This window comes from Nocardioides sp. Arc9.136, from assembly GCF_030506255.1.
Lineage (GTDB): Bacteria > Actinomycetota > Actinomycetes > Propionibacteriales > Nocardioidaceae > Nocardioides.
The window spans coordinates 1-56389 of the sequence record NZ_CP113431.1 but is presented as its reverse complement, the minus strand read 5'-3'; the positions used below and the strand labels follow the sequence as shown (position 1 = coordinate 56389).

Sequence of the window (56389 nt, the reverse complement as noted above, 5' to 3'; positions counted from 1 at the left end):
TCGACCTTGGAGAACAGCGGGAAGCTGACGCCGAAGCTGCGCTCGCAGAAGCCGGAGATCTCCTCGTCCGAGCCCGGCTCCTGGCCGCCGAACTGGTCGCACGGGAAGCCGAGGACCGCGAACCCGCGGTCGGCGAAGCGGTCGTGGAGCGCCTGCAGGCCCTGGTACTGCGGGGTGAACCCGCACTGCGAGGCGGTGTTGACCACCAGCACCACCCGGCCGGCGTACGCCGCGAGGTCGACGTTGCTGCCGTCGATGCCGCGGGCGCTGAAGTCGTGCAGCGTCGTCATGCCGGGAAGCATGGCAGGGCCGTGGTGGGTCCCCGGCGGTCGATCAGACCAGCCGCCCGGTGACCCGCGCCGGCTGCTGGTGCCCCACCTGGTTGACGTGCCCGTCGAGGAGCACCTGCACCCGCAGGTCGCCGAGGTCCAGCACGAGCTCGCCGTCACCGATCTCGAGGACGTCGCCGCACACGACGTGCTGGTCCCCGACCGGCTCGAGGCGTGCGCCCGGCGGGCAGCGCTCGACGTCGCCGGTCGCCACCAGCCGCAGCTGCGGGCGGTGCCGGCCGCGGAAGCGCCAGAGCAGGAGGAGCATCAGGGCCAGCGCCGCGTCGGCGACGAGCGCGAGGACCAGCCCGAGGCGCCCACGGACCTCGCCCTCGACGCGGCGGGCGGACGGGTCGTCGGGGAGCACCCGGACGGCGACCTGGCCGGTCCGGACGGCCTGCTCGTAGACGTCGGGATCGACGTCCGCGGTGCCCGGGAAGTCCTCCACGACGTACTGCAGGAGGTGCGCGTCGCCGCGTTCGCGGTGCGCCTCGACGGTGGCGACCCGGACGACGCCGTCGGCGGCGAGCCGCCGGTCGAGCCAGAGCCCGTGGACGACCGGGAGGTTGACCAGCGCCGCGACCAGCACCACCGCCAGGGTGGGGGTCCAGCGACGTCGGGGGGCGGCCACCGGGTCAGTATCCCGAGTGGACGCCCCCGCCCTCCCCCCACGGTCGAGCGGGGACGCCGCCCGGGGGCGGCGCTGGCCGCCCGCGGGCGACGGTCACAGTAGGGGTCCTCAGGCGCGGGGGTCCATCGTCCGTTCCGCTGGTCCTGACCGGCTGGACAGGGTGGCCCGGGCCAGGTCGGTGACCCGCTCCCAGTCACCGGCGGCGAGCGCGTCCTTGGGCGTGAGCCAGGAGCCGCCGACGCAGCCGACGTTCGGCAGGGCGAGGTACGACGCGGCGTTGGCCGGTGTGATCCCGCCGGTCGGGCAGAACCGGGCGGCCGGCACCGGCGAGGCGAGCGAGGAGAGGAAGGTCGTGCCCCCCGAGGCCTCGGCCGGGAACAGCTTCATCTCGGTGAGGCCGGCCTCGAGCACGGCCAGGACCTCCGAGACCGTCGCGGTGCCCGGCAGGAACGGCAGGCCGGTCCCGAGCATGGCGTCGAGCAGGCCGGGCGTCGTCCCGGGCGAGACGAGGAACCGGGCGCCGGCGTCGAGCGCCTGCTCGGCCTGGTCCGGCGCGACGATGGTCCCGGCCCCGACGAGGACCTCGGGGACCTCGGCGGCGATCGCGCGGATCGCGTCGAGCGCGACCGGCGTGCGCAGGGTGAGCTCGACGACGGGCACCCCGCCCGCGGCGAGCGCCCGTGCGACCGGCACCGCCTGGGCCAGGTCGTCGACGACCACGACGGGGATCACCGGGACCAGGTCGAGCAGGGAGCCGGCCAGGGCGTCGGGCAGGGCGTCGGGCGCGACCGGCGGGACGTCAGACGGGCTGGGCATCGGGGACCTCGCTGGTGAGGGGACGGGGCTCGGCCGGCGCGTCGTACGCCGGGAAGACGCTGGCGCCGGCGTCGGCCGGGCCGACCGTGGCGCGGAACGCCGCGAACAGCTCGCGGCCGGTGCCGGCCCACTCCTCGCCCTCGGGCGCACGGCCCGTGGGCTCGCGGGAGGCCAGGTCCGCGCCGTCGTGGGTGCGCACCGTCAGCACGCCGCGCTCGGCGTCGACGGTGACCAGGTCGCCGTCGCGCACCCGGCTCAGCGGTCCGCCGAGGGCGGCCTCGGGCGTGACGTGGATGGCGGCGGGGACCTTGCCCGAGGCACCCGACATCCGCCCGTCGGTGACCACGGCGACCCGCTGGCCGCGGTCCTGGAGGACGCCGAGCGCGGGGGTCAGCTTGTGCAGCTCGGGCATGCCGTTGGCGGCGGGGCCCTGGTAGCGGACCACCGCGACCAGGTCGCGACCGTCGAGGAGGCCGTCGTCGAAGGCCCGGAGCAGGTCGGACTGGTCGTCGAAGACCATGGCCGGCGCGGTCACGACGCGGTGCTCGGGCTTGACCGCGGAGGTCTTCACGACGGCGGTGCCCAGCGGGCCGTGCAGCACCTCGAGGCCGCCGGTGGCCTGGAACGGGTCGTCCGCGGGGCGCAGCACGTCGAGGTCCAGGCTGGCCTTGGGACCCTCCTCCCAGGTCAGGTCGCCGGTCTCGGCGGTCCCGCGCAGCACGGGCTCGGTCGTGTAGTGGCGCAGCCCGCGGCCGGCGATCGTCCACACGTCCTCGTGCAGCATCCCGGCGCGCAGCAGCGTGTGGACGAGGAACGCGATGCCGCCGGCGGCGTGGAAGTGGTTCACGTCCGCGGCACCGTTGGGGTAGACCCGGGCCAAGAGCGGCACCACGGCCGAGAGGTCGGCCAGGTCGTCCCAGGTCAGGGTGATGCCGGCAGCGCGGGCGATGGCGACCAGGTGGAGCGTGTGGTTGGTGGACCCGCCGCTGGCCAGCAGCGCGACGCACGCGTTGACGACCGCCTTCTCGTCGACGATCTTCGCGATCGGCGTGGGCTCGCCGCCCTGGCGGGTGATCTGCACCGAGCGCGCCGCGGCGGCGCGGGTGAGCGCCTCGCGCAGCGGGGTGCCGGGGTTGACGAAGGAGGAGCCCGGCAGGTGCAGCCCGAGCACCTCCATGATCAGCTGGTTGGAGTTGGCGGTGCCGTAGAACGTGCACGTCCCGGCCGAGTGGTACGACGCGGCCTCGGCCTCGAGCAGCTCCTCGCGGCCGACCTTGCCCTCGGCGTACAGCTGGCGCACGCGGGCCTTCTCGCCGTTGGGCAGGCCCGAGGCCATCGGGCCGGCGGGCACGAAGACGGTCGGCAGGTGGCCGAAGGAGAGCGCGCCGATCAGCAGCCCGGGCACGATCTTGTCGCAGACGCCGAGCATCAGCGCGCTGTCGAACATGTCGTGGGAGAGCGCGATCGCGGTCGACATCGCGATGACGTCGCGGCTGTAGAGGGAGAGCTGCATGCCGTCGCGGCCCTGGGTGATCCCGTCGCACATCGCCGGCACGCCACCGGCGACCTGGGCGACGCCACCGGCGCGGACCACGGCCTTCTTCAGCACCGGCGGGTAGGTGCCGAACGGCTGGTGGGCCGAGAGCATGTCGTTGTAGCTGGTCACGATCGCGACGTTCGGCTTGACCCGCCCGCGCAGCGCGGCCTTGCCGTCGGGCTCGGCCGCGGCGAAGCCGTGCGCGAGGTTGGCGCAGGCCAGGCGGTGCCGGGCGGGCGCCCGGTCGGTGGCCTGCTCGACCCGGCGCAGGTACGCCGCGCGGCCGGCGGCGCTGCGCTCGGTGACGCGCGCGGTCACCGCCGCGACGACGGGGTGGATCGGCTGCTGTGGGGAGGTGCTCACTGGTCGGTCTCCTGCCAGGTGCGGCCGTCACGCCCGATCAGGTCGGCGGCGGCGGTCGGTCCGGTCGAGCCGGCGGGGTAGGTCTCGGGGCGCTCGCCGGACTCGGCGGAGCGCTGCGCCCAACGGGCGAGGACGGGCTCGACCCACGACCAGGCCGCCTCCACCTCGTCGCGGCGCATGAACAGCGTGGGGTTGCCGCGGACGACGTCCATCAGCAGCCGCTCGTAGGCGTCGGGCGAGCGCTGGTCGAACGCGGTCGCGTAGGAGAGGTCCAGGGACACCGGGCGCAGCCGGATGCCGCCGGGGCCCGGCTCCTTCGCGGTCAGGTGCAGCTTCATGCCCTCGTCGGGCTGGACGAGGATGTGCAGCCGGTTCGGGGCCGTCGTGCCCTCGCTGTGCGGGAACATCGCGTGCGGCGGCTCCTTGAAGACCACGACGATCTCCGAGGCGCGCTGGTCCATCCGCTTGCCGGTGCGCAGGTAGAACGGCACGCCGGCCCAGCGCCAGTTCTGCACCTCGGCCTTGAGCGCCACGAAGGTCTCGGTCCGCGAGTCGGCGTGGCCGACCTCCTCGGCGTACCCCTCGTAGGCGCCGCGCACGGTGTCGCGGTCCACGTCGAGCGGGGTCAGCGGCTTGAGCGCCTGGAGGACCTTGAGCTTCTCGTCGCGGACGGTCTCGCGGCCGACGTACGTCGGGGGCTCCATGGCGACCAGGCACAGCAGCTGCAGGAGGTGGTTCTGCACCATGTCCCGCAGCGCGCCGGCGTTGTCGTAGTAGGGGCCGCGCTTGCCGACGCCGACGGTCTCGGCGACGGTGATCTGGACGTGGTCGACCCAGCGGCTGTTCCACAGCGGCTCGAGGAAGGCGTTGGCGAAGCGCGTGACCAGGAGGTTCTGGACGCTCTCCTTGCCCAGGTAGTGGTCGATGCGGAAGACCTGGTGCTCGGCGAAGACCCGGCCGACCGCGTCGTTGACCGCGCGGGCCGAGGCGAGGTCGTGGCCGATCGGCTTCTCCATGACCACGCGGGAGCGCTCGTCGACGAGGCCGAGCTCGTCGAGCCGCTCGCAGGTGGGCCCGAAGAGGCCCGGCGCGACGGCGAGGTAGTAGACGCGGACGGTCTCGTCGGCGCCCGGGCGGTCCTTGAGCAGGCCGTGCAGCTCGTGCCAGCCCTCGGGCGTGTGCGCGTCCAGGTCGAGGTGGTGCAGGCGGCCGAGCAGCCGGTCGACCGCGACCGGGTCGAGCTCGTCGGCCGGGACGTGGGTGGCCAGCGCCTCGCGGACCATCGTCCGGTAGCCCTCGGAGTCGATCGGGCTGCGGGAGACGCCGACGATGCGGTGACCGGGGAGCAACTGGCCCTCGCGGTCGCGGTGGTACAGCGCGGGGAGCAGCTTGCGGAGGGCCAGGTCGCCCGTGCCGCCGAAGACGGTGAAGTCGCAGTGCTCCGGGAGCGCCGCGAGGGAGGTCGGGCTGTCCGGGGTCGAGTGCATGACTCCACGGTCTCAGGACTTTTGGATCGATACAAGCGGACTTCCGACTTTTCACGGACAAAGTTGCCGTGCTTTGATCCGACAATGAGCACCACACCGGTCGAGACGACCGCCGGCGGTCTGCTGTCCCTCGTCCGGGCCGGCGAGGCGTCCACCCGGGCCGACCTCGGCCGCCTCACCGGCCTCTCCCGCACGGCCGTCTCCCAGCGCGTCACCGCGCTGGTCGCCGCCGGCCTCGTGACCGAGGGCACCGGGCTGGCCTCGACGGGCGGGCGACCCGCCGGCTCGCTGTCCTTCAACGTCGACGCGGCCGTGGTCGTGGGCGCCGCGGTCGGGCGGTCGCGGACCCAGGTCGGTGTGTTCGACCTCGACGGCCGCGAGATCGTCGGGGACACCCGCGACCACGAGGTCGGCAGCGGGCCCGACGAGGTGATGGTCGACGTCGCCGAGCGGCTGCGGACCCTGCTCGACGGGATCGAGCCGCCCGTGCTCGGGATCGGGCTGAGCCTGCCCGGCACGGTGGACCCCGAGCGACGGGTCAGCGTCGACGCCCCGGTCATGAAGGGCTGGGACGGCGTGCCGCTCGCGCCGTACCTCCACGACGCGTGCGCGGCGCCCCTCCACCTCACCAACGACACCTCGGCGCTCACCCGGTCCGAGCTGTTCGGGCCCGCGCCCCTGGGCAGCGACGTCCTGGTGGTCAAGGCCTCGACCGGCCTGGGCCTGGGCGTCATCGCCGACGGCCGGCTGGTCAACGGCTCGCGCGGGGTCACCGGCGAGCTCGGCCACACCCGGGTCGAGGGCGCCGACGAGCTGCTGTGCCGCTGCGGGGCGCACGGCTGCCTCGAGACCGTCGCTGCCGGCTGGGCCATGGTCAACCGGCTGGTCGAGGGCGGCACCGAGGCCCGCCACGTCCGGGACCTCGTCGCGCTGGCGCTCGACGGCGACCCCGTCGCCCGCAGCATGCTGCGCGAGAGCGGCCGCCGCGTCGGCGAGGTGCTCGCGGTGGCGGTCAACCTCCTGCACCCGCAGACCGTCGTGGTCGGCGGCGACATGGGCTCGGCCTTCGACCTCTACACCGCCGGCATGCGCGAGAGCGTCTACGCCCGCGCCGCCGGCTCGGTCACCCGCGACCTGCGCTTCGCGCCCGCCGCCCACGGCGACTCCGCCGGCCTGGTCGGCTGCGCCGCGCTGGTCATCGACCACGAGCTCTCCCCCGCCGCCGTCGACGCCCGGCTGCGGGCCTCGCGCACGGCTCAGCCCTGACCGCAGCCCTGACTGACCCAGCACCTGACCGCCTCGTGATGCCGAGCGCGCGCCGGAGCGCGCGCTGGGCATCACGAGGCCCCTCGGTCGGGGCGGGACCCGGGTCAGCGGCGGCTGCGCTTGGTCTCGCGGCGCACCCGGCGGCGCACCTGCCACAGGCGCAGCGTGCCGGCGAGGGCGGTGAGCAGCAGGCCGGCGGCCACGGCGATGAGCAGGGCCACCGCGAGCGGGGTCTCGCCCTCGAAGCCGAGGAAGCGGACCAGGACCCGCTCGGTGTTCTGGGCGATGAAGACGACGAGCAGCACCAGCACGACGCCGAACGCCACGAGCGCGGCCCAGATCCCGCTGGTCAGGGAGCCGCGCAGCGGGTCGCCGCCGCCCGACGCGGGGCGTGCGGGCTGGGCCGCGGGCGTGGTCGCGGCGTGCTCGTCGGATGCGGCCGGCGGCGTCGCGGGACTGGTCGCCGGGTCCTCGGGCGTGTGGGTCATGGGGGTCCGGTACCCACCCCGTCCGCGTGCCCCCCGAGCGGGCCGGGACCGCCTCGCGGAGGGATGGCGCGGCACGGGCGGGGCGCCCGGCACACTGGACCGGTGATCACCCGGCGGCGGCTGCGCACGCTCGCGGCGCTGGCCCTGCTGGTCGGCGCGCTGCTGGCCGTGCTGCCCGCCGTCGACGACGCCGCGGCCGGTCGCACCCACGGCGCACCGGTGCTGCTCGTCGGGCCGGAGGTGGTGGTGGGGCCGCTCGCGCGGGACGTGGACGCGCTGCCGGGGTCGCCCTTCGACGCCGAGCCCGAGGACGACCGGGCCACGGCCGAGGCGGCGCTGGCCGCCGGCGACGTGGTCGCCGTGCTGGTGCTCGACCTGCGCCGCACCGAGGACACCCTGCTGCTCCCCCGGTTGCGCACCGACGACCTCGACGCAGCGCTGGTCCGCGAGGCGCGGGCCGCCGAGGAGCGCCGGGGACGGACCCTCGCCGTCGAGCGCGTCGGGCCCGTCCGGAACGCGCCGGCGTACGACGCGCTCGGCCTGGCCGCCGTGGCGGCGGCGTTCGTGCTGGTGCTGGTCGTCTCGCTGGTGTGGGGACCGTTCGCCCGCACCCTGCCCCGCGGGCTCCTGCGCCTGGCCGCGCTGGGTGCGCTCGCCGCGGTCGTCCTCGGCACCGCGCCGCTGCTCCCCGGGGTGCCCGGCGCGGCGGCCCCGGAGGTCGGCGCCGCGCTCGCGCTCGGCGTCCTCGCCGCCGGCTGCCTCACCCTGGCGCTCGAGGCGCTGGCCGGCCTCGCCGGCCTGCTGCTGGCCGCGGCCCTGCTGCTGGTCGTGCCGCTCCCGCTGCTCGTCGCCGAGGACCCGCTCCTGCTGGCGGACCCCTGGCCCGGGGTCACCCGGTGGACCCCGGCCGGCGCGGTCGCCGAGGCCGTGCGGGACAGCGCGGCGGGCGGTGGTGCGCAGCGCGAGCTGCTGCTCCTCGCCGTCGTGGCGGCCGTCGGGCTGCTCGTGCTTGCCCTGACCCGGTTCGACGGGGTGCGCACCAGCCCCGCGGTCCCGGCACGCGCCGATCGACCGGCCGACGACGTGCCCACGACGGGGCGCTGGCGCCTACAGCTGCTCGCGGTGCTGGCCCTGCTCGCGGGCGGCGTCGTGCTGACGCTGGCCCTGCTGCCCGGGCCCGACGACGCCGAGGCCTACCCGAGCCTGGCCTCGGCCACCACGTGCGAGCCGACCGGGCCGGTGCGCACGGTGGCCGACCTCAACCGGGTCACCGAGCTGCGCGGGTCGCCGCAGTTCCAGGGCGGCGACGTCGGGGCCGAGGCGGCGCTGCAGGACGGCCGGCGGGTGTGGGTCTTCGGCGACACGCTGCGCGCCGGGGACGGGGGGCGGTCCTTCGTCCGCAACTCGATGCTGGTCGTCGAGCCGGGCTGCCTGCAGGTCGTGGTCCCGGCCGGAGGCGGCGCGGTGATCCCCGACCGCGACGGCCAGGTGGGCTACTGGCCGATGTCGGTCGTGGTCAGCGGGCGGCCGGGCTACGACCTGGTCACGGTCACCGCCCAGCGGGTGCGGTCCACCGACCGCACCGACGCGTTCGGGTTCGAGAACCTCGGCCCAGCCGTCGCGCTGTACGTCGTGCCGCGCGGCGAGACCCCGCAGCTGGTCTCCCGCGTCGACGTCGGCGAGGACTCCGCCGACCCGGCGCGGCCGATGTGGGGGGCGGCGACCGCGCTGGCCGACGGCTGGCTCCACCTCTACGGCACTGCCCGCCCCGAGGCCGATGCACCGACGGGGTTCTCGCTCCGCGTCGCGCGCGTCCGGCCCGACGACGTGCTGGAGACCGACCGGTGGCGCTACTGGGACGGCAGCGCCTGGGTGGCCGACCCCGGCGCGGCGGCCGAGCTGGTCCCGGCCGAGGGCGGCACGTCGCAGACGCTGAGCGTCTTCGAGCGCGGCGGCCGGTGGTACGCCTTCAGCAAGCGCGACGAGTTCCTCGGCTCCGACCTCGTCTTCTGGACCGCGCCGGCGCCGACCGGACCGTTCACCGCCCAGCCGCCGGTGGCCGACCTGCCCTCCGACAGCGCCGGCGGCGAGCTGCGGTACATGCCGCTGGCCCACCCCGACCTGCTGCCCGAGGCGGGGTCGGTGCTGGTGTCGTACAGCCGCAACAGCACCGACGTCGGGCGGGTGCTTGACGACCCGCTGCTCTACCGGCCGCGGTTCCTCCGGGTGCCCCTGCCGCGCGGCTGAGCGGTCATCGGGAGGCGGCTCGCGCCCACTGCCGCCGCCGGCCGTGTCCAGGCTCACCCCGGTGCATACCCCCCCGAAGGGATGGGATCGGCCGGACAAGGTATACAGTCGCGCGGTCGCTTCGTCATCCCCGATTTCGGTGAACTCGATGATGGTGCGCGGTAGTGCCCGGAACGGCCCGCTGGGGGGCGTCGCCGTCTGGCCGCCGCGCCTCGGGACCGCGGGGGTGCGGCGGCTGACCACCTGACCTGACCACGAGCCCCCGACCAGGAGGGCCGCCTCCCGCGGCCCGTGAAGCACCGGCCCACGTCCGGGCCACCGTGCACGTCCGTCGTCCGCCTGCTCCGCAGCCGGACGCTGGCTCCTGCCCTCGAGGGCCCTTGATCTTCGAGGAACCATGAACAAGAGACTCACCGCCGTCGCCGGCCTGCTCGCCCTCGGCCTGACCGGGCTGGCGCCCAGCACGGGCGCCCAGGCAGCCCCGACGACCGGCTCGGCCGCCACCTCCGACAGTGCGCGTCCGCTCACATCCGCCCCCGACTCCCGCACCGTCTCCCGCACCAAGTCCGGGAAGCCGTGGCTCTCCGGTGTCTTCGCCCACAGCACGGAGGAGGCGCGGGCCTTCGAGCGCATGCGCGGCGCCCGCCTCGACCTCGTCTCCGTCCACCCGGTGCGCGACTCGTTCGCCTCGATGATGGACACCTGGTGGCTCGACCAGACCGCGGGGATCCGCGCCGCAGGCGCCCGCCTCGAGGTGAGCGTGCCCACGTGGCCGCACGACTCGAGCGTCAACACCTCCTCCAAGCGCCAGTGGCGCGCCTTCGGGCGCCTGCTCGTCGACCGGGGCGAGCGCGACGCCATCATCGTCATCGGCAAGGAGTTCAACCTCGCCAACGGCTGGCACGTCACCCGGGCCAACCAGGCGGCGTGGCGCACGCGCTTCCGCGAGGCGGCCAGCGCCCTGCGCAGCGTCCCGGGCGAGCGCTTCCGCATCGCCTGGACGCCCAACGAGGGCGCGGGCCAGACCGGCGTGGCCCCGACCGCCGCGTGGCCGGGCAAGAAGTACGTCGACATCGTCGCGCCGGACTACTACGACCAGTGGGACGCGATCCGCAACGCCAAGCAGGCCACGTCCCGCTTCAACCGCCAGTACGGCATCGAGTGGTGGTTCAAGTGGGCCCGCAAGCGCGGCGTCGACGTCGGCGTGAGCGAGTGGGGCGTCTCGTCCGGCAGCCAGTGGGCCGGCCACACCGGCGGGGACAACCCGTTCTACATCCGTGCGATGCACTCCCTGTTCAAGCGCTACAGCAAGCACATGGCCTACGAGTCGTACTTCGAGGAGCCGGCGGGCTACGTCGCCTCCAGCCTCGTGCGCCAGAACCCGCGAGCCCGGTCGGCCTACCGCTCCCTGTGGTGATCGCACCCCGCACCGGTCAGGACGCGCGGCGGGACACCGAGACCGCCGTCGCCGACTGATCCGGCTCCGCACCGCCGCCGCCCTCCCGGTCCGCCGGGAGCGGCGGCGGCAGTGCTCCGGGGTCGTCCGGGCCGTCCGGAGGCGCCGGCGCGGCCGGCGCCTCCGCGGCGACCTGCCCGGCCGAGGCGACCCGCACCGCGCGCAGGATCGCCCACGTGCCCACGACGTGGGCGAGCACGAAACCGGCCGCGGCGCCGGGCGCCTGTGCCAGCTCCGCGCCCACGACCGAGGCGACGAGCAGCACCGGCGACTGCACCAGGCTGACCCGCAGCAGGGCCGACGCCCGGGCCAGCGCCTTGAGCGCCAGGCTCGGACCGGTCGCCACCGCGATCAGGAGCATCTGGGCCGCGAGCAGGGGCAGGACGGACTCCGCGCCGCCCCAGCTGGCCCCCAGCAGCCGGCCGCCGACGGAGTCCGGCACGAGCAGCAGCGGGACGCAGTAGAGCACGGTGCACCCGGCCCCGCCGGCCGTGACCGCGCGCAGCAGCCGCCGGAACCGCGGCGGGTCCACCCGGGCGGTGGCGAGCAGCGGGAGCACGAACGAGGACAGCGCGAGCAGCATCACCTGCACCGGGGCGAGCAGCACCTGACCGGCCCGGACGGCGCCCACCACCGTGAGCCCCGCCGTCGCCGAGATCACCGCCAGCGCGATCGTGAATGCGCCCTGGCTCACCAGGAAGTCCATGCCGAGCCGCCCCCCGAGCGCGCGCTGGTCCCACAGCCACCGCATGCCCTCGACCGGCCGCGGGACCCGCCCGACCTGGGCGCACCCCAAGGCGGCCGCCAGGGCGCCGCTGAGCCCCCAGGCGAGCAGGAGCAGCGGGACCCCCGGGTCCCCGGCGGCCATCAGCAGCAGCACGCACGACAGCTGCAGCACCGACCAGACGAGGTCGTTGCCGAAGGCGGCGTCGGGGCGGCCGAGCGCGAAGAACGAGCGGCGCCAGGCGTCCTGCAGGAGCAGGCCCGGCAGCACGACCGCCAGCACCACCAGCACCCGGCCGGGCGACCCGGGGGCCAGCATCCCGCCGACCAGGCAGACCGCACCGGCCAGCGCGCCCAGCACCACCGAGGCCCCGGCCGCCCGGGCGCACGCCAGCCGCTGCGCGGCCGGCTCGTCGCCCGAGTGCGAGATGAGCAGCGGGTCGGTCACCAGCGCCCGGACGATCCCCAGGACGAAGGCGAAGACCAGGAAGGCGAGCGCGAACGCACCGAACTGGAACGCGTCGACCGACCTGGCCACGACGATCGAGAGCAACGCGTTCGTCGAGCTGGCCACCAGCTGGTCGGCGAGGGTCCACCCGGCGCGCGACCGTGTCGAGCGGCTAGTCATCGGCGAACACGCACGACAGCAACCACGCGAGCACGATCGTGGACGGTTGCAGCAGGCTGCCGGAGAGCACCGCGAGCATGAAGACGAGCGCGCCCGGCAGCACGCGCAGCCAGGCCCCCCGCAGCAGCGCCACGAACCAGAAGGCCAGGAACAGCCCGCCCGCGGGCACGCCGTACTCGAAGACCACCTTGGGGACGACGGGGTAGACCACGGCCAGGCCGGCGCCCTGCTTGTCGTTCTCCAGCAGCCGCTCCGAGGCACCCGGTCCGGCGCCGGTGAGGTAGCGGACCGGCGCGTCCCGGAGCCCCTTGGCCACCTCCTCGTAGGGCAGGACGAACCGGAGCGACCAGCTCGACGTCGAGTCCCGCGTCTCCTCGGAGCGCTCGAGCAGCGGCGCTGCGAGCGGGGAGGAGAGGACCAGGACCACCACGGCGGCAGCGGCGGCGACCAGCCTGGGTCGCACGGACGAGGGGCTGCGCAGCAGCAGGATCACCCCGCCGACGGCCAGGAGGAAGATGCCGGTGCCGGAGTACGTCGCGAGCATCCCGAGGCACATCAGGAACGGCTGCCACAGCGGCGCACGCACGAGCAGCGCGGCGAGCACGCCGAGCGCCAGGAACTGGCAGAGGAACGACGGCTCGAGGAAGACGAAGGCCTGGGACTTCATGACCGGCGAGGCGTACTCGACCGGGATCACGGCGTTGTAGTCGCCCAGCACGAGCTCGGGGGGCAGGACCTCGGCGAGGTAGTCCTGGAACGTCCAGGCGCCGCTGAGCTGCGCGGCCTGCTGGCCGACCGACACCGCGCCGAAGAACACCATCATCCGGACGAAGAACCGCACGACCCGCCAGGTGGTCTCCGGGGTGCCGGCGCCCGGGCGGAGCCGGAAGACCCACGGCACGTAGACGACGACGAGCAGCAGGTAGGACATGGTCGCCAACGGGCGTGCCGTCCAGGTGGCGCTCCACGCGGCCACGCCGCAGGCCGCGCAGGCGAGCACGTAGAGCTGCGCACGTCGCCGGTCGGGCTCGACGAGCCCGAGCAGGAGCAGCACCCCGAGCACCGCGTAGCCGAGCACGAGGACGACCGAGATCCCGTCCTCGCCGACCGGCACCGCCACGCGCTGCAGGAGGACGGACAGGAGCAGACCGGTGCAGATGACCCGCACCGCGAGCGTGGGCGCCCCGGCCGGCGCCCCGTGCCCGACCGGTGCGGTCGACGGAGCGTGGAGGGTGCTCATCGCGTCCGGCGGAGCAGCCGCGCGGTGCCCTGCCAGAAGCCGACGCCCCACCCGACCTGCATCGCGACGAGGGCCGCCGGCACCGCCGGCCGAGAGGCCGCAGCCGGGAGGTCGCGGATGATCGCGGTGCTCGCGACGCCGACCGCGGCGGCGTACGGCGTGACCGCCACCAGGCCGAGGCGGGGGTGGCGCAGGGAGACGAGACCGAAGGTCGCCAGCCAGGCGACGAGGGCCGGTGGCGCGAGGTGTCGCGGCGACACGCTGCCCGGGTGCCGCAGGGCGACGGCCGGCTTGCCGGTGCCGTAGCGGCGGTACTGGGCGAAGAGGTCCGCGATCCGCTCCCGTCCGTTCCAGGCGATGCACAGCGACGGGTCGAAGTAGAGCTCGCCGTGGCGGCGCAGCCGCTGGTCGAGCTCGAAGTCCTCGTTGTTGGCGATCCCCTCGTCCCAGCCGCCGACGGCCCGCAGCCGCTCGGTCGGGTAGCACCCGAACGGGACGTGCTCGACCGTCTGCGGCGTCGTCCCGTGGTGGTACGTCGAGCCGCCCACAGCCAGCCTGGAGCCCAGGACCGCGGCGATCGCCTTCCCGGTGGGCGTGGCGGCGACCGCGTCCTTGCGCCCCCCGACGCCGACCCACCGGCCGGTGCGCAGGAGCCGCATCGCCACGCCGACGTACTCGGGCGGGACCGTGGAGTGGGCGTCGACGCGCACCAGCCACCGGCCGCGGACGGCGGCCAGGGCGGCGTTGAGGGCGGCCGGGATCGAGGGGCGGTCCAGGGTCAGCACCCGGACCCTCGGGTCGGCCTCGGTCCACGCGCGCAGCATCGCCGGCGTGGCGTCGGTCGAGCCGTTGTCGACGACGACGACCTCGAGGTCGCCGAAGTCCTGGGCCAGGACCGAGCGCAGGCACTCGTCGATCGTGCGCTCCTCGTTGCGGACCGGCACGACGACGCTCACCTCGGGCGCCGGGACGGGCGCCGCGGCGACCGCGGGCGCGGCGGTGGCGAGGTCACTCACGCCCGGTCACCTCCTCACCGGCCACCCAGGCACGGCCCGTGAAGGCCCCGCGGGCGTACATCAGGTGCTCGCGGGCGCGGCCGGGGTCGCCGCCGGCCCGCGAGCGGACGGCGCGCACGAGGTAGCCGGTCCCGACGACGCCGGCGACGGTCCGTGCGCGCAGCGGCCGGCGCGTGGTGGCGACGTACCGGGCGAACGACGCGCCACGCAGCCGCATCATCTCCAGGGACGGCGCTCCCGAGCCGCCGCTGGCGTGGGCCACCGGCAGGTCGGTCCGCAGCACCTGGTGCAGCCCGCGCTCGCGGGCCGTGCGGCCGTAGGCGACGTCCTCGCTGTAGACGAAGTAGCGCTCGTCGAGGCCCCCGAGCTCGAGGAACAGCTCGCGGCGCACGGCCATGACCGCGCCCGTCGTCCAGTCCAGATCGATCTCCTCGCCGACGGCCGGCCGGGCGAACAGCCCGCGACGGGGGAACAGCGCGTGCGCCCCCGTGGCGTGGACGAGTGACCGGGCGAAGGTGGGCTCCCACCCGCCGGTGCCGATCTCGCTGGTGCCGTCCGGACCCACGTTGAGCGCGGCGCTCGAGGCGCAGGTCGGGTCGCCCGCCACGTCGCGCACCAGCGCCTCGAGGACCGCGGTGGTCGGTCGGGTGTCGGGGTTGACCAGCACGACGTAGGGGTGGCGGGAGGTCCGGACGCCCAGGTTGGCCGCGCGGGCGTAGCCCGCGCCGCCTCCGGTGTCGACGTACCGGCCGGCGGTCCGGGTGCGCGTGAGCTCCTCGACCCCGTCCGCCCCGCGGGCGTTGTCGACCACGGCGACCGGCAGGTCGGCGGGCAGGCCGGCGAGGAGGCCGGCGACCTGCTCGCGGCTGCGGTAGCTGACCACCACGACCTCGAACGAGGTGTCCGGGGCCGCGGCGGTGGTCTCGGCGGTGGCCCGGGCGTCGGTGCTCATCGCAGGGACCCGACGGCCGACGGCTGGAGCAGGCGGGCCGCGCGGACCAGGTTCCACAGCCCGACCAGGACACCGTCCTTCGCGCAGTGCCGCGGGGACCCGCCGGCCACCAGGCCGAGGGCGGGGACACCCACGGAGGAGGCGAGCGACCAGAGCAGCAGGGCCTCGCCGCGTCCCGAGGCGGCCCGTGCGCCCGCCAGGGTCCCGAGCACCAACCACCCGGCCGTCGCGACGACGACCAGCCGGCTGCGCCCGGACATCCGTGGGAACCAGCCCGGCGCGGAGGTGTGCCAGACCTCGCGGCGCACGAAGCGGCGCAGGCTCGGCGGGAACCCATGGTGCACGGTCGTCATCTCCTCGACGAGCGCGACGCGGCCACCGAGGCGGCGGGTCCGCAGCGACAGGTCGGCGTCCTCACCGGTCACGAGCGTCTCGTCGAAGCCGCCGAGCCGCTCCCACAGGTCCGGGGTGGTGACCAGGTGCTGGCTCCACAGCAGCGCGTCCGCCCCGGCGGTACGTCGCTCGATCGCCGCCCAGCGGGAGGCGACCCAGCCGGCGCCGGCAGGGGCCAGGGTCCGCGACCCGACCAGGTCGGCGTCCCGGAGTGCGTCGAGCGCGGCGTCGGCCCACCCGGGGGCGACCTCGCAGTCGGCGTCGACGAAGGCCAGGTGCTCCAGGCCCGGGTCCTCGGCCAGCAGCAGCCGGGCTCCCTCGTTGCGCAGGGCGCTGATGCGCACGCCGGGCCGCTCCACGAGCCGGTCGGCCAGCTCTGCGGCGATCGTCGGGCTGGCGTCGACCGACCCGTTGTCGACGACGACGATGCGTCCGACGGCGGCCTCGGCACGAAGCGCCCGCAGGCACCTGCCGATGGTCGCCTCCTCGTCCCGGCACGGGACGACGACACCGATCCGACCCTTCATGGCTCCCCTTCCGGCGGACCTGCACGGGTCCGACGGACCCTCGGTCCAGGCACGGTATTTCGCGGCCGGGGGCCCAGGACCGGATGCGGCGGCGGTTACCCAATTGAGGTGAAGCCCCCAGGCGAGTGCCGTCGGCCCGGGCGAGCCGCTGGTTGGCTGTCGCTTGCCGAGGACCGGGAGGTCTGTCGAAGAGGTCGGGAGAATCCGCATGTACGAGTCGCGCATCATCTCGTCGACGCACGATCGTCGCGTCGGCACCGACCAGTCCCAGGTCCTGGCCAGCATGCAGCGGCACTGGGTCCTCGTGCTGGTCCTGACGCTGCTCGGAGCCGTGGCGGGCCTCCTGCTGACCAACGCCCAGCCGACCACCTACCAGGCGGAGTCGCGGGTGTTCCTGTCCTCGAACGCCGCCTTCGACCCGACCGGGATGCGCACCTACGTCAACGACCCGTCGCGCTTCGTGGAGGAGCAGGCCGAGGTCATGACCTCCACGCCCGTCCTGGAGGGTGCGATCGAGAGCGGCGCCCCCGCCGACTCCGTGCTGGAGCTGCGCAAGCAGCTCGAGGTGGTGCCGGCCGACGAGTCCGACATCGTCACCGTGCGCGCCTCGAGCGTCTCGGAGGCCGCGGCGATCGCGATGGTCGACGAGATCGTGCAGGCCTACCGCACCCACGTCAGCGCCGGCGTCGCCGCCACGATGGAGAAGATCGACGACGTGGTGCGGCCCGACCGGCTGCAGTTCGCCCGGCGCGAGGCGGCCCTGTTCGGTGACGGGGTCTCCCTCGCCGAGCCGGCCGCAGCCGAGCAGACCTCCTCGCTGCTGCGCAACGCGGCGCTGCTCGGCCTGGTCGGGCTGATGTGCTCGATCGGCCTCTCGCTGCTCCGCGACCGCGTCGCCGCCGGCACCCGCTCCGCGCCGGGGCCCGCAGTCGCCGAGCGCCCCCTCCCCGAGCGCCCCGACGCCGGGGCGCGCACCACCGCGCCCGGTCGGCGCCGCACGCTCCCGCCGCCTGCCGGAGCCGTCCGCCAGCGTGACGACGAGCTCTCCCCGGAGGCGTCGTGACCGCAGGCCGGCTGCGTCCGCGGCTGGTCGCGGCCGTGCTGGCCTCGGCGACGCTCGTGGCCTGCACGGAGGGGGCGCCCACCAAGCGCGTCGTCGAGGGCTGGGAGCGGGGCGCCGCGCGCACCGTGGCCGAGCCCGAGGGTTGCGACGCCGCCGGTACGGCGGACCTCGGGGTCTTCCGCGAGACGGCCCCGCAGGAGGTGCGTGCGTTCGAGCGCTGGCTGGGCTGCCCGGTCGACGTGGTCGTGGACTACTCCGCGCGCGACTCCTGGGAGGACATCGCGAACCCGGCGTACCTGCTGGAGAGCTGGCGCTCGTCGAAGCGCCGCCTGGTCCTCGGTGTCGCCATGCTCCCCCAGGCCGACAGCAGCGCCACGATCCAGCTGGGCGCCGAGGGGGCGTACGACGACTACTTCCGCGAGCTCGGCGAGACGCTCGTGGCCGCCGGCCGCGGCCGGTCGGTGCTGCGCATCGGCTGGGAGTTCAACCTCAACGGCTCGCGGTGGTTCACCGACGACGCCGAGTCCTTCAAGACCTACTGGCGGCGCATCGCCGAGGCGATCAGCGTGCCCGGCAGCGACTTCGTCCTGGACTGGAACCCCAACAAGGGCGTTGGCTCCATCGACGCGGTGGACTACTACCCGGGCGACGACGTCGTCGACGTGGTCGGCCTCGACGCCTACGACGTGGCCGCGCACGTCTACCCCTACCCCGAGGACTGCGACGCCGACTGCGTCGCGGAGGTGCAGGAGACCGCGTGGGACGACCACGTGTACGGCGGTGCGCGCGGCCTGGAGTTCTGGAGCGACTTCGCCCAGGAGCGCGACAAGCCGATGTCGCTGCCCGAGTGGGGACTCTGGGAGCGCCCGGACGGCACCGGCGGCGGGGAGAACCTGCACTACCTGCAGAAGATGCACGAGTTCATCACCGACCCGCACAACGCGGTGCTCTACCACGCCTACTTCGAGTTCGACGGCTACGACGGCCAGCACCGCATCATGACGACCTTCGACGAGGCCGGCAGCCTCTTCCGGGAGCTCTTCGCGGGCAGGTGAGTGCCGGGCACCGGGCGCGCGACGACGCCGACGAGCGAGGTCCGCCCCCAGGCGGCCTCGCTCGTCGGCGTGGACCAGCGGCTCAGTGGACCGCGGCGCGCCGCGGCTCGGACTGCTCGGACGGCTCGGAGGAGGAGAAGTCGTGCGCCGCCTGGCGCCGCCTCAGCTCGTCGACCAGGCGACCGTCGGGGACGACCACGTCGTCGTAGGTGAGCACCGCGTCGCGCGCCACGTCCCGGACCAGCCGGCAGCCCTCGGCCACGCCGATCGGCAGCAGCCGCTGGTCCGCGGTGACGCCGGCGCGCTCGGCGACCCCGTAGCTGTCGAAGCCGCCCAGGGCGTCGAGGACCGTCCCCGCCGCGAGGTCCCGCTTGGCGGTGGTGACGACCTCGACCCGGGGAGCGCCCAGCGGTGCGATCGCCGCGTCGCCGAACAGGGCGGCCCGCGCCACCGTGGTCGGCACCTCGAAGTGGCAGAGATGGTAGGGCGTGTAGAAGGAGTACAGCGGCCCGGGGCCGAGCTTGTAGAGCTCGAGGTAGTGCCGCTGCCGGGGGTCGTCGTGCGTGGCGAGCACGAACACACCGGGTCCCGGCTGGGCCCCGACCACGTAGTCGACGACCCCGCCCGCGCTCCGCAGCTGGTCGACGTCGTACTGCCCGACCAGCTCGTCGACGTGCCCGGGCCAGTCCATGCCCCCCATCCCCCGCCGCGCGACGGTCATCCCGGTGGCGTTGGCCACGGTCGCCTGCTCGATCGAGATCTTCGTCCCGTCGGCGAACGAGGTGACCATGTGGGGGTCCTGGCCCCACCGCGCGGCGAAGGCGGCCTGGGTCTCGGGGGTGCGGTACGGGTCCTGGAGACCCTTGACGTTGCCGCAGACCAGCGGCTCGAGGCCCAGCCCGCGGACGAAGCGCACGAGGTTCATCTCCACCCCCGGCTGGTCCCCGTCGCAGCCGGTGAGCACCACGCCGGCCTCGGCGGCCAGCACGGACAGGATCGGCCCGACGGTCGCGTCGACCTCGGCGTTCATCAGGACCACGTGCTTGCCGTGGGCGATCGCCGAGAGCACGACGTGGCAGCCGTGCTCCACCGCCCCGGTGGCCTCGACGACCACGTCGACGCTCTCGGCCTCGCAGACCGCTCGGTAGTCCTCGGTCACCACGGGCACGCCGCGACGGATCCAGGCGTCGGCGAGGTCCGACCGGTCCACGACCTCGAACCGGTCGACGCCGGCCTCGCGGTAGGCGCGGCGGGCCGACTCGCCGGTGCGGTTGGCGATGGCGACCAGCTCCATGCCGGGCACGCTGTTGACGACCTGGTTCACCAGGCCGCGACCCATGAAGCCCGCACCGACGAGGGCGACGCGCACCGGCCGCCCCTCCGCCGCGCGGCGGGCCAGGGCGGCGTCCACGAGGATCATGCCCGTGCCCCCTCGGCCAGCGCACCGGACCGCAGCGACGCCTCGGCGTCGGCCAGCAGCGGCCAGCTCGCGTCCTTGGCGCTGATGCAGCCGACCTCGACCGGCCACTCGATGCCGAGCGCCGGGTCGTCGTGGCGCAGCCCGCGCTCCGCCTCGGGCGTGTAGGTCCCGCTGACCTGGTAGACGACCTCGGTGTCGTCGACGAGGGTCTGGTAGCCGTGGGCGAAGTACGGCGGCACGTAGAACGCGTGCCGGTCCTCGGCGGTCAGGGTCACCTGGACGTGCTGCAGCCAGGTCGGCGACCCCTCGCGCAGGTCGACCACGGTGTCGACGATGGCACCCCGCGTGCAGCGGACCAGCTTGGCCTCGGGGTGCGGCGCCACCTGCAGGTGCATGCCGCGCAGGGTGCCCCGGCGGTGGTTGAACGACAGGTTGCACTGGTCGACGGCCGGCTCGAGCCCGGCCGCCTCGAACTCCTCCTTGCAGAACGTGCGCGCGAAGAAGCCGCGCTCGTCGGCCCGGGGCTCGATCTCGACGAGGACCGGTCCGGGAAGCCGGGTGGGGACGATCTTCATCGGGTCCTCCAGAAGAGCTGGTCGTCGAGCTGGCCGGTGTCGATGAGGTGCTTGAGCTGGAGCAGGCGGGTGTGCCCGCGGCCGGTGAAGGTCTGCTCGTCCAGGGCGATGGCGCTGAAGACGTCGTGCAGCTGGCGGGCGCCGCGCACGGCGTCCCAGTCGCAGCTGAAGCCGGGCAGCTTGTTCGCGATCTTCTCGAAGGAGACCCGGTAGCTGCGGTTGTCGCCGCCGCTGGCGCCGAGGGTGAGCTCGCACCCGGGGAAGGTCTCCGCCACGATCTCGGCGATGTCGCGCACCCGGTAGTTGTGGGCGCTGTCGCCCACGTTGAACGTCTCCGCGTGGACGATCTCGCGCGGCGCGACCAGCGCGAGCTGGATGGCCTGGGCGATGTCGAGGGCGTGGACGAGCGGACGCCACGGCGTGCCGTCGCTGTTCAGCGCGATCCGTCCCTGCGTCCAGGCGAGCCCGCACAGGTTGTTGAGCACGATGTCGAAGCGCATCCGGGGCGAGGCCCCGTAGGCGGTCGCGTTGCGCATGAACGTCGGGGAGAAGTCGTCGTCGGCCATCGCCGTGACGTCCCGCTCCACCAGCGCCTTGCACTCGGCGTACGCCGTCTGCGGGTCGATCGGCGACTCCTCGTCGACCTCGCCGTCGGCGACGCCGTACACGCTGCACGACGACATGTACACGAACCGGGAGACGCCGGCCTCCTTGGCCAGCTGGGCCAGGCGCACCGAACCGGCGTGGTTGACGTCGTAGGTGATCGTCGGCGACAGCTCGCCGAGCGGGTCGTTGGACAGCTCGGCCATGTGCACCACCGCGTCGACCCCCTCGAGGTGGGCGGGCGTGAGCCGGCGGATGTCGGTGGCGATCGTGTGCGCGACGGCGTCCACGCCGTGGTAGAGCCACCCGTGCTTGTAGAAGCCGGTGTCGACGCCGAGGACGTCGTGCCCGTCGCGGAGCAGCTCGGGGGCGAGCAGCGACCCGAGGTAGCCGTCGGTTCCGGTGACCAGGACGCGCATGTCAGTCCTCCCAGACCTTCCAGGGGGCCTCGCCGGAGTCCCACAGCTTGTTGAGCTCGGTCCAGTCCCGGAAGGTGTCCATCCCCATCCAGAACCCCTCGTGCGGGTTCATCGCGAGCTCGTCGTCGGCCGCCATGCGCTGCAGCGGCTTCTTCTCCAGGAACAGGTCCGGGTCGTCGTCGAGGTACTTGTCCAGCATCACGCGGTCGAACATGAAGAAGCCGCCGTTGACCCAGCCGGTCGCGAGCGTCGGCTTCTCGTTGAACTCGCTGACCCGGCCGTCCTCGACGTGCATCTCGCCGTACCTGCTCTGCGGGTGGACCGCGGTGACGGTCCCGACCCGGCCCTGCTGGACGTGGGTCCGGACCAGCGCGTCGAGGTCGACGGCCCCGATCCCGTCGCCGTAGGTGAGCATGAAGACGTCGCTGTCGATGTACGGCTCGACCCGGCGCACACGGGCGCCGGTGCCGGTGAGCAGCCCCGTGTCCGCGAACGTGATCTCCCAGTCCTCCTGGCGCTCCTGCCCGCACCAGCGGGGCGCGCCGTCCTCGCGCAGCGACAGGGTGAAGTCGTTGCGCAGCGCGCGGTAGTCGAGGAAGTACTGCCGGATCTCGTCGCCCTTGTAGCCCAGGCACAGCACGAAGCGCCGGAAGCCGTAGTGGGAGTAGGTCTTCATGATGTGCCAGAGGATGGGCCGGCCGCCGATGTCGACGAGAGGCTTGGGCAGCTTCTCGGTGGCCTCGCGCAACCGCGTGCCCATCCCTCCGCAGAGGATCACTACCGGCACGTCGGCCAGGTCGGGGTACGTCGGGTCCATGTGACGTGGTTCCTTTCAGGGGACGGACCCCGGTGCGGGGGCGCCGAGGTGGGAGGAGACGGCGAAGGGTTCAGGCACCCCGCGCCGTGAAGACCGAGACGGCGGTGCGCAGCAGGATCTTGATGTCGAGCCAGAGCGACCAGTTCTCGATGTAGAAGTTGTCGAAGCGGGCGCGGTCGTCGATGTCGGTGTCGCCGCGCAGGCCGTGGACCTGGGCGAGGCCGGTGAGACCGCTCGGCACCCGGTGGCGGGCGATGTAGCCGGGGTAGCGGAGCGCGAACTGGTCGACGAACTGCGGACGCTCGGGCCGCGGGCCGACCATGCTCATGTCGCCGCGCAGGATGTTCCACAGCTGGGGCAGCTCGTCGAGGGAGCTGACCCGCAGGAACCGGCCCACCGGTCCCAGCCGGTCGTCGTTCGCGATGTTCCAGCGGGTGCCGGACTCGTGCTCGTCGACGGGAGCGAGGGAGCGGAACTTCAGCAGCTCGAACGGGCGGCCGTCCATGCCCACGCGCGTCTGCCGGAAGATCACGCCCGGCCCGCCCTCCCAGCGCACGGCGAGGGCACAGGCCGCGAGCACCGGGGCGAGCAGCAGCGCGGCCGTCCCGGCGACCAGCACGTCGAGCAGGCGCTTGAACTGCCAGGAGACGCTGCGGCCGGCGGACCGCCGCAGGCGCACCAGAGGGACGCCCCAGATCATCTCCATGTCGTCGGAGACCTGGTGCAGCTCGTAGAGGCGGGGCACCAGGAACAGCTCGCAGGTCGACCGGTGGCAGGCGCGGATCAGGTTCACCAGCACCGGGTCCGGCACCTGGGCGTAGGCGAGCACCACGACCCTGGTCTCGGAGCGCTGCAGGATCTCCGAGAGGTGGCTCGGGTCCCCGACCACCGGCGCGCCGAGCTCGTCGGTCGCGACGCTGCGGGTGCTCAGGAAGCCACTGGGCCGCAGGCCGTACTCCGGGTGGTGGTGCAGGATCTCGGCGACCCGCCGGCCCGCGGCGCCGGTCCCCACGATCAGGGTCGAGTGGGTGACCAGGCCGATGCGGCGCATCCACCGCACCGCGGCGTAGCAGCCGGTGCGGGCGACCAGCATGCACCCCAGCGCGACCAGCGCGAACCCTGCGGTCCGCGCGCCGAGCTCCGTCGACGTCGCGACGACGGTCAGCAGCGCGGCGCTGGCGACCATCCAGCGGCCCAGCAGGGACGGGAGGTCGTCGAGCAGCGAGAGCTGGAGCCGGGACCGGTAGAGACCGCCGGTGGCGTGCAGCACGACGACCGCGACGGTCAGCACCAGCACCGCGGTCACCGGCGACGCCGTCAGCAGGCCGGCAGCCGCGCAGCCGGCCACGTCGGCCAGCAGCAGCGCCGGTCGCACGCCGTCCAGCAGCAGCGGCGACAACGCCGCGCGCAGCGCCGGCAGCGCGGTGCCGGGGAGCTCGCTCCCGGCGGAGCCCGTGCCGGTGAGCGGGGCGCTGGTGGGCCCCTTCCCGCCGCCGATCGCGGGCTCCTGCAGCTTGCTCTGCGTCATCACTCTCCCTGGCTGTCGTCCCGCTCCGCAGCCTGTCCAGTGCGAGCACGACCAGGGCGGGTTCGGGCAGGGGAATGACCAATATTGGTGAGTGGCCCCACGAGGCCCCCGGGGGGCGGCCGTCGACCCGCCGCAGGGGTCCCCGGGGCACGGCGACGCCGCCGGCCCTCGAGGAGGTCCGGCGGCGGTCGTGCAGGGGCCCGGGGAGGTCAGGCGGTCAGGCTGAACTCCTTCATCGCCTCGTCGGCGAGCCGGCCGGCGATGGCCAGTGACGCGGTCGCCGCGGGCGAGGGCGCGTTCAGGACGTGGAGCGAGGAGGGCTGCACCGAGAGCCGGAAGTCGTCGACCATGCTGCCGTCCGGGTCCACCGCCTGCGCCCGGACCCCGGAGGGGCCGAACGTCAGCTGGTCCGAGCGGACCTCGGGCACGTAGCGGCGCAGCTCGGCGAGGAAGGCCCGCTTCGACATGTCGCGCCAGACCTCGGCGGCTCCCGTGCGCCAGTACGTGCGCGCCAGCCGCCGGAAGCCGGGGTGGCGCAGGGTCTCGACCGCGTCGCGGGCGACGAAGTCGGTGCGGGAGTACCCCTCCCGGGCGGTGGCGAGGACGGCGTTGGGCCCGGCCCACACCGCGCCGTCGACGCGCTTGGTGAAGTGCACCCCCAGGAACGGCAGCGAGGGGTCGGGCACTGGGTAGATCAGGCCCCGGCACAGGTGCCGGGCGTCGGGCGACAGCGTGTAGTAGTCGCCTCGGAACGGCACGATCTGCAGGCCCGGGTCCGCGGCGGGCGCCGCTGCCGACAGGCGCGCGACCCGGTCGGCGTGCAGGCCGGCGCAGCTGACGACGTACCGCGTCTCCAGCACGCCGCGCGAGGTGGTGACCCGCTGCCCGCCGGCGTCGTCGTCGATCGCCCGGACCTCGTGGCCGAGCAGGACGTCGACACCGTCCGCGCGCAGCTGGTCGGCGAGCACCTCGACGACCCGGCCGAAGTCGATGATCCCCGTGCCCGGGACGTGGATCGCCCGGACCCCGGCCGCGTGGGGCTCGATCTCGCGGATGCCCTCGGGACCCACCATGCGCAGCCCGGGCACGCCGTTGGCGCGACCCCGCTCGAGCAGGTCGTCGAGCCGGCCGAGCTCGCTGTCGTCGAGGGCCACGATCAGCTTCCCGCAGGTCTCGAACGCGATGTCGTTCTCCTGGGCGAACCGCTCCATCCGGGCCTTGCCCTCGACGCACAGCCGCGCCTTGAGCGATCCGGGCCGGTAGTAGACGCCCGCGTGGAGCACCCCGCTGTTGTGGCCGCTCTGGTGGCGACCGGGGGCCTCCTCCTTGTCGAGCACGGCGATGCGCAGGCGGGGCGCCCGCTCGTGCAGCTCGCGGGCGGTGGCGAGGCCGACGATGCCGGCTCCCACCATGACGACGTCGTAGCGCTGGGTCACGGTCTGCCTCTTCGGTTCGACTCGGATGGGTGGTGCCGAGTCAAGCGGCGACGCGCGGCGAGTGGCGCGCCCGAACGGCGTTCCTCCCCCATTTCGGCTACGCCGGGCGCCCGGCCGGGCGCGCTGCCGGGCGCGCTGCCGGGCGCGCTGCCGGGCACGGCGGGGCCGCGGCGCCGGGGCGGCGGGCCCGGGAACGACTCGAGGCCGGGACCCCCGTCACTCGGGGGCCCCGGCCTCGACCGCCGGGCCTGGACCCGGATCACGTGCGCGAGGGGGGAGTTGAACCCCCACGCCCTTTCGGGCACACGGACCTGAACCGTGCGCGTCTGCCTATTCCGCCACTCGCGCGTGTTGAAGCGGCCCAAGGTTAGCCCAGCGCGTGAGCAGCGACCAAACCGGGAACGGAGGGTGCGGGCCGCCGGTCCCCGACATGGTTACGATCGGTCGCGACCCGGCGGCCGACAGGGCCTGTCGGCCCTGCCCCGGCAGAGCAAGGCAGAGCGACGTGGAAGGAGGCGGCGGGACGTGGGCGGACTCTCCAAGCTCGAGCAGCGGTTGGAGCAGATGATCTCAGGAGCCTTCGCGAAGGCGTTCCGCTCGGCCGTCCAGCCGGTCGAGATCTCGGCTGCGCTGCAGCGCGAGGTCGACAACAACGCGCAGATCCTGTCGCGCGACCGCCGGCTGGTGCCCAACGACTTCCACGTGGAGCTCTCCGCTCCCGACCTGGACCGGCTCGCGCCGTACGACACCGCGATGGCCGGCGAGCTCGCCGAGCAGCTGCAGGAGCACGCCGACAGCCAGGGCTACGTCTTCCCCGGGCCGATCGCGATCGAGTTCGTGCCCGCCGAGGACCTCACGACCGGCCGGTTCCGCATCCGCAGCCGCGCGCAGGCCCGGGTGACCGGCAGCGCCACGCACACGCAGGTGCGCCGCGCGCGGGCGCTGCTCGAGGTCAACGGCACCACCCAGCCGCTGCACCCGCCGGGCGTCGTCGTGGGCCGCGGCACCGAGGCGGACGTCCGGATCAACGACCCCGGCGTCAGCCGGCGGCACGTGGAGTTCGGCGTGACCACCGAGCGGCGCGCCGGCGACGAGACCGTCCGGGTCGAGGTCCGCGACCTCGGCTCCACCAACGGGATGCTCGTGGACGGGCAGAAGATGGCCCGCGCGGCGCTGCACGACGGCGCCGAGGTGCGCATCGGCAACACCACGATGACGGTCCGCATCGTCGAGGAGGACGGCTGGGATGTCTGAGCTGACGCTGTTCCTCATCCGGGTCGCCTACCTGGCGATCCTCTGGATCTTCGTGCTCTCCGCGATCTCGGTCATCCGCTCCGACATGTTCGGCGCGCGCGTGCCCGAGGCCGCCCGGGGTGCCGCCGAGCCGCGCGGGCGCCGCGGCGGCGGGCGCGCGCCGAAGGCCAAGCCGCCGAGCAAGCGGCGCGGCTCCCCCACCCACGTCATCGTCACCGAGGGCAGCAACGTCGGTGAGCGCGCCGAGCTCGACCAGGGCCCCGTGCTCATCGGCCGCGGCTCCGACGCCGCGATCCGCCTCGACGACGACTACGTCTCCACCCGGCACGCCCGGATCGCCGCGTCGGGCGACGAGTGGTTCGTCGAGGACCTCGGCTCCACCAACGGCACCTACATCGGCAGCGTCCGGATCACCCAGCCCACCACGGTCACGCTCGGCTCGCACGTGCGGATCGGCAAGACCATCCTGGAGCTCCGCAAGTGAGCCTGCTCCTGCACTGGTCGGCGATCTCCGACGTGGGTCGGGTGCGCAAGGACAACCAGGACTCGGGGTACGCCGGCCCCTGGCTGCTCACCGTGTGCGACGGCGTCGGCGGCGCGGCCCGCGGCGACATCGCCTCCAGCACGGCGGTCGCCCAGCTGCGACGGCTCGACGAGCAGCCCACCGGCGAGCCCGACGACCTCCTCGGGCTGGTCTCCGGCGCCCTGCACCGCGCGCACGACCGGATCAACGACCTGGTCGACGAGGACCCCTCGATCAACGGCACCAGCACCACCGCCACGGTCGCGCTCTTCGACGGGCGCCGCATCGCCATGGGCCACGTCGGCGACAGCCGTGCCTACCTCTGGCGCGCGGGGCGGCTCTCCCAGCTCACCAAGGACCACACCTTCGTCCAGACCCTCATCGACGAGGGCCGGATCAGCGAGGCCGAGTCGCGGGTGCACCCGCACCGCAACCTGATCCTCAAGGCCCTCGGCGGACCCGGCGACGTAGAGCCGGACCTGTTCCTCGTCGAGCTCGAGGCCGGCGACCGCCTGCTGCTGTGCAGCGACGGCGCGAGCGGCGTCCTCGACGACGCCCGCCTCGGCGACATCGTGGGGACCGGCTCGCCCGACTACGCCGCCGTCGAGCTGGTCCGGGCCAGCCTCGAGGCCGGCAGCTCCGACAACGTCACCTGCATCGTCGCCGACGTCCTCACCGAGGAGCAGGCGTCCGCCGACGCCTCCTGGGCCGAGCTGGAGCCGATGCTCGTCGGTGCCGCCAGCGAGCTGCGCCGCAAGCCGTCGCGGGGCACCAAGCCGGGCTCGGGCGGCCTCTTCCGCGGCCACCGCTCGGGCGACACCGGGGAGCTCGAGCCGGTGCAGGCCGACATCCCCGACGACGTGCCGTTCGCGATCTCCTCCGACCCCCTCGACCCCGAGACGGCCCGCTACGCCCCCCGGCCGCCGCGGCGGCTGGCCTGGCTCCGGCCGCTGTTCGGGATCCTCGTCCTCGGGGGGATCGTGTGGGTCGCGGCCGCCGTGGCGTGGTCGTGGAGCCAGGACCAGTACTTCGTCGGCGAGGAGGAGGGCGCGGTGGTCATCTACCGCGGCCTCAACACCGACCTGCCCGGCGTGCCGCTCAACGAGCCGTTCGAGACCACCGACGTCGAGCTGGACCGCCTCTCGGACTTCGACGCGGGCAAGGTCCGCGAGGGCATCGAGGTCGACGACCTCGACGACGCCCGCCGCGCCGTGGACAACCTGGCCGCCAAGCAGGCCCCGGTCGACGAGCCGGCCGACGACAGCACCGCGGCGAGCGGCGAGCCCACCGCCGGCGCCACGGACAGCCCCACCGGCGGTGCCACCGGCGGGACCACGCCCGCGCCGCCGGGCCCCGCGTCCGGGTCCGGCCCGGGCTCGGCGACGGAGGAGCCCTGATGGCGGGCGCGCAGCAGGGCGCGATCATGGGCTTCGTCCACCGGCGCCGCCGGGGCGCCGAGCTGTTCCTGCTCGTCCTGGCCCTCGCGGTCGGCATCGGGGCGTACGCCGCCGTCGGCATCGGCGTCGAGGGCGAGGTCCCCGTCGACCTCCTCGGGTACGGCGGCTGGCTGGCCGGCCTGGTGGTGGCCGCACACGTGGTGATCCGCTTCGTGGCGCCGTACGCCGACCCGGTGCTGCTGCCCGTGGTGGCCGCGCTCAACGGGCTCGGGCTCGCGGTGATCCACCGCCTGGACCTGGCCGCGGGCGACACGACGTTCGCCCGCCAGCAGCTGACCTGGATGACCCTCGGCGTCGTCCTCTTCATCGGCACACTGATCGTCATCCGCGACCACCGCGTGCTGACCCGCTTCACCTACACCAGCGGGCTCGGCGCGATCGTGCTGCTGCTGCTGCCGCTGGTCCCCGGGATCGGCAAGACCATCAACGGCGCGCGGATCTGGATCGGCGTCGGGCCGTTCAGCTTCCAGCCCGGCGAGGTCGCCAAGGTGCTCCTCGTGGTCGCCTTCGCCGGCTACCTGGTGCTCCACCGCGACGCGCTGGCGCTGGCCGGCCGGCGGCTGGTCTTCGTCGACCTCCCCCGCGGCCGCGACCTGGGTCCGATCCTCGCGATGTGGCTGATCAGCCTCGGCATCCTGGTCTTCCAGCGCGACCTCGGCTCCAGCCTGCTCTTCTTCGGCCTCTTCCTGGTCATGCTCTACGTCGCCACCGAGCGTCCCGGCTGGCTGGTCGTGGGCTCGGCGATGTTCCTGGCCGGCGCGGTCGTCGCGTGGCGCCTCTTCGGCCACGTGCAGGACCGGGTCGACCTCTGGCTCGACCCCTTCGCCTACTACGGCGAGGGCACCAGCGACAACGGCCGCCAGATCGTCGAGTCGATGTTCGGCATGTCCTGGGGCGGCCTGCTCGGCCGCGGCTTCGGCGAGGGCAGCCCGTGGCGGATCTCCTACGCGGAGTCCGACTTCATCGTCGCCTCGATCGGCGAGGAGCTCGGCCTGACCGGCGTCATGGCCGTCCTGCTGATGTACGGCCTGATCGTGGAGCGCTCGCTGCGGGCCGCGCTGATCTCGCGCGACGCGTTCGGCAAGCTGGTCGCCACGGGGCTCGCGAGCGTCTTCGCGCTCCAGGTGTTCGTGGTCGTCGGAGGTGTCACCCGGCTGATCCCGCTCACCGGCCTGACCACCCCGTTCCTCTCCTACGGCGGCTCCTCGCTGGTCGCGAACTGGGTGATCATCGCGCTCGTGATCCGCGTCTCCGACCTCGCCCGCCGGCCGGTCCCGACCGCGGACACCGACGACGACGACGCCGCCGCCGAGACCACCCAGGTGGTACGCCTGTCATGACGATGAACAAGCCGATCCGCACCATCTCGATCTTCTGCCTGCTGCTCTTCCTGGCGCTGATGGTCAACGCGACCTACCTGCAGTACCAAGCGGCCGGCGACCTCAACGACGACCCGCGCAACCGGCGGGTGATCGACGCGGCGTTCTCCCGCGAGCGGGGCGCGATCCTCGTCGGCCGAGACTCGGTGGCGGTCAGCGAGCGCTCGGGCGACCGGTTCGAGTTCCAGCGGACCTACCCCCAGCCGTTCAAGTACGCCCCGCTGACCGGCTACTTCTCCTACCAGTACGGCGCCAGCGGCATCGAGCGCTCGGAGAACGACGTGCTCTCCGGGGAGGACTCCCGGCTGTTCGTGACCAAGCTGGTCGACCTGGTCAGCAACGACAACAGCGAGGGCGGGAACGTCCAGCTGACGATCGACCCGGCCGCCCAGGACGCGGCGTACGAGGGCCTGACCAGGCTGGGGGCCGGCACCCGCGGCTCGGTCGTCGCCCTGCAGCCGAGCAGCGGCAAGGTGCTCGCGATGGTCTCGCTGCCGACCTACGACCCCAACAACCTCGCCTCCCACGACTTCAGCGAGGTCACCGACGCCTGGGACCGGCTCCAGGAGGACCCCGCCCAGCCGCTGCTGAACCGGGCGATCCAGACCACGCTGCCTCCCGGCTCGACGTTCAAGGTGGTCACCGCGGCCGCGGCGATCGACGCGGGGCTCTACACCGCCGACGACCTGGTGCCGGGCGGCGCGACGTACCAGCTGCCGCTGACGAGCGGCGAGACCGGCCTGATCGACAACGAGGGCCGCCCCTGCGGCACGAGCCGGATCCCGTTCACCCAGGCGATGGAGCAGTCCTGCAACACCAGCTTCGCCGCGATCGCCGGTGAGGTCGGTGCGGAGAAGATGCGGGAGACCGCCGAGGGCTTCGGCTTCAACAGCGACTACCTCCAGGACCTGCGCCCGCAGGCCGAGTCGGTCTACCCCGAGGACCCGAACGCCGCGGAGCTCGGCCAGACCGGCATCGGTCAGTTCGACGTCCGGGCGACCCCGCTGCAGATGGCGATGGTCGTCGCCGGCATCGCCAACGGCGGCGTCGTGATGCGGCCCTACGTCGTCGACGAGGTGCAGTCGGCCGACTACGAGGTCCTCGACAAGACCGAGCCCAGCGAGCTGTCCCGGGCCGTCAAGCCGCAGACCGCCGACGAGGTCACCGAGCTGATGGTGGCCACGGTCGAGCAGGGCACCGCCTCCCCGGCGCAGATCCAGGGCGTCGAGGTCGCCGGCAAGACCGGCACCGCGCAGAGCGGCGACCCCGACCGGCCGCCGTACGCCTGGTTCGTGTCCTTCGCCCCCGACGAGGACGTCGCGGTCGCGGTGGTCATCGAGAACGCCGACATCTCCCGCTCCGAGATCGCCGGCGGCGCGCTCGGCGGCCCGATCGCCAAGGCCGTCATGGAGGCGGTGATCCGCCAGTGAGCGACCCGACCGTGACCTTCGGGGCCCCGGGCGCCCCCGGCGACCGCTACGCCGACGACGCCCACCGCTACCGCCTCGACGGCCGGATCGCCACCGGCGGCATGGGCGAGGTGTGGCGGGCCACCGACACCACCCTGGGTCGCGAGGTCGCGGTCAAGCTGCTCAAGAGCGAGTACGCCGACGACGCGACGTTCCGCTCCCGCTTCGAGACCGAGGCGCGCCACGCCGCCTCGCTGCACCACCCGGGCGTCGCGGCCGTCTACGACTTCGGGGAGGCCGCGGCCACCGACGGGTCCGGCGTCCCCCGTCCGTACCTCGTCATGGAGCTGGTCGACGGGCAGCCGCTGTCGGCCCTCCTCCGCGAGGGCGAGCCGCTCGACCCGGACGCCGTGCGCCAGCTGCTCGGGCAGGTCGCCGACGCCGTCGCGGCCGCCCACGCCGCCGGCATCGTGCACCGCGACATCAAGCCGGCCAACCTGCTGGTCACCCCGGACCGCACGGTCAAGATCACCGACTTCGGCATCGCGCGCGCCGCCGACGGGATCGGGATGACCCAGACCGGCCAGGTGATGGGCACCCCGCAGTACCTCTCGCCGGAGCAGGCCCGCGGCAACCCCGCGACACCGGCCTCCGACGTGTACGCGCTCGGCGTCGTCGCCTTCGAGATGCTCGCCGGCCGGCGTCCCTTCCAGGCCGACTCCCCGGTCGCCACCGCGCTGGCCCACCTCAACGACCCGGTCCCGGACCTGCCCGACTCGGTGCCGGCCGACCTGGCCGCGGTGGTGCGCCGCGCGCTCGCCAAGGACCCCGCCGAGCGGTACGCCGACGCCTCGGCGCTCGCGGCCGCGCTGCGCGACCCCTCCACCGAGCTCCTGGCCCCGCCGCCGGCCTCGGCCGCGGAGCAGACCCAGCTCCTCGCGCCGACCGTCGTCGCGACGCCCCCGTCCGAGGCGACCGCCGTCGTGCCCCCGCTGCCGGCCGCTGCCGCCACGGGCACGACCGGCGCCGTCGCCGCCGACGAGACGGCCGAGGACGCCGACCGCCGCCGGACCGGCCTGGTGATCGGCCTGCTCGTCGCGGTCCTCGTGATCGCCGGCGTCGTCGCCGCCATCGCGCTGGCCGGGCAGGACGGCGACGAGGACCCGACCGACCGGCCGACCGCGTCCGCCGGCACCATCACCATCGACGAGGACAACTACCTCGGGCGCCCGGTCGGTGACGTGCGCCGCGAGCTGACGCGCGCCGGCCTGCGGGTGACCACCGAGGAGGTCGCCAACCCCGGGGGCGAGACGCCGGGCACGGTGACGACCGTCGACCCCTCGGGCCGGCTCGACGAGGGCGAGCGCGTCGTCGTCCAGTTCTGGGGCGAGGAGCCGGTCGTCGAGCCGACCCCGGAGCCCACCACGGAGGCGCCGACCCCGGAGCCCACGCCGGAGGAGCCGTCGGCCGAGCCGACCACCCAGGCCCCGACGCCCACCCCGACCCCGACCCCGACGCAGGAACCCACCCAGGAGCCGACCACGTCCACCCCGCCGTCCCCCACGGCCCCGGCGCCCACCGCCCAGGCGTCGCCGGCGCAGGCGTCCCCCGCGCAGGCGACCGGCATGTCCACCCCGACGGCCGGGAGCACGCCGTGACCGGCCCCGTCGTCGGCGGGCGCTACGAGCTCGGCGAGCTGCTCGGCCGGGGCGGCATGGCCGAGGTGCGCAAGGGCACCGACACGCGGCTGGGCCGGGTGGTCGCGGTCAAGCGGCTGCGCACCGACCTCGCCAGCGACGCGACGTTCCAGGCCCGGTTCCGCCGCGAGGCGCAGTCCTCGGCCTCGCTGAACCACCCCGCGATCGTCGCGGTCTACGACACCGGCGAGGAGCTGGCCACCGACGGCAGCGGTGTCGCCCAGCCCTACATCGTCATGGAGTACGTCGCCGGGCGGACGCTGCGCGACATCCTCCGCGAGGGCCGCAAGATCCTCCCCGAGCGCGCGCTGGAGATCACCAGCGGCGTGCTGTCGGCGCTCGACTACAGCCACCGTGCCGGGATCATCCACCGCGACATCAAGCCCGGCAACGTCATGCTCACACCGTCGGGCGACGTCAAGGTGATGGACTTCGGCATCGCCCGGGCGATCAGCGACGCGTCCTCGACGATGACCCAGACCGCCGCCGTGGTCGGCACCGCGCAGTACCTCTCCCCCGAGCAGGCGCGCGGAGAGACCGTCGACTCACGCTCCGACGTCTACTCCGCCGGCTGCCTGCTCTACGAGCTGCTGACCGGCCGTCCGCCGTTCGTGGGCGACAGCCCGGTCGCGGTGGCCTACCAGCACGTCCGCGAGCCCGCCCGGCCGCCGTCGGACCACGACCAGGACCTCCCGCCCGAGGTCGACGCGATCGTGATGAAGGCGCTCGCGAAGCGCGTCGAGGACCGCTACCAGTCCGCCGCCGCGATGCGCAGCGACATCGAGCGCTACCTCGCCGGCCGCCCCGTCCAGGCGACGGTCCCGCCGCCGACCGCGGCGGTGCCGGTCACCCACGTCGCGCCGGCGCCGATGCCCACCTCGGCCACGACCAGCACGGCCGCCCGCCCGCCGCTGCCACCGGCGGGCGACGACCGGCCGGGACGGCGTACCGGCCTGATCGCGTTCCTCGTCGTGCTCGCCCTCGTGCTCGTGGCCGCCGGCGTCTTCGCGGCCGGCCGGCTCTTCGAGTCGCCTCCCGAGCAGGTCCAGGTGCCGAACCTGATCCGCCTCACCGACGACCAGGCCCGCGCGGAGATCCGCGAGGCCGGGCTCAGCGTCGGGAACGTGTCCTTCGCCGAGGACGAGGCGGTGCCCGCCGGCAAGGTCTCCGAGCAGGAGCCGAACCGCGACCAGTACGTCGACCCCGGCACCGCCGTCGACCTCGTCGTCTCCCTCGGGGAGCCGAAGGTGACCGTGCCGTCCGTCGTCGGTCTCAGCCGGGCCGACGCCGCGGCCCAGCTGCGCTCGGCCGGGCTGCGCACCGCCCAGGAGGAGACCTCCTCCGACGAGCCGGCCGGCCAGGTCATCGCCCAGGCCCCGGCCGCCGGGCAGGAGGTCGCCGACGGGGCGACGGTCACCATCTCCTACTCCGACGGTCCCGAGGAGGTGCCCGACGTCGTCGGTCGCCGCCAGCGGGAGGCCGAGCGGCTGATCGGCGAGGCTGGGTTCCGCACCTCGGTCGTCCGCAGCTCCGACACCACCGAGCCGGCGGGCACCGTGATCCAGCAGAGCCCGCAGGCCGGCGAGACGCTGCCGGAGGGCTCGACGATCACCATCGTCGTCTCCACGTTCGAGCCGGAGGAGGAGCCCAGCGACACCCCGTCGCCCAGCGAGACGCCGGACCCCAGCGGCCTCCCGACCGACCTGCCGCCCGCGGTGCCCTCCCGCGACGGCCGCGGCTGAGCCCAGTCGACCGGGCTCAGTCGATCGGCTCGGCGTAGGACATGGCCAGCACGCCCTCGTACGCCGGCGCCTCGACGTCGTCCTCGACCTCGAGGTCCCAGCCGACGGTGTCGCGGGCGACCGCGTCGAGGTAGGCCGCGACGTAGGAGTCGGCCCCGACCGAGGACTGCAGGCTGGTCGGGTCGCCGACCGCCTCGATGACGTAGGGCTGGGGGTAGGGCACGCCGTGCAGGGTGACGGCGTTGCCCTCGCACTTGATGCCGGTGGTGGTGATGATCCGCTGGCCCGCGATCGTCACGGCCGTCGCGCCGCCGCGCCACAGCGCGTTGACGACCGCCTGGATGTCCTGCTGGTGGACGACGTACTCGTTGACGTCCGCGGCCTCCGGCTGGGCCTCGACCACCTCGCGAGGAGCGTCCGAGAGCGTGATCCGCACCCCGCTCCCCCGCTGCGGCTCCAGCCCGGCCGGGTCGCGCAGCTGGTCGGCCCGCTGGCGCAGCTTCGTGACGCCCGCGTCGGAGACCGACCCGGCGAGCCGGTCGACCTCGTCGTCGAGCTCGGTGGCGCGCTCGCGGAGCGCGTCGTACTGGTCGGCCTCGGCCTCCACCAGCGACGCGAGGTCGGTGTAGCGCCCCGGCCGCAGGTCGGTGCCCTCGCTGTTCTCGGCGCTCGCCACGAACAGCACGCCGCTCAGGACGACCATCACGGGCGTGCCGATCCGCCAGCCGAGGGCGGCGCGACCGCGCGGGCGCCGCAGCAGGCCGCTCCAGCGGCGCGGCGGGCGGTCTTCAGGCCGCGCGTGGGATCCGGACGTCACGCCGACTAAGGTATCCCGCGTCCCGCGGCGCCCGGTCGCGGACGGACCGGCGAGACCACCAGGAGAGACCGTGGCCAAGCAGAAGACCGAGCGCGACCCCCTCGCCCCCGTGCGGGGACCGATCGCATCGGTGCGGTTCGTCCTGGCCCTGGTGCTCATGGTGGTGGGCATCGCCTGGACGGCGTACTACTACGCCGCTGTCCGCCCCGACGGCTCCGGCGAGGCCGGCAGCCCGGCGTTCATGGCCGACCTCGGCGACTGGAACTACCTGGTCGGCTTCGGCCTGCTCTTCCTCGGGCTGATCGTCGCCGCCCACCCCTCCACGCCGCTCGGCCGCGGTCGCGGCGTCGTGGTCGGCATGCTCGGGTGCTTCCTCGTCGGCCTGCTGTGGATCTGCACCTTCTACGTCTTCAGCGACGACCTCAGCAGTCTCTGGGTCTTCAACGACCTCGGCCAGCTGAACCTGGTCGTCGGCATCGGGTTCATGGCGGTGGGGTTCACCTACGCCACGCGCTGGGAGTGACCTCCCCTCGGCGCCGCCGAGCACGCACCACCCCGACCGCCGGTCGGCCTCCGGGCCGGCCGGCGGTCGGCATTTCCGGCGCGACTTCTCCACAGCGGTGGACAAGCCTGTGCAGAACTACACGCATGTAGTTCTGCACAGGCTCCTCCACACCTGTGGACGGAAACGGCCCGGACGGGCCCGGTCCGCGGGCGGGTCACCACCACCCGCGGTGAACACGTCAAGACGCTCCGGGTCGACCTGGAGGGCGTCGATCCCGACATCGGCCAGCAGCGCCCGCAGCACGGGCTCGGCGAGCGTGACCGGCTGCTGCCCGGGCGTCATGGCCCGGTCCCGGGCCTCCACGGAGGTGAACGCCACCGCGGTCCGCGTGCCGTCGGGCCGTCGGGCCGTCGGTAGGTCCGCACGCAGGCTGCGCCCGATGTCGTCGACGCGCACCGGGACCCGGAGGACACCTCGCCCTGTCGTTCGTTCCACGCACCGAGCGTGCCGACCCGTCCTCCGGCGCGGGAGGGGGTGGGGCAACAAGAAGTGGTCGGAACCGCCAGGTCGGCGTCAAGGCGGCCCGCCGACGACCGGCAGCGCTCAGGACAGGACGAGCACGCGGGCGAGGATCGCGCCGAGGACGAGCAGCGCGACCAGCACCAGCCCGGCGAGCTGGACCGGCGTGCGTCGCGGTCCCCGCGGGGCGTAGACCAGCAGCGCGGTCACCGCGGCACCGCCGAGGAACCCGCCGAGGTGGCCCTGCCAGGAGATGCCCGGGACCGCGAAGGTGATCACGACGTTGACCACGATCAGCGCGACCAGCTGGCGCACGTCGCCACCGACCCGCCGCGCCATGATCAACAGCGCCGCGAAGAGGCCGTAGATCGCGCCGGAGGCACCGAGGGTGGCCTGGAACTCCGGTGCCGCCCACATCACCACCGCGGACCCGGCGAGCAGGGAGAGGAAGTACAGCGCCAGGAAGCGGGCACGGCCCAGCGCGAGCTCGAGCTGGGGCCCGAGGACGTACAGCGCGAACATGTTGAAGGCGATGTGGAGCACCGTGACGTGGGTGAACCCCGAGGTGAGCACCTGCCACACCGCACCGTCGGCCACACCGGGCAGCCAGGTGCCGCCGCCCGTGCAGGCCGCCTCCGGCACGTTGAAGCCGCCGTCGCCGAGCAGGCACAGCCCGCTGGGCCGCATGGCCAGCAGGTCGACCAGCCGGCTGGCCGCACCCCCGGTGACGAGGATCGCGATCCACACCGCCACGTTGACGGCGATGAGGACGCCGGAGGTGATCGCGGCGTTGGTGGGCCGCAGCCCGCCGTACGCCGTGCGGCCGCTGCGCGTCGTGCGCGCGCCCTCGGCGACGCAGTCGGGGCACTGGAAGCCGACGGCGGCGTCGCGCATGCAGTCCGGACAGATCGGACGGCCGCAGCGCTGGCAGCGGATGTGCGACTCCCGGTCGGGGTGCCGGTAGCAGACGGGCACCCCGGCCGGGGGGATCGGCTGGGTGGGCTGGCTCAACGAGGTCTCAGCGAGGGCTCAGCACGCGTTCCGGGAGGACCGCGTCAGCGCAGCTCGACGGTCTCGATGACCACCGGCTCGACCGGACGGTCGCCCGGGCCGGTCTTGGTCGTCGCGATCGCGTCGACCACGTCGCGCGAGGCCTGGTCGGCGACCTCGCCGAAGATGGTGTGCTTGAAGTTCAGCCACGGCGTCGCGCCGACGGTGATGAAGAACTGCGAGCCGTTGGTGCCCGGGCCGGCGTTCGCCATCGCGAGCAGGTAGGGCTTGTCGAAAGTGAGCTCCGGGTGCGGCTCGTCCTTGAAGGTGAAGCCCGGGCCGCCGGTGCCGGTGCCGAGCGGGTCGCCGCCCTGGATCATGAAGCCGTCGATCACGCGGTGGAAGATCAGGCCGTCGTAGAACGGTCCGCTCCTGCCGTTCCCGGAGTCGTAGGACTTCTCACCCGAGGCGAGCCCGGTGAAGTTCGCGACGGTCTCGGGGGCGTGGTTCGGGAAGAGGTTCAGGACGATGTCGCCCCGGTTCGTCTTCAGTACGGCCTGCTGGTCAGCCATGGGTGTCCTTCGCGTGTGAACGGGCTGGTTCGACGCGCCGCGCGTTCCGATCGCGACGCGAGTGGGTACTGCACGACGTACGGCGGCGATGCGCCGCACCCGTCGATCCTCGCACGTGGCGCCAACCGGTCTCCCGGGTGGCCCGGCCGCGCGGTGCGTGATCGAATGGCAGTGACCGAACGAGAGGAAGTGACGCGATGCGTCTGCGCAAGAAGAAGTCCCTCCTCGATCAGGCCTCGGACTACGTCGACACCGTGCGCCCCCAGGTGGAGGCCGCCGTCGCCCAGGCCCGGGAGGCGGTCGAGGAGTTCGTCGAGACCACCGCACGACCCGCTCTCGCCGACGCGAAGGTGAAGGCCGGCCCCGCGCTGGCCGATGCCAAGGTGAAGGCGGCCAGCAGCCTGGCCGACGCACGCGAGAAGGCCGCTCCGGTCATCGCCGACGCGCGCGAGAAGGCCGGCCCCGCGCTGGCCGACGCCAAGGCCAAGGCCGCCCCGCTGGTCGCCGCGGGTGCCGCGGCAGCCGGTGAGAAGGCCGCTGCGGCCAGGACGGCCGCGGAGGCCCGGATCGCGACGATCAAGGGCGAGCCGCCGAAGAAGAAGGGCGGTGCGCTCAAGAAGCTGCTCCTCCTCGGAGGCCTCGCCGGCGTCGTCGCGGTCGTGGCCAAGCGCCTGCAGGGCGGGGGCACCAGCGACAACTGGCAGTCCTCCTACGTCCCGAGCCCGCCGCCCAGCGCCGGCACGACGACGCCGAGCACCACGACGACCCCGGCCGCGCCCGTCGGTGACGCCACCGCGGCGACGCCGCTGGCCGACGAGGTCGCCCAGGACATCGGCGGTGCCTCGCCCGACGAGGCCATCGCCGACGCCGCCGAGGCGCCGCACGCGGTGACCACGCCGGACGACCCGGCCGAGGTCACCGACGTGGACGGCGACCGGAAGTGACCGCCTCCGTCGCCGGCTGACCGCCGGCGGCGGTCAGCAGGAGCGGCAGCTCAACGGGACCGGCCGGGGGGAAGATCCTCCGGCCGGTTCTCTGCCACCCAGGCGTCGATGGTCTCCCACCAGCCGTAGAGCCAGTCGATCCGCGCGTCCCGGTCGGTCGGGATCTCCGCCCGCGGGACCTGCCACCACCGCATGGTGAGCCGCTTGTCCATCGGCAGCGCGCGCCAGATGTCGGCGACCCCGGTGAGGTGGTCGAGCCCGGTGTGGGCCACCAGCACGACGTCGGCCTCGGGAGCGGCGTCCAGCGCCGCGAGCAGCCCGCCGGGCTTGGGCGCCAGCACGTGCGTCATCCGCTCGGCGCGGTCGGCCATCGCCTGCAGCCCCAGCCGGCGCAGCCGCTCGATCGCCCGGGTCCGGCGCTGCGGGGTGAAGTTGCCCCCCTCGGGGAAGATCACGAACGCGTCGTTCTCGTCCAGGCCGGTCGCGAGCGCGGCGATCTGCTCGTCGACGTCCTCCCCCGGACGCCCGGGGGTGATGAACCGCGCCGGGATGCGGTTCAGGAGCACGTCGATCGCGGGGTCCCAGGCCAGGGTGTCCTTGAGGACGACGCGCGGCTCCCGGCCGTACCAGTGCATCAGCGCGTGGACGAGGGTGAAGGAGTCCCCCGGGCCGGCGTGGCGGCAGCACACGACGATCGGCACGCCGGGGTGCGCGTCGGGCGCGGGGCCGTCGGTGGTGATCGTCAGCCGGAGCACCCGCCGCGCCTCGCGGAAGAAGATCCACATGACCCCCTGGACGAGGTCGTAGTGGATGCCCTCCCAGTACGGCGTGCGGATCCGCCGCCCGAAGCCGCTGGCGAGCCACATGCCGAGCAGCACCACGAGCAGGAGCGCCTCGATCGTGAGGTAGAGGACCGCGACCCAGGCCAGGCGGACCACCCGCAGCCGGCCCGGCACCACCGGCGAGACCAGCGCCGCACCCAGGAGCCACAGCGGCAGGGTGAACCACAGCAGCACGGCCGACGCCACGACCGCCGGCGCGAGCACCAGGCGGCGGAGGGCCCAGGTCACCGGCCCAGCTCGCGGTCGAGGTAGTCCACGCACGCGTCGTACGTGCGGTCGATCCGCTCCTGGACGCTGCGGAAGTCGGTCGCCGCGCGCCAGGTGTCGTCCCGCGCCGAGGTGCCGCGGGCGGGGAGGACGTACGCCCGCACGCCGTCGGGGAGCTCCTCGAGCTCCCGGTGGAACCGGTGCCGCCGGGCGATCTCGAACGACACGCGGGCGACCTCCCACGGCCGACGCGGCACCTGCAGCGGCCGGTCGACCCGGCCGACCTGCAGCACGAAGACCCGGTCGGCCCCGAGCCGCACCGCGCGCGCCAGCGGGATCGAGTTGACGATGCCCCCGTCGAGGTAGTGCTCGTCACCGACCTTGGCGGGCGGCAGGAGGCCGGGCACCGCCGCGCTGGCCATCACCGCGTCGACGACCCGGCCCGAGTCGAACCAGTGCTCGGCCGCCCGCTCGATGCTCGCCGCGCACACCTGGAAGCGCACCGGCAGCTCCTCGAAGGTGAGGTCGCCGAGCTCGTCGAGCAGGCGCTGCTTCAACGGGCGGGAGGACCACAGGTGGGTTCCGGTGGAGACCGCACGGCGGACCGTGCGCAGCGGCCGGTCGCCGTACACCTCGCGCGGGGCCTGGCTCGCGTCGTCCCACAGCCGCGTCATCCGGTCGATGACGGCGAGGGTGGGCTCGCGGGCGACCAGCGCGCCGTTGAGCGCGCCGATGCTCGTGCCCAGGACCAGGTCGGGCGTGATGTCCCGCTCGAGCAGCGCCCGGAGCATGCCGACCTCGACGGCGCCGAGGACCCCACCGCCGCCGAGGACGAACGCCGTGGTGGTCATCGGTTACCGGGCGCGCCGCTCAGCCGTGGACCGGCTCGCCGAGCTGGGCGCGGACCCGCTCGGTGGCGCGGTGCTCGGCCCAGAAGCTGAGCACCGGGATCGTCCCGCACACCAGCGTGACGAGGGTGAACCGGAGGTCCCAGCCGGCCCGGCGGGCGAGCAGGAAGGCCATCACCAGGAAGATCATGTAGAGCCAGCCGTGGGCGACCCCGAGGTAGCCGGTGATCGCCTCGCCGAGCTCCTGGGCGCCGGACCCGGTGGCGAACAGGTCCGGGGTGCTGCCGAAGACCCCCCACATGCCCGTGCCGTCGAAGTTGGCCAGCGGCACGCCGACCAGGCACAGCACGATGAGCAGCACGCCGACGACGGTGGCCATGAAGCGGTAGCGGGTCAGGGCGCTGTTCAGGCCGGGGTCGGTGCGCTCGTCGTCGTCGATCACGGCCTCGACGGTACCGCCTCGTCGGCGGTCTCCTCGGTCCGCTCGACGGCCGTGGCCAGGTCCCGTGACCAGCGCCACCAGATGAAGGCGGCGAAGGCACCGAAGACGAACCACTGGATCCCGTAGAGGAAGTTCTTCAGCCCGGTGAACGCCGAGGCGCCGGGCAGCTGCTCGAGCTCGGCCGGCGCGAGGCCGTCGAGCGGCTCGGTGGCGATCCCGAACGCGCCGTACAGGTCCTGGTCGACGTACTGCACCAGGTCGGCGACCCGGATCTGCGGGAGCACGTCGTCGCTGCGGTCGGGGTCGACGGCGGTGGTGCCCTCGGTGGGCTGGAGCCACGCGGTGAGCGTGACCGGTCCGGGCGCCGGGGCCGGGGCCTGCGCCTCTGCGCTCCAGCCGCGGACGACGTACATCGCGGCGCCGCCGCCCCCGTCGACCTCGACCGGCGTGACGACCCAGTAGCCGTCGCGGCCCTCGTGCTGGCGACCCTCGATGAACACGGTGCTCTCCGGCACCCAGGTGCCGGTGAGCTCGACGGGGTGGCCGACCTCCTCGCCCGGGAAGGGGTCGTCCGGGCCGATCAGGTCCTCCAGCGGCTCGGGCGCCACGCCGGTGAGGTCGCGCGCCTCGAGGTCCCGCTGCGCCTGCCACGCCTCGAGCTGCCAGACGCCCAGCCAGCAGGCCAGGAGGACCAGCACGACCGCGAGGAGGTGACCGCCCCAGTAGCGGGGGGCGAGGGCGACGGGCACCCCTCCAGGGTACGGCGTGACCGGGGTCGCCCGGCGGGTGCAAGCGGTGCGACGGTCCGCGCGGCCGGGCCCTCAGCCCGCGCAGGCGGCGACCGGCACCGTGCGCCGGCGGACCAGGTCGGCGGCGACGACGGGGTCGGTCAGCTGGTACCCGATCCGGCCGGTCGAGGGGTCGGCCACGCCGTCCCGGAAGCCGTCGGTGAACGAGGCGCCCCGGGCCGGCCAGGTCTCCCCCAGCCGCAGGCGGTCGAAGGCGTCCGACCGGAGCTCGCCCAGCCGCGCGGTGGCCAGCCCGCCCTGCAGCGCGACCGACCACGCCGCCAGCTCGTCCAGCCCGCCGGTGTCGACGCCCGCCGGCGGCTCGACGCAGCCGCGCTCGACGTACGTCGCCTCCGCGGGGAACCCCACCACCGAGGCGACCTCCGGGTCCGCGGCCCACGAGTCCGACCCGTCGGCGCTCGCGCCCCGCACGACGAGGCTGTCCTGGGCCCGGACCTCCGCGCCGGCCAGCGGGCCGACCCCGTCGGCGACCGCCCGCTGGACGGCGGCCATGTCGAGGCCGAGCCGGAAGGACAGCACCCAGCCGGGTCCGTCCGGTCCGTCGAACCGCGCCTCCCAGAGCACGTCGTCCTGGGTGAAGCCGTAGTCGCGCGAGAGCCGGGCGTCGACCGGGCGCAGGAGGCCGGGGGTCAGCAGCGGCGCCTGCCGCTCCGCCCGGGACCAGAACGCGGCCCGCTGGGCCGGCGAGGACTGCCCGCTGAGGTCGGGGAGGCCGAGCTGGAGCCGGACCCGGTCGAGGTCGGTCACCGACAGCGAGGTCGCGCTCGCGGGCACGAGCGGCAGCACGGCGGCGGAGGCCTCCTCGCGCACGTCGTACTCCGGCGCGGGGGTCCGGCTCGTCGGCGCCGGTGCGGGGGCCGGGTCGGAGGAGTCCCCCGAGCACGCGCCCAGCGAGGAGGCGAGCAGCACGGCGGCCATGCCGAGGCCGAGCCTGCTGATCATGTGGAGCCTAGGGGACTCGAACCGCTGACCCCCTGCTTGCCACGTCTGTCGAGGGGAGCCGCTGCCAATTGCGCCCACCCCTCCCTCCGTGACGTCGACTTCGGTGTGGAGCCTAGGGGACTCGAACCCCTAACCCCCTGCTTGCCACGTCTGTCGAGGGGAGCCGCTACCAATTGCGCCCACCCCTCCCTCCGTGACGTCGACTTCGGTGTGGAGCCTAGGGGACTCGAACCCCTAACCCCCTGCTTGCAAAGCAGGTGCGCTACCAATTGCGCCAAGGCCCCGTGCCCGCGGTGTGGCCGCGGTGGTCGGGTCGTGCCGGGTCAGGACGAGGAGCGGACGCTGTCGGTCGCCTCGGCCCAGAGGGCCTGCTCGTGCTGGCCCTCGTCGTACTTCTTCTTGGCGAGGGCGGCGCCGACGGCGGCCAGGGCCACGAGGACGATCTTCTTCATCGGGTGACCTCCGGTCGCGCGGTGCGGTTGCGGGTGGTGGTGGGCCTAACAGGACTTGAACCTGTGACCTCTTCCTTATCAGGGAAGCGCTCTAACCGTCTGAGCTATAGGCCCGCTCCGGCACGGGGCCGGCGCGGTCGCTGACGCGACCGAGGGTGGACACTACCCGACCTCCGACCCGCTCCCCAAAACGGGGGCGGGCCCGGAGGTGCGGCTCAGTGCTGGTCCTCCGCGAGGGTGACCTCGATGCCCCCGAGGAGCGCCGCAGCCATGTTGTAGAGGAACGCGCCGAGGGTCGCGACCGCGGTCAGCAGGACCACGTCGATCGCGGCCACGAGCATCGTGAAGCCGAGGACGCGGGAGGTGCCGAGGTAGTCCTTGACGTCGAAGTCTGAGGCGTCCTGGCCGCCGACGATGTCCTGGACCGTGCGGTTGATCGAGTCCCAGACGTCGGCCGCGCCGAGCACCGACCACACCATCAGCACCGAGACGACGGTGACCACGGCGAACGCCACGGAGAGCAGGAACGCGGTCTTCATTACCGACCACGGGTCGACCCGGGTGAGCCGCAACCGGGCCCGTCGGGGCGCCCGCGAGCCCGTGGGGGCAGCCCCCGTCGCCGTCCCGGGCCGGGCTCCGCCGTTCGCGCGGTGCTCGTCCGCGGCGTTGGCGAGCCGGGCCTGGATCCGCTCGCCCAGGCCGGGGCGGACGGCGGTCTCCTCGGTGCGGGTGGCGCCGCGGCCGGCGGTCCCGTCGGTGGAGTGGTCGGACATCAGTCCTCACCCTCCCCTTCGTCGGTGGCGTCGGAGTCGTCGGACGCATCGATTGTTGCACCCGGGCCAGAATCCGCCGTCTCGGCGGACTCCACGTCCTGCTCGAGGTCGGCCGTCTCGGCGGCGGCCGCCTCGACCGCCGGGTCGTGGGCAACGGCCTCCGCCGCCTCCTGGGCCGCGGCGTCGGCGGCCTCGGCCACCTCCTCCTCGACCTTGGCCTCGACCGAGCGGGCGACCACGGCGACGGCGTCGCCGGACTTCGTGGTCAGGAACTTCACGCCCATGGTGGAGCGTCCGGTCGGGCGGAACTGGTCGTTGATCGGGCTGCGCACGACCTGGCCCTTCTCGGTGATCGAGAGGACCTCGTCGCCGTCCTCGACGATGAACGCGCCGACCAGGCCGCCGCGCTCCTCGTTGGCCAGCGACATCGCCTTGATGCCGAGCCCGCCGCGGGACTGCAGGCGGTACTCGTGGATGCGCGTGCGCTTGGCGAAGCCGCCGTCGGTGATGGTGAAGACGTACTGCGGCTTGACCTCCTCCACCTGCTCGGCGGTGGCCTCGACGGCCGCGGAGTCCTCGGCCTGCTCGCTGAGGCCCGCGGCCTCCTCGGCCGCGACCTGCGCCGCGCGGATGACCGACATCGACAGCAGCGAGTCGCCGTCCCGGAACTTCATGCCCGAGACGCCGGAGGTCGCCCGGCCCATGGGCCGCAGCTGGGAGTCGTCGGCACGGAACCGGATCGCCTGGCCCTTGCGGGAGACGAGCAGGATGTCGTCCTCGGAGTTCACCAGCTCCGCGCCGATCAGCTCGTCGTCGTCCTCGCGGAAGTTGATCGCGATGACGCCGGCCTGGCGCGGGCTGTTGTAGTCCCCGAGGCGGGTCTTCTTCACCAGGCCGTTGCGCGTGGCCAGCACGAGGTACGGCGCCTGCTCGTAGTCGCGGATCGCCAGCACCTGCGCGATCGACTCGTCGGGCTGGAAGCTCAGCAGCCCGGCCACGTGGCCGCCCTTGGCGTCGCGGGACGCCTCGGGGAGGTTGTAGGCCTTGGTGCGGTAGACCCGGCCGGCCGTGGTGAAGAACAGCAGCCAGTGGTGGTTGGTCGTGGCGATGAAGTGCTCGACGACGTCGTCGCCGCGCAGCGTCGCGCCCCGCACGCCCTTGCCGCCGCGCTTCTGGGTGCGGTACTGGTCGGCGCGGGTGCGCTTGGCGTACCCGCCACGGGTGATCGAGACGACGAGGTCCTCGTCGGGGATGAGGTCCTCCATCGAGAGGTCCCCGTCGGCGGCGATGATCTGGGTACGGCGGTCGTCGCCGTACTTGTCCACGATCTCGCCGAGCTCGTCGCTGACGATCTGCCGCTGGCGCGCGACGTTGGCCAGGATGTCCTGGAGGTCGGCGATGCGGGCCTCGAGCTCGGCCAGGTCGTCGATGATCTTCTGGCGCTGCAGCGCGGCGAGCTGGCGCAGCTGCATGTCGAGGATGGCGGTGGCCTGAAGCTCGTCGATCTCGAGCAGCTCGATCAGGCCCTGGCGGGCCTCGGCCACGTCGGGCGAGCGGCGGATCAGCGCGATGACCTCGTCGAGCATGTCGAGGGCCTTGACCAGGCCGCGCAGGATGTGGGCGCGCTCCTCGGCCTTGCGCAGGCGGTACTCCGTGCGCCGGCGGATGACCTCGACCTGGTGCTCGACCCAGTTGCTGATGAACTGGTCGATGGTCAGCGTGCGCGGCACCCCGTCGACCAGCGCGAGCATGTTGGCGCTGAAGTTGGTCTGCAGCTCGGTGTGCTTGAGCAGGTTGTTCAGCACGACGCGGGCGACGGCGTCGCGCTTGAGCACGACGACCAGGCGCTGGCCGGTGCGGTCGGAGGTGTCGTCGCGCACGTCGGAGATGCCCTGGACGCGACCGGAGTCGGCCAGCTCGGCGATCTTCAGCGCGAGGTTGTCGGGGTTCACCATGTACGGCAGCTCGGTGACGACTAGGCAGGTGCGCCCGCGGGAGTCCTCGTCGACCTCGATGACCGCGCGCTGGGTGACCGAGCCGCGGCCGGTGCGGTAGGCCTGCTCGATGCCCTGGTGACCGACGATGAGCGCGCCGTTGGGGAAGTCGGGGCCCTTGATCCGCTCGATGAGCGCGTCCTGCAGCTCCTCGCGGGTGGCGTCCGGGTGCTCCAGCGCCCAGCGCGCCCCGGACGCGACCTCGCGCAGGTTGTGCGGCGGGATGTTGGTGGCCATGCCGACCGCGATGCCGGCCGAGCCGTTGACCAGGAGGTTCGGGATCCGCGAGGGCAGGACGACCGGCTCCTGCGAGCGGCCGTCGTAGTTGGGCTGGAAGTCGACGGTCTCCTCGTCGATGTCGCGGACCATCTCCATGGCCAGCGGGGCCATCCGGCACTCGGTGTACCGCATGGCCGCGGCCGCGTCGTTGCCCGGCGAGCCGAAGTTGCCCTGGCCCTGGATCATCGGCGCGCGCATCACCCAGGGCTGCGCGAGCCGGACCAGGGTGTCGTAGATCGCGGTGTCGCCGTGCGGGTGGTACTGACCCATGACGTCACCGACCACGCGCGAGCACTTGGAGAAGCCGCGGTCGGGCCGGTAGCCGCCGTCGAACATGGCGTACAGCACCCGGCGGTGCACCGGCTTGAGCCCGTCGCGCACGTCGGGCAGCGCGCGGCCGACGATGACCGCCATCGCGTAGTCGATGTACGCGCGCTGCATCGAGGTCTGCAGCTCGACCGGCTCGATGCGGCCGCCGGGCCCAGGGGTGGTCGGTCCGCCGCCGTCGGTGGGCGTCTCGGTCACGATTGCTCTCTCTCGCTGGTTCTACCGGATGTCTAGGGTTCGCTCTAGAGGGGCCCAGAGAGGGCCAGAGCGCCTAGATGTCCAGGAATCGGACGTCCTTGGCGTTGCGCTGGATGAAGGAGCGGCGCTGCTCGACGTCCTCGCCCATGAGGATCGAGAAGATCTCGTCGGCCTGCGCGGCGTCGTCCAGGGTGACCTGCAGCATCAGCCGCTGGTCGGGGTCCATCGTGGTCTCCCACAGCTCCTTGGCGTTCATCTCGCCCAGGCCCTTGTACCGCTGCACCGGGTTCTCCTTGGGCAGCTTCTTGCCCGCCTCGAGGCCGGCCGCCATCAGCGCGTCGCGCTCGGCGTCGGAGTAGACGAACTCGTGCTCGTGCGGCTTGTTCCAGCGCAGCCGGTAGAGCGGGGGCTGGGCCATGTAGACGTGGCCGTGGTCGATCAGCGGCTTCATGAACCGGAAGAGCAGCGTCAGCAGCAGGGTGTTGATGTGGTGGCCGTCGACGTCGGCGTCGGCCATCAGCACGACCTTGTGGTAGCGCAGCTTCTCCAGGTCGAAGTCCTCCTGGATGCCCGTGCCGAGCGCGGAGATGATCGACTGCACCTCCTGGTTGCCCAGGATCCGGTCGATGCGCGCCTTCTCGACGTTGAGGATCTTGCCGCGGATCGGGAGGATCGCCTGGATCCGCGGGTCGCGGCCCTGGCGGGCCGAGCCGCCCGCGGAGTCGCCCTCGACGATGAAGACCTCGCACTCGGCGGGGTTGGTCGACTGGCAGTCCGAGAGCTTGCCGGGGAGACCGCCGCCGCCCAGGATGCCCTTGCGGCTGCGGGCCAGCTCGCGGGCCTTGCGGGCCGCGATCCGGGCCGAAGCCGCCGCCTGGGCCTTGCGCACGATGTCGCGGCCCTCGGCGGGGTTCTGCTCGAGCCAGGCGCCGAACTGGTCGTTCATCAGGCGCTGGACGAAGCCCTTGGCCTCGGTGTTGCCGAGCTTGGTCTTGGTCTGGCCCTCGAACTGCGGCTCGCCCAGCTTGACCGAGATGATCGCGGTGAGGCCCTCGCGGATGTCGTCGCCGGAGACGCGGTCCTCGCGCTTCTTGATCAGCCCCCACTCCTCGCCCCAGTGGTTGACCAGGGAGGTCAGCGCCGCGCGGAAGCCCTCCTCGTGGGTGCCGCCCTCGTGGGTGTTGATCGTGTTCGCGAAGGTGTGGACCGACTCGGTGTAGCTGGTGTTCCACTGCATCGCGACCTCGAGGCTCATGTGGTTCTCGACGCTGGGCGGCGTCTCGGCCTCGAAGGAGATGACGGTCGGGTTGGCCTTGTCCTTGCGGCGGTTGAGGTGCTCGACGTAGTCGACCAGGCCGCGGTCGTACTTGAAGACCTGCTCGATGCCGCCCTCGCCACCGCGGCGCATAGCGTCGGCCGACCCCTGGTCGACGTCGTCGGCGACGGTGTCGTCCTCGACCGCGTCCATGACCTCGGTCGCCGCGGGCCGCTCGTCGCGCACGACGATCTCCAGGCCCTTGTTGAGGAAGGCCATCTCGCGGATGCGGGTGGTGATGGTCTCCAGGGAGTACGTCGTGGTCTCGAAGATCTCCGGGCTGGCCCAGTACTTCACCGTGGTGCCGGTGCTCTCCCCCGGCTCCAGCGCGCGCACCTGCTCCAGCTCGCCGTCGGGGACGCCGATGGTGAACGACTGGCGCCAGAGGTGGCCGCGGTTCTTGACGTCGACGACCAGGTGGGTCGACAGCGCGTTGACGACCGAGACCCCGACGCCGTGCAGGCCGCCGGACACCTTGTAGCCGCCGCCGCCGAACTTGCCGCCGGCGTGCAGCATCGTCAGCGCCATCGTCACCGCGGGCATCTCCTGCCCGGGCGCGGTGTCGGTGGGGATGCCGCGGCCGTTGTCCTCGACCTGGATCGCGCCGTCCGCGCACAGGGTGACGACGATCCGGTCGCAGTGGCCGGCCAGGGCCTCGTCGACCGCGTTGTCCACGATCTCCCAGATCAGGTGGTGCAGGCCGCGCTCACCGGTGGAGCCGATGTACATGCCCGGCCGCTTGCGCACCGCCTCCAGGCCCTCGAGCACCTGGATCGCGGAGGCGTCGTAGTCGTTGTCGACCCGCGAGGAGGTCAGTGCCGCGGCCGCCTGCTCGGGCAGCCCGGGCAGCGCTCCGGCCTGCTGGACCGACGCATCGCCACCGGGCTGACCGTCGGGCTGACCGTCGGGCTGGGCCGCGGACTGGCCCTCGGACTGGGGAGTGGGGGAGAAGCTCTCCTCGGACACGTCCACCTTCTTCTCGACAGGTCGGGGCGGGTCACCGACAGGGACCCGGCACGGAACGGGTCGCGCACGCGCGACCCGGCGCCCATGGTACCGCGTGGAAGGCCCAGAACCACGCAACGTCCCCAGCCGGACGGGGCCGGGGGGACCGGAGAGGGCCACAGGCGGCTCGTCAGGGCCGGTGAGAGGCGCGACCAGGGGGGCGGACGAGCCCCGGTACGGCGGCGAGGCTCGCAGATCGGCAGATCGCGCGGCTCGCAGCCCGCCCTCAGCCGTAGGTGTCGCGCGGCCCGCGGCCGTCCCGGGCCGAGCGCGGACCCTTCTTCCAGGTCGGCAGGTGCGGTCCAAGCACCTCGATGACCGTGACCGTCCCGTGGCCCAGGTCCTCGTTGAGCCGGCGCACGACGGTCGGTGCGAGCAGCCGCAGCTGGGTGGCCCAGGCGGTGGAGTCGGTGCGCACCACCAGGCGGCCGTCCTCGAACCTCTCGGGGGTGCAGTGCGCGGCGACCTCGGCGCCGACGAGCTCGCCCCACCGGCCGAAGACACCGTGCACCCGCAGGTCGAGCTCCCAGCCGCGCTCGGCGACCAGCCGCCCGAGGGTGTTGTCGAGGAGCTGCGGGTCGCGGTCGTCGGGGTGGGACCCCGAGACCCGGGTGCCGCGCGGCCGGTCGGTCCACGGCTTGCGCCGGCGGGCGCGCGGGGTCGAGCCGGCCGTCGCCCGGGTCAGCGCGCGGGCCAGGTCCAGGCCGTCGTCGCGGTGCTCGGGCTCGGGCCGCTCGGGTCCGGGCCGGTCAGCCGCGGGCTGGTCCTCAGGAGTCACGGCGTACCTCCCCTCCCGCGACGGTGAAGCGCGCCCCCGTCAGGGCCTCCGGGACGTCCGCCCCGACCGCGGCGGTGACCAGGACCTGCTCGGCCCCGGCCACCAGCTCGGCCAGCTGGGCCCGGCGGTCGGTGTCGAGCTCGGCGAAGACGTCGTCGAGCACCAGGATCGGGTCGTCGCCGTCGGCGCGCAACAGGTCGTAGGACGCCAGCTTGAGCGCCAGCGCGACCGACCAGGACTCCCCGTGCGAGGCGTACCCCTTGACCGGCAGCTTCTGCTCGCCCCCGCCGTGGGCCAGGGTGAGCAGGAGGTCGTCGCGGTGCGGCCCCACCAGCGAGATGCCGCGGTCCAGCTCGTCGGAGCGGCGCCGCTCCACCTCGGCGAGGATCCGCTCGCCCAGCCCGGCGGGGTCCGTGGCGCCCTCGAGGTCGAAGGAGGGGCGGTACTCGATGTCGGCGTCGTCGCGGCCGGCGCCGCGGGCCACCGTCTCGTAGGCCTTCCCGACGTACGGCGCGAGCCGCTCGACCAGGTCGAGCCGCCCGGCCAGGAGCTCGGCGCCCGTGCGGGCGAGGTGCTCGTCCCACACCGCGAGCGTCGAGAGCGCCGCCTCCTGAGAGGAGCTGCCGCGGCGGGCCGCGCCCGCGGTCTTGAGCAGCGAGTTGCGCTGCTTGAGCACCCGGTCGTAGTCCGACCGCACCCCCGCCAGGCGGGGGGCGCGCAGCACCAGCAGGTCGTCGAGGAACCGGCGGCGGTCCGAGGGGTCGCCCTTGACCAGGGTGAGGTCCTCGGGGGAGAAGACGACCGTGCGCACCAGCCCGACCAGCTCGCGGGCCCGGGGGAGCGGCGAGCGGTTGATCCGGGCCCGGTTGGAGCGGCCGGGGTTGATCTCCACCTCCAGGACCGCGGTCCGACCGTCCCGCACCACCGCCGCCCGCACCACCGCGTGGTCGGCGCCCGCCCGCACCAGCGGGGCGTCGCTGGACACGCGGTGGGAGCTGAGCCGGGAGAGGTAGTCGACCGCCTCGACCAGGTTGGTCTTGCCCTGGCCGTTGCGACCGATGAACGCGGTGACGCCAGGCCCCAGCTCGACGTCGGCGGTGGCGTAGGAGCGGAAGTCGTGCAGGGTGAGGTGGGAGACGTGCACCGCGGTCCGGCTAGCTCTCCGCGGGCGCCGAGTCGTCGCCGGAGCCGGCCTGTCGGGCCGAGCCGGCCTGGTCCGGCGTGCCGCCGTCCTCGACGTCGCCGCCCTTGGGCGCGGAGGTCTGCATGGCGTGGCCGCCGAACTGGTTGCGCATCGCGGCCACCGCCTTCATCGCGGGGGAGTCGTCCTGGCGGGAGACGAAGCGGGCGTAGAGCGCCGCGGTGATCGCGGGGGTCGCGACCGCGTGCTCGATGCCGGCCTCGACGGTCCAGCGGCCCTCGCCGGAGTCCTCGGCGTACCCGCGGATGCCCTCCAGCCCCGGCTCCTGGTCGAGCGCGGCGACGAGCAGGTCCAGCAGCCAGGACCGGATGACCGTGCCCTCGCGCCAGGAGCGCATCACCTCGGTGACGTTCTCGACCATCTCGACCTTCTCGAGCAGCTCCCAGCCCTCGGCGTAGGACTGCATGATCGCGTACTCGATGCCGTTGTGGACCATCTTGGAGAAGTGGCCGGCGCCGACCTTGCCGGCGTGCACCGAGCCGAAGTCGCCCTCGGGCTTGAGCGCGTCGAAGACCGGCTGCACCTTCGCGACGTGGTCGGGCTCGCCGCCGTACATCAGCGCGTACCCGTTCTCCAGGCCCCAGACACCGCCGGAGACCCCGCAGTCGACGAAGCCGATGCCCTTCTCGGCCAGCTGGTCGGCGTGTGCGAGGTCGTCGGTCCAGCGGGAGTTGCCGCCGTCGACCACCACGTCGCCCTCGCCGAGGAGGCCGGCGAGCTCGGTGACCGTCGCGCGGGTGGGGTCCCCGGCGGGCACCATCACCCACACGACCTTGGGGGAGGGGAGCCGCTCCACGAGGTCGGCCAGCGAGTCGGCGTCGCTGACCTCGGGGTTCCGGTCGTAGCCCACGACGGTGTGGCCGGCGCGGCGCAGGCGCTCGCGCATGTTGCCGCCCATCTTGCCGAGGCCGACGAGTCCGAGGTCCATCTGCTTTCCTCCTGTGAGCGCTGCGGGGTGTCAGGCAGTACGCCGGACGGTACCCACCGTCAGGACAGCAGACGCCGCGGCATCAGCAGGTAGCGGAACCCGGGGTCGGCGGGCGCCGCGGCTGCTGCGTCCGAGCCGTCGCCGTCGGGCGCCGCCCCGCTGATCACGACCGGCTTGCTCGCCTGGGTGAAGGCCAGCTCGACGACGGGCTGGTCGATCGCGGTGAGCCCGTCGAGGAGGAACTGCGGGTTGAAGCCGGTGGTGATGTCGTCACCGTCGACCTGCGCCTCGATGGACTCCGAGGCCTGGGCCTCGTCGCCGGAGCCGGCGTCGAGGGTCAGCACGCCGTCGCTGAAGGCCAGCTGGACGGCGGTGTTGCGCTCGGCGACCAGCGCCACGCGCTTGACCGACTCGACCAGCGCGGCCTTCTCGACGCGCGCCACGGTCAGGTGCTCGTTGGGGAAGAGGCTGCGGACCTTGGGGAACTCCCCGTCGAGCAGTCGCGTGGTGGTGCGACGTACGCCGCCGGGGGCGTTGCCCTCGAAGCCGATGATCCCCTCGCCGCTCCCGCTGGCGGCCAGCGCGATGGTGACCTCGCTGCCGGCGGTCAGCGACTTCGCGGTGTCGCCGAGCACCTTCGCGGGCACGAGCGCCGCGGCCGACTCGTCCGGGGTGCGCGGGTGCCAGCCCAGCTCGCGCTGGGAGAGCCGGAACCGGTCGGTCGCGAGCAGCGAGATGGTCGAGCCGTCGATCTCGATCCGGACGCCGGTCAGCACGGGGAGCATGTCGTCGCGCCCCGCGGCGGTGACCGCCTGGGCGACGGCGTGGGCGAACTCGTCGCTCTGCACGGTGCCGGTGGCGGCGGGCATCTCGGGCAGGGACGGGTAGTCCTCGACCGGCATGGTCTGGAGGCTGAAGCGGGCGGAGCCGCAGGTCAGCGAGACCCGGGCGCCGTCGAGGGTCATGTCGACCGGCTTGCTGGGGAGGCTGCGGCAGATGTCGGCGAGCAGCCGGCCGCTGACCAGCGCCTTGCCCTCGTCGCTGACCTCGGCGCTCAGGGTGGCCCGGGCGGACGTCTCGTAGTCGAACGTGGACAGGACCAGGCCGTCGTCGGTCGCGTCGATGAGCAGACCGGCGAGCACGGGGACGCTCGGCCGGACCGGGAGGCTGCGGGCAGCCCAGGCGACGGCATCCGCGAGCACGTCGCGGTCGACGCGGAACTTCACGATGGGGGTCCTTCGAGATCGGGGCGGGCAACGGATCCCGAATCCTGCCATGTGCGCCCGGGGCGCGGGAGGTTCGGTGTGGTTTGCCCCGCCCGTCGCCTGTGGATGCGAGGTGGCTCCAGGAGACCGTTCGGCTCGGTCGTCCCCAGGTGATCGGCCCGGTGGAGTTGCACGGAGGATCGGGATGTCTGGAGGTAGGTGGGAGTCACAGCATCGGTGGAAACTGTGGACAACCGACGTTTCCGCAGGTCGTGCGGAGCGAACGCCGCTCACAGGGGGCTGTGGAGACAGCCGCGACGGCCGGGCCCCGGGTGTGGAGCCCGACCGTCGGGGTGGGGTGCAGGTGCCGGCTGTCCCCAGATCCTCCCCGTGTAGTTCGGGGTGCGACCCCGGCCTGGTCCACAGGAGGAACGACAAGTTCTGGCGTTCCCACCCTGTGGAGGAGGCCTGTGGAGACTCGGTCCGGCGGCGCCGCGAGGCGCTCTGTCAGGCGACCGTCAGGGTGACCTCGACGTTCCCACGGGTGGCGTTGGAGTAGGGGCAGACCTGGTGGGCCTGCTCGACCAGCTCCCGGGCCCGGTCCGCGTCCACCTGCGGGAGGGTCACCTCCAGCTGGACCGCCAGGCCGAAGCCGCCGGCGTCGTTCGCTCCGATCGACACGTCCGCGACGACCTCGGAGTCGGTCGTGTCCGCGCCGGCCTTGCCCGCGACCAGCTTGAGGGCCGAGTGGAAGCAGGCCGCGTAGCCCGCGGCGAAGAGCTGCTCGGGGTTGGTCGCCCCGCCCGGACCGCCCATCTCGGTGGGGGTCCGGACGTCGGTGTCGATGAGGCCGTCGGTGGACTGGACGTGGCCGTTGCGGCCGTCCCCGGTCGCGGCGGCGCTGGCGGTGTAGAGAGTCTTCATGTGCACCAACGTATTGTGCGCAATGGAATCGCACAAGGGTCTATCCTCGGAGGTGTGGTCGACCATCCGCAGCTCGCCCTCGACGTGCAGCTCTGCTTCCCGCTGTACGCCGCCACGCGTGCGGTCACGCAGCGCTACGGCGAGCTGCTCGCCGACGTCGGGCTGACCTACCCGCAGTACCTCGCGCTGCTGGCGCTCTGGGAGGCCGGCGGACCGGTCACCGTGGGCGGTCTGGGTCAGCGCTTGCGCCTGGACTCGGGCACGCTCACGCCGCTGCTCAAGCGGCTCGAGGCGGTGGGCCACGTCTCGCGGCGCCGCGACCCCGCGGACGAGCGACGCGTCCTCGTCGAGCCCACCGAGCAGGGCTGGGCGCTGCGCGACCGGGTGGCCGGCGTGCCGGAGCGGCTCCTGGAGGGGATGGGCCTGTCCGTGGAGGAGCTCGTACGGCTGCGCCGTGACCTCGGCACGTTGCTCGACGGGCTCGACGCCACCGCCGGCTGACGGGCCTCAGCCCTGGCGGGCCTGCATCTTCACGCGGTTGGTCAGCTCGCTGACCTGGTTGAACACCGCGCGGCGCTCGGCGAGCAGCTGGTTGATCTTGCGGTCGGCGTACATCACCGTCGTGTGGTCGCGGTTCCCGAACTGCGCGCCGATCTTGGGCAGCGAGAGGTCGGTGAGCTCGCGGCACAGGTACATCGCGATCTGGCGGGCCATCACCAGGTGGCGGCCCCGGCTGGGCCCGGTGAGCTCGTCGATGGAGAGCCCGAAGTAGGCCGCGGTCTGGGCGATGATCAGGCCGGCGGTGATCTCCGGCTCGCCGCCCTCGGGGATCAGGTCCTTGAGCACGATCTCGGCGAGGGTCATGTCGACCTCCTGCCGGTTGAGGTTCGCGAACGCCGTCACCCGGATCAGCGCGCCCTCGAGCTCGCGGATGTTGGTCTGGATCTTGGACGCGATGAACTCGAGCACGTCCGGGGGCGCGGTGAGCCGGTCCATGGCGGCCTTCTTGCGCAGGATCGCGATCCGGGTCTCGAGGTCGGGCGGCTGCACGTCGGTGATCAGCCCCCACTCGAACCGGTTGCGCAACCGGTCCTCGAGCGCCTCGAGCCGCTTGGGGGCCCGGTCGGAGGTGAGCACGATCTGCTTGTTGGCGTTGTGCAGCGTGTTGAACGTGTGGAAGAACTCCTCCTGGGTCTGGGTCTTGCCCTCCAGGAACTGGATGTCGTCGATGAGGAGGACGTCCACGTCGCGGTAGCGCCGCTTGAACCGGTCCTGCCGGTCGTCGCGGATCGCGTTGATGAACTCGTTGGTGAACTCCTCGCTCGACACGTAGCGCACCTTCGCGCCGGTGTAGAGGCTGCGGACGTAGTGCCCGATCGCGTGCAGCAGGTGGGTCTTCCCCAGCCCGGAGTCGCCGTAGACCAGCAGCGGGTTGTAGGCCTTGCCCGGTGCCTCGGCCACGGCGACCGCCGCGGCGTGGGGGAACCGGTTCGAAGAGCCGATGACGAAGGTCTCGAAGGTGTACTTCGGGTTCAGCCGCGTCTCGAGGGCCGTGGGACGTCCGCCGGCGTCACCGGAGCCCACAGCACCGTGGCCGGGGAAGGCGTCGCCGAGGTAGCCGCCGTCCGCCTCGTGGCGCCGACCGGCACCCGACGGCCCCGACGGCACGGACCCGGCGTCTGCCTCGCCCCCGAGCGGCAGGTCCGGCACGGCCGCCAGGCCATCGAGTCGACTTGTCGACAAAGCGACGTCCAGGCCCGCGCTGTCGCCCCGCGCGTCGCCGCCGAGGTGGTCGGGAAGGTGGTCGCCGAGGTGGTCGGGGGCCGGAGCGGGCCGGGCGTCGAGGTCGAGCGCCGGGTTCACGGTCACCGCGATCCGGATCTCCCGCCCGAACGCCACGGTGAGGGCGTCCTCGAGCTGGCCGCGCAGCCGCCCCTCGAGCTGCCCTCGGGTGAAGTCGTTGGGCACCGCGACGATGGCGGTGTTCTCGTGCAGGGTCACCGGCTCGCTGGCGGTGAGCCACGCGCGCTGGTGGGACTGGAGGTCGCCGACGACCTGTCGCCAGGCGGTGGCCAGGTCCGGCGTGCTCTGCTCCAC

At 73.6% G+C, this 56389-nt stretch carries 51 protein-coding genes and 3 tRNA genes (1 of these 54 cut by a window edge); 15 read left to right on the top strand and 39 right to left on the bottom strand.

Annotated features, from left to right (window positions below; all coding sequences use genetic code 11):
* The 5 genes from OSR43_RS00270 to zwf all read right to left on the bottom strand — a co-directional run.
* On the bottom strand, positions 1-290 hold the 5' portion of the coding sequence (locus OSR43_RS00270; protein WP_302268908.1) for a glutathione peroxidase. 205 nt of this gene lie to the left of the window's left edge; only the first 290 of its 495 coding nucleotides appear in the window; it begins with the start codon at positions 288-290; its stop codon lies off the left edge, out of view.
* A 43-nt stretch (positions 291-333) separates the two neighbouring features.
* Complete coding sequence (locus OSR43_RS00265; RefSeq protein ID WP_302268906.1) at positions 334-960, bottom strand: hypothetical protein; 627 nt, start codon at positions 958-960, stop codon at positions 334-336.
* A 108-nt stretch (positions 961-1068) separates the two neighbouring features.
* Complete coding sequence (gene eda / locus OSR43_RS00260; RefSeq protein ID WP_302268905.1) at positions 1069-1776, bottom strand: bifunctional 4-hydroxy-2-oxoglutarate aldolase/2-dehydro-3-deoxy-phosphogluconate aldolase; 708 nt, start codon at positions 1774-1776, stop codon at positions 1069-1071.
* Positions 1760-3652 carry a phosphogluconate dehydratase gene (gene edd / locus OSR43_RS00255; RefSeq protein WP_367891534.1) on the bottom strand — a complete coding sequence of 631 codons (1893 nt, stop codon included), beginning with the start codon at positions 3650-3652 and terminating at the stop codon, positions 1760-1762. The genes eda and edd overlap by 17 nt, the downstream gene beginning before the upstream one ends.
* Positions 3653-3672: 20 nt before the next feature.
* Entirely contained in the window at positions 3673-5163 is a 1491-nt protein-coding gene (gene zwf / locus OSR43_RS00250) for a glucose-6-phosphate dehydrogenase (protein WP_302268902.1), read from the bottom strand.
* Positions 5164-5247: 84 nt separating this feature from the next.
* Between zwf and OSR43_RS00245 the strand changes: the two genes are divergently transcribed.
* A complete protein-coding gene (locus OSR43_RS00245) occupies positions 5248-6429 on the top strand; it encodes an ROK family transcriptional regulator (RefSeq protein WP_302268900.1) in 1182 nt (393 codons plus the stop codon).
* 104 nt (positions 6430-6533) lie between these two features.
* Here the strand turns inward: OSR43_RS00245 and OSR43_RS00240 are convergent, their stop codons facing one another.
* A complete protein-coding gene (locus OSR43_RS00240; protein WP_302268899.1) occupies positions 6534-6917 on the bottom strand; it encodes a lipopolysaccharide assembly protein LapA domain-containing protein in 384 nt (127 codons plus the stop codon).
* 102 nt (positions 6918-7019) lie between these two features.
* On the opposite strand from OSR43_RS00240, the gene OSR43_RS00235 reads away from it, so the two are divergent.
* Together OSR43_RS00235 and OSR43_RS00230 are read left to right on the top strand one after the other, a co-directional pair.
* Positions 7020-9164: a hypothetical protein gene (locus OSR43_RS00235; RefSeq protein ID WP_302268898.1), complete on the top strand. Its 2145-nt coding sequence runs from the start codon at positions 7020-7022 to the stop codon at positions 9162-9164.
* Between the two features lie 397 nt (positions 9165-9561).
* A complete protein-coding gene (locus OSR43_RS00230; protein ID WP_302268896.1) occupies positions 9562-10581 on the top strand; it encodes a hypothetical protein in 1020 nt (339 codons plus the stop codon).
* Between the two features lie 16 nt (positions 10582-10597).
* Here the strand turns inward: OSR43_RS00230 and OSR43_RS00225 are convergent, their stop codons facing one another.
* Genes OSR43_RS00225 through OSR43_RS00205 form a run of 5 tightly spaced genes read right to left on the bottom strand, consistent with a single transcriptional unit; the run spans position 10598 to position 16099 of the window.
* Positions 10598-11971 carry a hypothetical protein gene (locus tag OSR43_RS00225; RefSeq protein ID WP_302268895.1) on the bottom strand — a complete coding sequence of 458 codons (1374 nt, stop codon included), beginning with the start codon at positions 11969-11971 and terminating at the stop codon, positions 10598-10600.
* Positions 11964-13211, bottom strand: coding sequence for a hypothetical protein (locus tag OSR43_RS00220; protein WP_302268893.1), 1248 nt, complete (start codon positions 13209-13211; stop codon positions 11964-11966). The genes OSR43_RS00225 and OSR43_RS00220 overlap by 8 nt, the downstream gene beginning before the upstream one ends.
* Complete coding sequence (locus tag OSR43_RS00215) at positions 13208-14227, bottom strand: glycosyltransferase (RefSeq protein ID WP_302268892.1); 1020 nt, start codon at positions 14225-14227, stop codon at positions 13208-13210. Before OSR43_RS00215 ends, OSR43_RS00220 begins: the two co-directional genes overlap by 4 nt.
* The gene (locus OSR43_RS00210; protein WP_302268890.1) at positions 14220-15179 is read right to left on the bottom strand and encodes a glycosyltransferase; all 960 of its coding nucleotides are present in this window, start codon (positions 15177-15179) and stop codon (positions 14220-14222) included. The genes OSR43_RS00215 and OSR43_RS00210 overlap by 8 nt, the downstream gene beginning before the upstream one ends.
* Positions 15176-16099 carry a glycosyltransferase gene (locus tag OSR43_RS00205; protein ID WP_302268889.1) on the bottom strand — a complete coding sequence of 308 codons (924 nt, stop codon included), beginning with the start codon at positions 16097-16099 and terminating at the stop codon, positions 15176-15178. The genes OSR43_RS00210 and OSR43_RS00205 overlap by 4 nt, the downstream gene beginning before the upstream one ends.
* 208 nt (positions 16100-16307) lie before the next feature.
* On the opposite strand from OSR43_RS00205, the gene OSR43_RS00200 reads away from it, so the two are divergent.
* Together OSR43_RS00200 and OSR43_RS00195 are read left to right on the top strand one after the other, a co-directional pair.
* The gene (locus OSR43_RS00200) at positions 16308-17162 is read left to right on the top strand and encodes a Wzz/FepE/Etk N-terminal domain-containing protein (RefSeq protein ID WP_302268888.1); all 855 of its coding nucleotides are present in this window, start codon (positions 16308-16310) and stop codon (positions 17160-17162) included.
* Positions 17159-18217, top strand: coding sequence for a glycosyl hydrolase (locus OSR43_RS00195; RefSeq protein WP_302268886.1), 1059 nt, complete (start codon positions 17159-17161; stop codon positions 18215-18217). Before OSR43_RS00200 ends, OSR43_RS00195 begins: the two co-directional genes overlap by 4 nt.
* Positions 18218-18299: 82 nt before the next feature.
* On the opposite strand, the gene OSR43_RS00190 is transcribed toward OSR43_RS00195, so the two are convergent.
* The 7 genes from OSR43_RS00190 to OSR43_RS00160 all read right to left on the bottom strand — a co-directional run bounded on the left by OSR43_RS00190 (position 18300) and on the right by OSR43_RS00160 (position 25363).
* Positions 18300-19637 (bottom strand): NAD(P)H-dependent oxidoreductase, encoded by a 1338-nt coding sequence (locus OSR43_RS00190; RefSeq protein ID WP_302268884.1) that lies wholly within the window; start codon positions 19635-19637, stop codon positions 18300-18302.
* Positions 19634-20212, bottom strand: coding sequence for a dTDP-4-dehydrorhamnose 3,5-epimerase (gene rfbC, locus OSR43_RS00185; protein ID WP_302268882.1), 579 nt, complete (start codon positions 20210-20212; stop codon positions 19634-19636). Before rfbC ends, OSR43_RS00190 begins: the two co-directional genes overlap by 4 nt.
* Positions 20209-21234, bottom strand: a complete 1026-nt coding sequence (locus OSR43_RS00180) for an NAD(P)-dependent oxidoreductase (protein ID WP_302268880.1) — start codon at positions 21232-21234, stop codon at positions 20209-20211. The genes rfbC and OSR43_RS00180 overlap by 4 nt, the downstream gene beginning before the upstream one ends.
* Position 21235: 1 nt before the next feature.
* Positions 21236-22051 carry a glucose-1-phosphate cytidylyltransferase gene (locus OSR43_RS00175; RefSeq protein ID WP_302268879.1) on the bottom strand — a complete coding sequence of 272 codons (816 nt, stop codon included), beginning with the start codon at positions 22049-22051 and terminating at the stop codon, positions 21236-21238.
* 70 nt (positions 22052-22121) lie between these two features.
* Positions 22122-23579 (bottom strand): sugar transferase, encoded by a 1458-nt coding sequence (locus OSR43_RS00170; protein WP_302268878.1) that lies wholly within the window; start codon positions 23577-23579, stop codon positions 22122-22124.
* A 209-nt stretch (positions 23580-23788) separates the two neighbouring features.
* On the bottom strand, positions 23789-25015 hold the full coding sequence (gene lhgO / locus OSR43_RS00165; RefSeq protein ID WP_302268876.1) for an L-2-hydroxyglutarate oxidase: 1227 nt from the start codon (positions 25013-25015) through the stop codon (positions 23789-23791).
* A gap of 264 nt (positions 25016-25279) precedes the next feature.
* Positions 25280-25363, bottom strand: a tRNA-Leu gene (locus OSR43_RS00160).
* Between the two features lie 177 nt (positions 25364-25540).
* On the opposite strand from OSR43_RS00160, the gene OSR43_RS00155 reads away from it, so the two are divergent.
* From OSR43_RS00155 to pknB, 7 genes are read left to right on the top strand one after another with little or no spacing between them, the layout of a single operon-like run.
* A complete protein-coding gene (locus OSR43_RS00155; RefSeq protein ID WP_302268874.1) occupies positions 25541-26269 on the top strand; it encodes a DUF3662 and FHA domain-containing protein in 729 nt (242 codons plus the stop codon).
* A complete protein-coding gene (locus OSR43_RS00150) occupies positions 26262-26753 on the top strand; it encodes an FHA domain-containing protein (RefSeq protein ID WP_302268873.1) in 492 nt (163 codons plus the stop codon). The genes OSR43_RS00155 and OSR43_RS00150 overlap by 8 nt, the downstream gene beginning before the upstream one ends.
* On the top strand, positions 26750-28189 hold the full coding sequence (locus OSR43_RS00145) for a PP2C family serine/threonine-protein phosphatase (RefSeq protein ID WP_302268871.1): 1440 nt from the start codon (positions 26750-26752) through the stop codon (positions 28187-28189). Before OSR43_RS00150 ends, OSR43_RS00145 begins: the two co-directional genes overlap by 4 nt.
* A complete protein-coding gene (locus OSR43_RS00140; protein ID WP_302268870.1) occupies positions 28189-29589 on the top strand; it encodes an FtsW/RodA/SpoVE family cell cycle protein in 1401 nt (466 codons plus the stop codon). The genes OSR43_RS00145 and OSR43_RS00140 overlap by 1 nt, the downstream gene beginning before the upstream one ends.
* On the top strand, positions 29586-31058 hold the full coding sequence (locus OSR43_RS00135) for a penicillin-binding protein 2 (protein WP_302268868.1): 1473 nt from the start codon (positions 29586-29588) through the stop codon (positions 31056-31058). The genes OSR43_RS00140 and OSR43_RS00135 overlap by 4 nt, the downstream gene beginning before the upstream one ends.
* The gene (locus tag OSR43_RS00130; protein WP_302268867.1) at positions 31055-32695 is read left to right on the top strand and encodes a protein kinase; all 1641 of its coding nucleotides are present in this window, start codon (positions 31055-31057) and stop codon (positions 32693-32695) included. The genes OSR43_RS00135 and OSR43_RS00130 overlap by 4 nt, the downstream gene beginning before the upstream one ends.
* Entirely contained in the window at positions 32692-34476 is a 1785-nt protein-coding gene (gene pknB / locus OSR43_RS00125; protein ID WP_302268866.1) for a Stk1 family PASTA domain-containing Ser/Thr kinase, read from the top strand. The genes OSR43_RS00130 and pknB overlap by 4 nt, the downstream gene beginning before the upstream one ends.
* 16 nt (positions 34477-34492) lie before the next feature.
* Here pknB and OSR43_RS00120 read toward each other — a convergent pair whose 3' ends face one another.
* Complete coding sequence (locus tag OSR43_RS00120) at positions 34493-35293, bottom strand: DUF881 domain-containing protein (protein WP_302268865.1); 801 nt, start codon at positions 35291-35293, stop codon at positions 34493-34495.
* A 70-nt stretch (positions 35294-35363) separates the two neighbouring features.
* Between OSR43_RS00120 and OSR43_RS00115 the strand changes: the two genes are divergently transcribed.
* A complete protein-coding gene (locus OSR43_RS00115; protein ID WP_302268864.1) occupies positions 35364-35816 on the top strand; it encodes a cell division protein CrgA in 453 nt (150 codons plus the stop codon).
* Positions 35817-35933: 117 nt separating this feature from the next.
* Here the strand turns inward: OSR43_RS00115 and OSR43_RS00110 are convergent, their stop codons facing one another.
* The 3 genes from OSR43_RS00110 to OSR43_RS00100 all read right to left on the bottom strand — a co-directional run bounded on the left by OSR43_RS00110 (position 35934) and on the right by OSR43_RS00100 (position 37879).
* Positions 35934-36293 carry an SAV_915 family protein gene (locus OSR43_RS00110; RefSeq protein ID WP_302268862.1) on the bottom strand — a complete coding sequence of 120 codons (360 nt, stop codon included), beginning with the start codon at positions 36291-36293 and terminating at the stop codon, positions 35934-35936.
* 108 nt (positions 36294-36401) lie between these two features.
* Positions 36402-37211 (bottom strand): rhomboid family intramembrane serine protease, encoded by an 810-nt coding sequence (locus tag OSR43_RS00105; RefSeq protein ID WP_302268861.1) that lies wholly within the window; start codon positions 37209-37211, stop codon positions 36402-36404.
* A 161-nt stretch (positions 37212-37372) separates the two neighbouring features.
* Positions 37373-37879 (bottom strand): peptidylprolyl isomerase, encoded by a 507-nt coding sequence (locus tag OSR43_RS00100; RefSeq protein WP_302268860.1) that lies wholly within the window; start codon positions 37877-37879, stop codon positions 37373-37375.
* Positions 37880-38076: 197 nt separating this feature from the next.
* On the opposite strand from OSR43_RS00100, the gene OSR43_RS00095 reads away from it, so the two are divergent.
* Complete coding sequence (locus tag OSR43_RS00095) at positions 38077-38823, top strand: hypothetical protein (protein WP_302268859.1); 747 nt, start codon at positions 38077-38079, stop codon at positions 38821-38823.
* A 50-nt stretch (positions 38824-38873) separates the two neighbouring features.
* On the opposite strand, the gene OSR43_RS00090 is transcribed toward OSR43_RS00095, so the two are convergent.
* The 16 genes from OSR43_RS00090 to OSR43_RS00015 all read right to left on the bottom strand — a co-directional run bounded on the left by OSR43_RS00090 (position 38874) and on the right by OSR43_RS00015 (position 54301).
* Positions 38874-39893, bottom strand: a complete 1020-nt coding sequence (locus OSR43_RS00090) for a 1-acyl-sn-glycerol-3-phosphate acyltransferase (protein ID WP_302268858.1) — start codon at positions 39891-39893, stop codon at positions 38874-38876.
* Entirely contained in the window at positions 39890-40723 is an 834-nt protein-coding gene (locus OSR43_RS00085) for a patatin-like phospholipase family protein (protein WP_302268857.1), read from the bottom strand. Before OSR43_RS00085 ends, OSR43_RS00090 begins: the two co-directional genes overlap by 4 nt.
* Before the next feature lie 19 nt (positions 40724-40742).
* On the bottom strand, positions 40743-41162 hold the full coding sequence (locus tag OSR43_RS00080; protein WP_302268855.1) for a DUF3817 domain-containing protein: 420 nt from the start codon (positions 41160-41162) through the stop codon (positions 40743-40745).
* Entirely contained in the window at positions 41159-41911 is a 753-nt protein-coding gene (locus OSR43_RS00075; protein WP_302268854.1) for an SURF1 family protein, read from the bottom strand. The genes OSR43_RS00080 and OSR43_RS00075 overlap by 4 nt, the downstream gene beginning before the upstream one ends.
* A gap of 72 nt (positions 41912-41983) precedes the next feature.
* Complete coding sequence (locus tag OSR43_RS00070; RefSeq protein ID WP_302268853.1) at positions 41984-42913, bottom strand: hypothetical protein; 930 nt, start codon at positions 42911-42913, stop codon at positions 41984-41986.
* Between the two features lie 211 nt (positions 42914-43124).
* A tRNA-Ala gene (locus tag OSR43_RS00065) sits at positions 43125-43197 on the bottom strand.
* A gap of 39 nt (positions 43198-43236) precedes the next feature.
* Entirely contained in the window at positions 43237-43365 is a 129-nt protein-coding gene (locus tag OSR43_RS00060; protein WP_302268852.1) for a DLW-39 family protein, read from the bottom strand.
* A 37-nt stretch (positions 43366-43402) separates the two neighbouring features.
* A tRNA-Ile gene (locus OSR43_RS00055) sits at positions 43403-43479 on the bottom strand.
* 101 nt (positions 43480-43580) lie between these two features.
* Positions 43581-44138 (bottom strand): DUF3566 domain-containing protein, encoded by a 558-nt coding sequence (locus tag OSR43_RS00050; RefSeq protein WP_302268851.1) that lies wholly within the window; start codon positions 44136-44138, stop codon positions 43581-43583.
* Complete coding sequence (gyrA, locus tag OSR43_RS00045) at positions 44138-46936, bottom strand: DNA gyrase subunit A (RefSeq protein ID WP_302268850.1); 2799 nt, start codon at positions 46934-46936, stop codon at positions 44138-44140. Before gyrA ends, OSR43_RS00050 begins: the two co-directional genes overlap by 1 nt.
* A 73-nt stretch (positions 46937-47009) precedes the next feature.
* The gene (gene gyrB / locus OSR43_RS00040; RefSeq protein ID WP_302271751.1) at positions 47010-49100 is read right to left on the bottom strand and encodes a DNA topoisomerase (ATP-hydrolyzing) subunit B; all 2091 of its coding nucleotides are present in this window, start codon (positions 49098-49100) and stop codon (positions 47010-47012) included.
* Between the two features lie 382 nt (positions 49101-49482).
* A complete protein-coding gene (locus OSR43_RS00035) occupies positions 49483-50034 on the bottom strand; it encodes a DUF721 domain-containing protein (protein WP_302268849.1) in 552 nt (183 codons plus the stop codon).
* Complete coding sequence (gene recF, locus OSR43_RS00030) at positions 50024-51178, bottom strand: DNA replication/repair protein RecF (protein WP_302268848.1); 1155 nt, start codon at positions 51176-51178, stop codon at positions 50024-50026. The genes OSR43_RS00035 and recF overlap by 11 nt, the downstream gene beginning before the upstream one ends.
* 10 nt (positions 51179-51188) lie before the next feature.
* Complete coding sequence (gnd, locus tag OSR43_RS00025; RefSeq protein WP_302268847.1) at positions 51189-52163, bottom strand: phosphogluconate dehydrogenase (NAD(+)-dependent, decarboxylating); 975 nt, start codon at positions 52161-52163, stop codon at positions 51189-51191.
* A gap of 59 nt (positions 52164-52222) precedes the next feature.
* Entirely contained in the window at positions 52223-53389 is a 1167-nt protein-coding gene (gene dnaN, locus OSR43_RS00020; protein WP_302268846.1) for a DNA polymerase III subunit beta, read from the bottom strand.
* 486 nt (positions 53390-53875) lie between these two features.
* Positions 53876-54301: an organic hydroperoxide resistance protein gene (locus tag OSR43_RS00015; RefSeq protein ID WP_302268845.1), complete on the bottom strand. Its 426-nt coding sequence runs from the start codon at positions 54299-54301 to the stop codon at positions 53876-53878.
* A 45-nt stretch (positions 54302-54346) separates the two neighbouring features.
* On the opposite strand from OSR43_RS00015, the gene OSR43_RS00010 reads away from it, so the two are divergent.
* Positions 54347-54793, top strand: coding sequence for a MarR family winged helix-turn-helix transcriptional regulator (locus tag OSR43_RS00010; protein ID WP_302268844.1), 447 nt, complete (start codon positions 54347-54349; stop codon positions 54791-54793).
* 6 nt (positions 54794-54799) lie between these two features.
* On the opposite strand, the gene dnaA is transcribed toward OSR43_RS00010, so the two are convergent.
* Positions 54800-56389, bottom strand: a complete 1590-nt coding sequence (dnaA, locus tag OSR43_RS00005) for a chromosomal replication initiator protein DnaA (RefSeq protein ID WP_302268843.1) — start codon at positions 56387-56389, stop codon at positions 54800-54802.

Excerpts from the sequence above, each read along its gene's own strand:
- eda (WP_302268905.1), bottom strand. The coding sequence starts at position 1,776 with ATGCCCAGCCCGTCTGACGTCCCGCCGGTCGCGCCCGACGCCCTGCCC.
- zwf (WP_302268902.1), bottom strand. The coding sequence starts at position 5,163 with ATGCACTCGACCCCGGACAGCCCGACCTCCCTCGCGGCGCTCCCGGAG.
- OSR43_RS00245 (WP_302268900.1), top strand. The coding sequence starts at position 5,248 with ATGAGCACCACACCGGTCGAGACGACCGCCGGCGGTCTGCTGTCCCTC.
- OSR43_RS00240 (WP_302268899.1), bottom strand. The coding sequence starts at position 6,917 with ATGACCCACACGCCCGAGGACCCGGCGACCAGTCCCGCGACGCCGCCG.
- OSR43_RS00230 (WP_302268896.1), top strand. The coding sequence starts at position 9,562 with ATGAACAAGAGACTCACCGCCGTCGCCGGCCTGCTCGCCCTCGGCCTG.
- OSR43_RS00225 (WP_302268895.1), bottom strand. The coding sequence starts at position 11,971 with ATGACTAGCCGCTCGACACGGTCGCGCGCCGGGTGGACCCTCGCCGAC.
- OSR43_RS00220 (WP_302268893.1), bottom strand. The coding sequence starts at position 13,211 with ATGAGCACCCTCCACGCTCCGTCGACCGCACCGGTCGGGCACGGGGCG.
- OSR43_RS00210 (WP_302268890.1), bottom strand. The coding sequence starts at position 15,179 with ATGAGCACCGACGCCCGGGCCACCGCCGAGACCACCGCCGCGGCCCCG.
- OSR43_RS00205 (WP_302268889.1), bottom strand. The coding sequence starts at position 16,099 with ATGAAGGGTCGGATCGGTGTCGTCGTCCCGTGCCGGGACGAGGAGGCG.
- OSR43_RS00200 (WP_302268888.1), top strand. The coding sequence starts at position 16,308 with ATGTACGAGTCGCGCATCATCTCGTCGACGCACGATCGTCGCGTCGGC.
- OSR43_RS00190 (WP_302268884.1), bottom strand. The coding sequence starts at position 19,637 with ATGATCCTCGTGGACGCCGCCCTGGCCCGCCGCGCGGCGGAGGGGCGG.
- rfbC (WP_302268882.1), bottom strand. The coding sequence starts at position 20,212 with ATGAAGATCGTCCCCACCCGGCTTCCCGGACCGGTCCTCGTCGAGATC.
- OSR43_RS00180 (WP_302268880.1), bottom strand. The coding sequence starts at position 21,234 with ATGCGCGTCCTGGTCACCGGAACCGACGGCTACCTCGGGTCGCTGCTC.
- OSR43_RS00175 (WP_302268879.1), bottom strand. The coding sequence starts at position 22,051 with ATGGACCCGACGTACCCCGACCTGGCCGACGTGCCGGTAGTGATCCTC.
- OSR43_RS00170 (WP_302268878.1), bottom strand. The coding sequence starts at position 23,579 with ATGACGCAGAGCAAGCTGCAGGAGCCCGCGATCGGCGGCGGGAAGGGG.
- OSR43_RS00150 (WP_302268873.1), top strand. The coding sequence starts at position 26,262 with ATGTCTGAGCTGACGCTGTTCCTCATCCGGGTCGCCTACCTGGCGATC.
- OSR43_RS00140 (WP_302268870.1), top strand. The coding sequence starts at position 28,189 with ATGGCGGGCGCGCAGCAGGGCGCGATCATGGGCTTCGTCCACCGGCGC.
- OSR43_RS00135 (WP_302268868.1), top strand. The coding sequence starts at position 29,586 with ATGACGATGAACAAGCCGATCCGCACCATCTCGATCTTCTGCCTGCTG.
- OSR43_RS00105 (WP_302268861.1), bottom strand. The coding sequence starts at position 37,211 with ATGCGCGACGCCGCCGTCGGCTTCCAGTGCCCCGACTGCGTCGCCGAG.
- OSR43_RS00100 (WP_302268860.1), bottom strand. The coding sequence starts at position 37,879 with ATGGCTGACCAGCAGGCCGTACTGAAGACGAACCGGGGCGACATCGTC.
- OSR43_RS00095 (WP_302268859.1), top strand. The coding sequence starts at position 38,077 with ATGCGTCTGCGCAAGAAGAAGTCCCTCCTCGATCAGGCCTCGGACTAC.
- OSR43_RS00085 (WP_302268857.1), bottom strand. The coding sequence starts at position 40,723 with ATGACCACCACGGCGTTCGTCCTCGGCGGCGGTGGGGTCCTCGGCGCC.
- OSR43_RS00070 (WP_302268853.1), bottom strand. The coding sequence starts at position 42,913 with ATGATCAGCAGGCTCGGCCTCGGCATGGCCGCCGTGCTGCTCGCCTCC.
- OSR43_RS00060 (WP_302268852.1), bottom strand. The coding sequence starts at position 43,365 with ATGAAGAAGATCGTCCTCGTGGCCCTGGCCGCCGTCGGCGCCGCCCTC.
- OSR43_RS00050 (WP_302268851.1), bottom strand. The coding sequence starts at position 44,138 with ATGTCCGACCACTCCACCGACGGGACCGCCGGCCGCGGCGCCACCCGC.
- gnd (WP_302268847.1), bottom strand. The coding sequence starts at position 52,163 with ATGGACCTCGGACTCGTCGGCCTCGGCAAGATGGGCGGCAACATGCGC.